We start from the raw sequence: 43,706 nt of genomic DNA, 5'->3' as shown, positions 1-43,706 counted from the left end.
TTGGCTTCTGAATACGCGACCTCGCAAGCGGTTTGGGTTTAAAACACCGCAAGAACTAATGGAGCGTGAAATGGACGGAGGGTTGATACGTGTTGCACTTGATTCTTGAATCCAAGCAGAGCCCTTTATGAGCATTGTTCTTTGTTCTTTCGAAAAAAGGGCTCTGACCCCTTATAGTGAAAAAAGGGCTCTGACCCCTTATAGTGCTTATCGAGGCCTGAGCCGATGTTGCCTTTTCCTGCAGCATAAACCAAAAAAGAGCTACCTTGCGGCAACCCTTTTTCAGTTGTTTGGTGGAGGCGGCGGGAATTGAACCCGCGTCCGCCAGTACTCTGCCATCGGCTCTACATGCTTAGATTCCGTCAATTAATTTAACCGCAAACAGCCCGACGGGCAGGACGTTATTGGCGATCCTGTAAAGTTTTAGCAGTTCCACCCCAGGCAGGCTTCACAGCGATCCAGTTCTATATGACAGTCAATAGCGCGGGGCTGGCACCTTGCTAAGGACCGCTAGGGCCGAAGCCACTAGAGGTGTTACAAAGGGCTACTTACGCAGCCAGTTGTGCACCGTAGTTGTCGTCATTGGCAACTAATAGTTTGCAGCTTTGGATTAACGTGATTGGCTACCATCACGGCATGCACCTCAGGGTTTGTGACCGTCGTCGAATCCAAATCGCCCCCGTTGTGAATGACCAGTATACCTTAAAAAGGGTAGTACTAGCCTGTGTTATTGATATGGGGGCAGGCGGGGCCATTTCAAGTGCTCGCTAATCAGTCCTGGGCGGTGTTGAGTGCATTTGAGTAGGCTTGGTTGCTGTAGATGTATCGTTGGTTGTTGGCGGAATGAATTCGGCCATTATTCTCGACTAGCGATGAGTACTTTTAATACTTGGGGCCAACAATCTACTCATTTCTCCAGGCCCTAACCATCCTGACAGGAGCAGCATTTTGGAAGCTGTCGCGGTGGCGGCATATCGTCGACATGTCTGACAGCTACTGATAGGGTGATATTTGTCGCATCATTATAAGCGGGGTCTGAAGCCCTCCTGGCCCGGCTTTCTGTTATTGGGTGATGCGCCAGGGAGTCTTCACTCAAGGATGAACTATGATGATGTTTGTGCGACATTTTGCAGCGCCCCCGGGTTACCTGATTGTTCTGTCTGAGAGGTCAGTGACGATGCGCGCCTTGCTGCGTTTTACCCTGCTGCTGACAATGGCCATTTTGCTCTCCGGCTGTCTTATCACGTCCGAAGAAGCCCTATATTCTGTGGGTGATGATGTTGGGATATCTGTCACGCGTCTAGGTGTATTGAATGAAACTATAGACGACGACCTGCCAGTGCTCACACTTCTTGAGCGCAAAGGCACTCATTATCAGACTCTGAATGTGCACTTCCTCGAGTCCATACTAAAGGGCAAATCAGGCTTGGATAGTACTGATGAGATGCAGGCTCTGTTCAAGCGATTACCAGGCTACCCCGACCACTATATCGCTCAGGTTCAGCTGAAGGGCGAAGACTTCTTTTATAGCCTGGTTACCAGGCAGGGCTCCCGGCTCCATGTGTCGTTAATGCTGTTGACCGAGGAAGAACGTGAATTCGCAGAGGGTTCTGGCCTGCACGTGCCTGAATTTACCTTGGGCTTCTTTTTTGATAATGCAGCCCAGCTGCAGGAATACGCTCGTTACTGGCTGGAGCTTAAGGGAAGTCAGTGGTATCTGGCGCCGAGATCCATTGACCAGAAGAGCATGCTGTTTTCTGGGGATATTGTGGAAGGTGAAGAGAATATTGCAGCGGCGAAAGCAGCTACGCTGGAATTCGGATGTCTGGCGAAAGCGGGTCACCCGGGGGACCCCGCTGTAAAGGCGCTAGCGCCGCCTCACAATAGAGGCAAGCTGCTGATTGCCATTGAGTCAGAGCAGGCTATTGCACTATGTGAGCGTTCGAGTACTCAAGCTGGTGCTTCACAATCAGCTCGGTACGCGCTCGCAAGGGCGTATGAGCGGGCAGGCATCTACCAGCCAGCGAATGGCGTGCCAGGGTCTCTGGCTATCGCGCGCGAACTGGCAGAAGAGGGGTTTGGGCTCGGCTTCGTGATGCAGGCAGCGGCTTATACGAGTGGCAAGGGAGTAGAGAAGGATCCGGAGCGAGCGTTGCAGTTGCTGAAGGAGCAAGCGCCGCAAACGGATGCCAACGTGTTGCAAACACTCGGTACCCTCTATTTTTATGATTATCTCGGTGCGCCGAATTACCCATTGTCCTTACAATATACAACTGCCGCGGCAGACTTGGGCAGCTCGGAGGCGCTGGCAACGCTGGGGAATATGTATCAGTTAGGCCTGGGGGTAGAGCAAAGCCACGCCACGGCACTGGAGTATTTTGTTCAGAGTGCGGCGGGCGGCAGTTCGCGGGGGCGCCACCTGCTAGGCATGGCTTACTATAATGGCTATGGCGTTGACAAGAATTTGCAACGAGCCTTTACCAATATCGAACAGGCAGCGCAGACGGGTTTCCCGGCCGCCATGTACGCTGTTGGTTACATGAGTGCCTACGGCCAGGGCACAAAAGAAAGCCGCTACACTGCGCTTAATTGGCTGCGCAAAGCGGCGCGTGCTGACCATGCACGGGCAAAAAAACTGGCAGCGCAATTGTATTATGAAGATCCTGCGCAGGCGCTCAAAGATGATGAGTATGAATCCTGGTTAGTACAATCTGCAACGGAGGGTGATGCCCATTCCCAGTATCTACTTGGTTGGCTTTACGAAAGCGGCAGGGACCAGAAGCCGGACGAGTACCATGTTTACTCACTAAATTGGTATAGGAAGGCTGCCGCTCAGGGCTATGTTGACGCGCAGTTGGCCTGTGGTCGACTGTATCTGGTACAAAAAAACTACGACAAGGCGCTGTCATTTTATGAATCTGCTGTGGAACAAAAAAATGGACGAGCGGCCTGGCAAATGGGTGAGTTGTATTTTGAAGGGCGCGGTCACAGTGGTATGAGCGCCGGTATACCGCGAGATATCAAGCGCGCCACCGGCTACTACGAAGCTGCAGCAGATCAGGGTATTGCGCTGGGGTTAGTTAGACTGGCAATGGCCTATATATCAGGCCATCAAGTTGCCAAAGACGTGAGCAGGGCGGCGCTCTATATGTCGCGCGCTGCCGAGATGGGCGATCCCGAGGCGCAGCGCGCTCTGGGATCAATGTACATGGAGGGAACAGGTGTGCCCAAGAATACCGCGCGCGGGTTCCAGTGGCTCGAGAAGGCCGCCGACCAGGGCGAATCTGTTGCGCAGTTCAGTTTGGGTGTGATGTATGAGCAGGGCACTTTTGTTGCGCAGGACTACGGTACCGCCCTGGACTGGTATAACAAGTCTGCGGCCAAGGATTACCCGCGAGCATGGAACAACCTTGGCCATTTGGTAGAGAAGGGGCATAGAACCAAGCAGGACTACGCTAAGGCTATTCAACTTTACCAGCTGGCCGCTGCGGAGGGTGTGGGTATTGCGCACGGCAATCTGGCGCGGGTGCTGGCAACAGTGGTTGGTTACAAGGATCCAGACAAGGCGACCATGCATGCCAGAGAAGCTATAAAGCTGAATGACAAAGCTTATAATCACGAGTTGCTCGCGGCAGCATATGCTGCCAACGGTCGTTTTAGCGACGCCATCGTTGAGCAGGCAACGGCCATTGCCAAGGCCGAAGGCGAATCACGGCCATCCCCGAATCGCGACCTGCGTCTGAGCATTTATCGTAGAGGCAAGGAGTTGAACTGTTTTGCCGGCGGCGAAAAGGGGTGTTTTTAAGGGTTCTACTGCAAAGCAAACTCAATGTGTATGGCAATGGCGCCGCGACCTTTTCCGGTGATGTGGCGCACAATGGCGGCGAGATAGGCGTCAGCGGAGGCAGCAGGGCGCTGTTCTTTGGCGCGGTGACGTGGTTTTGGCGTGAGGTTAAATCAAACCCTTGGCCGAATAAATTCGGCCCTACAGGGTAGGTTGCAGAGTCCACACAAGTGAGGGTTGCAGAGCGCCTAGCGTGGGGTCGAATTCATTCGACCATTATTCCGCGCCCCTGAAGCCGCTGGGGCATTGATTACTGCGTAATTACCGCGATATTGAAGTAGCTGGTAGTGCCGCTCACTTCATTGCCCGGGATCAGCATAGGGTTGCCCGTCGGACTATCCTGAGCGGCTACAAACTTGATCGACTCCGGCCCAAGGTCGCCGACTAGCTCCAGGTCATCCTCAACATCTGCAACCGTAAAATCGCGGGCATTGATGTACTGAACAAACTCGGACGCTTCCGGTGTCGTAATGTTATACACCATGATGCCGCCTACACGCTCAAGGCCGATGAAGGCATAGGTGCGCCCCTCAATCACCGCGATCTCAATCGCCTCGGGCTCGGGGCCCTTATCGTCGGAGCGATCATCGCCTTCGTTGTCATCATTGCTGGCGTTAAAACTGTCACCCAAACGGTTGGCAGTAATCACTTCAAAGTCGCTGCCAGAGTCGAACACCGGCTGACCTGTTTGCGTATTCCAGATGGTAAATGAGCGCGCACCGTAGGAATACAATGCCTCATAGGTACAGTCAGTCTCAGGCAGGCCGGTAGTGGCCAGCGATGCACAGGCGCCAGTGGTGCCCAGGTTCGCAATGACCTTCAGACGGCCCAATTTTTCGTTATCTTCAAAGTCCGCGCCCGCCAGTGCGACCAGATCAGGGTCAAAACTCGCACCATTGTCGGTAATATCTTTGATGCGAACTTCATCTAGATAATGAAAGCAATCGCCGTCTTCAAAGTCGAACCCGCCCTGGGATGTGCAATCACCGGCGTCAGTTGCATCGGTCAGGAATTCACGGGCTTCCTCTTCGTTGGCAGTAACAATGTAAGTCACACCATCGAATTCGAAGGTGTCAGCGCCGTCAGGCATATAGGTGCCAAACACTGGCACAATTCGAATGTTCACCCCATTGTCGCGGTTGCTGGGGTCCATTTCATTGCCGGGAATATTGTGGTTCTTATAGCCCAGACCCATCACCGATTGGATGGTGTTGGTGCCCAAGTCGACTACAGCCATGGCGTTGTTTTTCTGCAATATGACATAAGCCGTACTGCTGTCAGCCGAGACACCCACGTATTCCGGCTCAAGGTCTGCGGCGACCGAGGTCGCTTTACTAGATATCCGCACAGGCCCGGTTAAACCACCGCTGTTAAAGGCGGTAAAATCGAGACGTGTCACATTGGCCGCTGTGACACTGCCAGCACCCGCAGAAATATCCACTATCGTTATGCTGCCTTCGGGGTCTACGGAATAATCGCCATTGGGCTCGCCTTCGTTGGCAACCAGCACCTTGTTGCCATCAGGTGTGAACGTCACCATATCCGGCAGTGCACCGGCTTCCACCGCACTCAGAAAAGTGCCATCGGTTTGGTAAAAAGCAAGGTAACCGTTGGCCTGCTTGTTGGCAGCTTCGATAGCCACGGCCAAGGTGGCATTACTAACCGCTACACTGTTGGCGGCTCCCAGGTCACTGGCATCCATGTCAAGCGTACCGGCGACATCAGCAGCCACATCCAGGGACAGGCTCAAGGTTGGCGTTGAAGGGGATGAGGCATCAATAACATCAATTTGACCAGAATTCGCATTCACCACAAAGGTCATACGAGTGGCGGGGTCATAATCGACTATCTCAGCGGCAGACTCATCGAATACGCCTGTTTCATAGCGTCCCAGTAAAGACAGCGAGATGGTATTCGCTGTTGTGTTAGCCCCGTCGAACCCATCGGACCCGTGGGGCCGACTAGGCCGCTCCCGTCGAGCCATCATCACTGCTGCAGCCGACTAGCGCCAACGAGAGGCTCACAGCTGACAACGCAAGCATTTTCTTCAAGTTCATTTATTCACTCCCTGGTATACGTGTTTTGGTTACGGACTTCAGTCAGTCAAGGTAGACAGGGGCCATAAACTTTTAGTGACCGTGCGATGAAGGGTAGACGAAAGGTAGATTACGGCTGCAGCCTGTTTCACACAGCCGCGCCAAGTAGCGAATGCCCCGTATGTTGCTAGTGGCAATGGCGCACTTATCGCCTCGGCTGAAACCGGGGGGCTGCGGAAACCTTTTTGTTGGTCGATGCCGGGAATGGTTTGGTAGCACTGCAATCATTGGAGACAGAGAACTATGTCACGGTACTGGAAGACGGAACACTCGAGGCTACAGCGACTTCTATTAGCGAATTCGAATGGTTCAGCCTGGTTGAAAATGCGAACGGCTTTTATGTCGCCGCGGAATTTGGCGGAGCAGGCAACCTGGTAGTCGATCGCGAGGCGGTTAACACGTGGGAACAGTTTGGCCTGGCAGAGGCAGAAGTCTGGGCATAGCTATGCGATAGGCTGTCGCCCTAATGCCAAGGCCTATCTGGATATGCCGGCGACCGCAGCGGCGGGGCTGAGTAATGTCCCTGTGCTGTTATCTCAAACAGGTGCATTCAGCGACACTGCGGCGATGACTCCCAGTAGCAGCCTGATACCTTACGAGCCAATTGCGACACTCTGGTCTGATCGAGCGGAAAAACTTCGCTGGGTTGCTATTCCTTCAGGTAGAAAAGTCATCTGGTCAGAAGAGGGTAAATGGCAGTGGCCTGAGGGCACCGTATTCGTTAAACACTTTGCCTTACCTGTGGATGAAAGTGATCCCAGTGTGTTGCGTCGCCTTGAGACGCGCCTGATAGTCATTATGGAGGAGGAAAAGGTTTACGGCGCAACTTACAAATGGCGTGAGGATAATTCCGAGGCAGATCTGCTGACCGCGGGGCTGGCGGACGAGGTGACTGTTGCCTCTGCTGACGGTGACTGGCAGCAAACATGGAATTACCCCAGTCCAGAGGATTGCCTGAGTTTTCACAATGAGGATGCGAAAGGCGTGCTGGGTGCTAAAACAGCTTCCTTGAACGGTGATTACGAATACCGGGAAAGCATCACTGATAACCAGCTAGTTACGCTCTATCATCTGGGTATTTTTTCTGCGCCACCGGATGAAGGGATAATTCCCAGCGCTCCCGCGCACGCCAATATCAGTGACGCAACAAAATCCCTTGAACACGGTGTCAGGTCTTACTGGGATATTAATTGTGGCGCCTGTCATGGGCCGCAGGGAATTGCTGCTTTGTGGGATGCGCGTTATGAAACACCGCTGGAAAATCAAGGTGTGGTTAGCGGCCAATTGGCTAATCAGAGAGACTATTTGGAAGACTATGGATTAGCCAATCCGCTTGTGGTGGATCCAGAGAATATCGCCAATTCCATCTTGAATATTCGGGATAAAAGTGTTGATTCTCAGGACCGGATGCCACCGTTGGCCCGCCTACTCGAAGATACTGTTTACCTGAATGTGCTGGAGCAATGGATTAGCGGCCTGAATGCCGCTGAGAGATCAACCGCCAGATCCCGGAGAAGTCGCCGATGAATTCCTCCCAACCCTCATCCGTATGCCCCAAAATCTCATTAAGGGCAATTGAATGAACAATATTGGCATCTTCTGCTACGACCACTTCATCACTTCGCCAAATGGCACGCGGGGTGATAGAAGCTTCAGGCTCCACAAAAGAATCTTTAGATTTCACTGTTTTAGGTTGGCCTCTCACATTGTGTCGAAGTGTTATTTTGAAAAGATACGTTTCGTTCATACAGGGTATAACGGCGCCCTGGGCAGAAAAGATCGCTTCAGGTTATCCATCATTCACATGAATTTCAAATTCCCGCTGGACATGGTCGGGCGGCCATTTGTGCGGCTGGGCCAGTTGCTTCACCAAGGCAGAGTAGTGCACGTTGATGAGTTGGTAGAGCAGTGTCTACTCCGGACGGTGAGGTTCATCGGCACCGCCACCAACGGCATACTTGCCATTCGCCAGCATGTTGAACGCGCCTCCGCTCTCCGTCCGGCATCAGACTCTCCGACGAACTGTTGCTTATCTGATTTTTCCGGTACGATTGAGCTCGGTAATATCTTGAGCTCTATCGGCAAGTAATCCATGCTAGCGGCCAATTCAGGTGTTCGTATTCCACCAGCACTACAAAACGTAATTGGAAGGGCTTCAGCAACTTTTATGATAATCAGCTTATGAAAATCTTCAAAAAGTACCTGACTAAAAGCAATATCCAAGATCAAAGCGGCAAGAAAAAGCCAACCATATATTTTCATTTTGGCATGGCCAAAGCGGCCAGTTCAAGCATTCAGTTCTGGCTGAATAACAACCGTGAAATACTTGTAAAAAACGGGGTTCTCTATCCTGATTCATTTATTGTTAATGATGCTCATTACGCGTTTAGTTCGCTTTTTAATTTTGGCCCGCGTGAAGTGAAAGACAAGGGTTCTAAACTCGAAGAGTTAAGCAGCTTGGTTAATCAATACGTTGATACGGGTCAATACAAAGCTATTGTCTGGAGTTCAGAGTTCTTCTCGGGCCATCGAGATATCAGTGAGCTTAAAGATTTTTTCTCCGACTTCAATTGCCGCATAATCATCTACCTTCGGCGGCATGATTATTGGTGGCAATCGAAATACGCTCAGGATCTTAAATTCCCTAGCGAAAGGAGTCATCCCACGGGCCTAAAGGCCTATATTGATTATCAAGTACAGCTGGATTCTCAGAGTCTTTACGCAACGAGTCTGGATGAATTAGCAAGAGTCTTTGGTCGAGAAAACCTTATAGTTCGGCCACTCGAACAAGAACAAATGCCGAAAGGCTTGATTGTCGATTTTTTAAATATCATCGGAGTCAAAACTAGTGGTTTAGACATCGGCACGACCACTATCAACAAAAAAATGAGTAACCAGGCTAACTATATTCTGGATCACGCACGAATCAGCGGCATTGCACGCGCTGAGTACGGGAGGCTTAGCAATTACCTACAAAAGAACGATCCTTTTTCAGACAGGTCTCCGCTTTTTTCCCCAGAAGAAAGACTGTCTATGCTTGAGCACTACCAGAGAACGCAATACGACCACATTGCTAAAACCTATCTGGGTAGAGCCGATGGCACATTATTTTTTTCGCCACTGCCGCAAAGTACAGTGCCTTGGCAGCCGCCCGAATTACCTGAGACTGAAGAAATTATTCGTATTATAGCGGCCTCACAGCGAGGCGGGTACCAAAACTGAATCAGTCATCCTGACGGCGAGCCATTTATACTCAAGAAATTGAGGGTCAGCCAGATATTTGCGAAAATCGTCAGACCGAATGTAAGCTATTGAAATATTTGATTAAAGATAATCAGTGGCAGAGGCAACAAGGTACTCCGTTGTCGCGGATTCGACGTAAATTAGGCTTTACCCTAAAGTTGCTTGCACCACTGACGTAACACTGCAACAATTCACGCGATTTCTGCATGGCTAGTAGTACCAACGGCTTCAAATTCCATGGAGTACATCGTTTGTTTAGTCACTTCGTGTTGTCTGTTCTAAACCACTAAATATGTTGGGCGACAGCAATCGCGATATCATTCGGTTGAGGTTACTCAGGCTGAGAAATCAGCGCTAGGAGGATCATTGCGTCACGATTTCACTCTGGTATTCAGCAGGTACACAATTTGTGAATAATTCTCTCACTGTGATTGTCCCGGTTTATAGCGGTCTTGAAATAGTCAAGGCCTGTCTGGAGAGCGTCCAGCAGTCTGTATGCGAAAGCGCCCATGAACTGTTGGTCATTTATGATGCTGGGCCGGAGCCTGATCTAGAGGCCTACCTGGAAGAACTCGACCGCACGACAGATATCCAGTTGCATAAGAATCAGCAAAATCTGGGATTCGTAAAAACCGTAAACCTTGGCTTTCAGCTCGCCGGAAGTTCTGATTGCATCATCCTCAATAGCGATACCCTGGTCCCTGATGGCTGGATAGACCGCATGCTTTTTCTGGCTGAGCGCGACGCGACTATAGCCACGATCACACCGTTCACAAACAACGGTGAAATATGCTCGTTCCCTAATTTTTGTCAAGACAATGATTTGCCCTGGGGTATGTCTCACAAGTCAATGGACAGAATCTTTCGGGACACGATGCCAGCTGATGCCGTTGACATTCCGACCGGTGTTGGTTTTTGTATGTATTTACGCCGAGAGGCGCTAGATAAGGTCGGCAGCTTTGACGCCAAACGCTTTGGTCGCGGATATGGCGAGGAGAATGATTTCTGCAGGCGTGCTGCCGAATCAGGCTTTCGCAATGTTCTTTGCACCAATCTCTTTGTTTTCCACTCGGGCGGTGAAAGTTTCGGCACTGAAAAAAAGCAACTCATGGAGAAAGCGGCGGATATTATGCTAGCGCGACACCCCAATTACGGCGTGCTGGTGACACAATTTATCGGCCGCGACCCGCTCAAGGCATATCGTTTTCAGGCGGCACTATCCCTGCTCCAGCACTGTGATGAACCTGTGGTACTCGTGCTCAATCACGGCATGGGCGGAGGCGCCAACAAATACATCAACGACCTGCGGCAATTCTACCAGCGCAATGCACATTTTGTAGTTATCGAGCCCGGCGATAGGGGTGACTGGATTATCACTCTTCCACAGTGGCTACAGGGCCTGCAATTGTCTCTGGATGTTGACAAGGAAGAGGAGCTGCTCTTCTCCATTATCCAGTCGATCAAGCCCAATTTTACCCTGGTCAATCACATCAAGGGACTGGAAACACAGGTACAGAACCTGCTCAGGGTCGCTGACAGTGAGTATGCGCTGATACTGCATGATTACTACCTGATTTCCGCCAATCCCACGCTCACCGACTCAGAGGGGCGGTTCTCTCCGGAGCGCATGACCAAATCCGCTTTGTTCAAGAAGGATATCATCGCAGGTAGCGGCTTGTCGGTTGTCGAGTGGAGAGCTTTATGCGATTCGCTTTTTGAGAACGCTTCGTTTGTGATCGCTCCCAGCAATAGTGTGCGAGATATATTTGAAAAGCACTATCCGGGCTATTGTGTGGAGGTACGAAATCATCTGGACGCTGAGCTTATAGGGTGCTATCCGCCGGTACAGATTAGGAGCATTTTTGAGCACTCGCCGGTGCGTGTCGGAATTCTAGGCGCCCTCGGCAAAGAGAAAGGCGCAGATATTCTTGAGAGCGTGGCCGAGAAAGCACGCCGCCAAGGCTTGGCAATCGAGTTTTACCTGGTGGGATTTGCCTATCGTCCACTGTCTAGCGCCGTTGTTACCCACGGTGTTTATCAAGAAACCCAGCTCAAAGGCTTACTGGACAATTTCAAACCGAACTTTATCTGGTACCCCTGCCTGTGCTCAGAGACCTATTGTTTTACTCTGAGTACGGTAATGGAGATGGGCCTTCCGGTGATGGTCACCGATATTGGCGCACTGCAGGAGCGCACAAGGGGGAGACCTTTCACGAAGGTGGTACCCTATCAATCCACCGTCGACGAGTGGCTACTGGAGATCAAGACTTTTGCAGAAGAGATTCGCAGCGATTCCGGCGCCGTCAAAGTATGGGAGCAGCAGCAGAAAGTGCCCCCCTATTACAGCGGCGAATTTTATGAAATCATCAAAAACGCTTCACGCTCGGGAAAAAATACTGAGATGCCTTCGATAGATAGTATAGAGGCTCTTCTCGAGAAAAACGTCCCCAGAGGCGTGGGGCTGAAGGCGAAAATATATCAGCTACTGATCAAGCTTCGCATGCACCCCAGGCTTGCATGGGTTTCTGTTGTGATGCCTTACAGTCTGCAGAAGAAGATAAAGCGAATGCTTTCTCGCAAGTCCGTGCACGAATACTAGTATGGTCAGAAGCAGATAAGGCGAATACTTTCTCGCAAGCCCTTTTACGAATACCAGGATGGTCAATAACGCTATGCACTTTATTGTTTATTCAAAAACAACCGAAGCAACAATTTCCACTGAGCTGGGTCAGCCAGAATACAGCTACTACTTTGTGCTGAAACAGTTCCTGCCAGTGCTCGATAAGCTGGGCACCGTGCTTATCGCTGCTGATGAGGCGGATGTGAGGGGGCAGTGTGAGGAGCTGGTTGCGCGTCAGGAGCCCTGCGTATTCCTGCACTTTTCAGCGCCGCATAACTTTTTTACCGGCCTGCCCTGTCCATCTCTTCCCGTATTTGCCTGGGAGTTCGATACAATTCCTTGCGAAAGTTGGGCAGCTAACGAGAAGAACGACTGGAGGATTGCATTGCGAGCGGCGGGTGCCGCTATTACCCACTCCCAATACACTGTCGAAGCAGTCAGGAATGCGATGGGGCAGGACTTTCCAATTCTCTCCCTTCCCTGTGGCGTCTGGGATGACGTTGAGTCGGTTAGAGCAGACACTCACCGTCTCGAGCCTATCAAGAACTACAGCCTGCGCTTTACCGGAATCCTATTAGACAGCCATCATATGGCACTGGGTCAAAGCTTTGAGCCGGAGCCGATTTCCGGTAGCGAATCCGACGATACTGACGCCAGTATTGAGGACGTTCGAAGTTCAGTATCGTTACAGGGGGTAATCTATACCTCGCTCTTCAATCCCTATGATCTACGAAAAAACTGGCAGGACATGTTGACAGCATTCTGCTGGGCCTTTAGGGACACCAGCGATGCCACCTTGCTCATCAAAATATCGGCGAGTCATATTGTAGAGTTCAGTGATGAGGTGGCAAAGTATCTCGCGCGCCTTGCACCCCTGAATTGCCGGGTTATTGTAATCAAGTCGTACCTGGAGCAGCCTGAATATAACAAGCTGATAGCAGGCACTAGCTACTACGTAAACACCTCTTTCGGGGAAGGGCAATGCCTGCCGCTGATGGAGTTTCTGTCCGCCGGAATACCCGCGGTGGCACCGGCGAGCACGGCGCTTGCAGATTACATGAATGAGGATATTGGCTTCCTCGTTCATACTCAGGAAGAATTGTCATTCTGGCAACATGATGAACGCCAGTCCTTCCGTACCATGCAGCACAGGGTGGTATGGCGTTCCCTTTACGATGCCTTTACGGAGAGCTACAAGGTCGCCAAAGGAGATATAGAGCGCTATGCATCCAAGGCCGAAGCGGCAATCTCACGACTTGAGGCGCACTGCTCACGCAAGGTTCTTACTCGGCATCTGGAGTCGTTCATCACCTCCAATTTCAGCAAGGGAGAAAGTGGGGTGGTACCCCAAGCTGTCGAGGAAAAGCCTGAATTGGCCCATCAACTGGAAACTGATCCGCTGCTGAGAGCCTCCTGGCAGGACAGTCAGTACAGTGGTTGGCATAACAATACGATGCAGGAATTGGTGCAGGGCTTTCGACTTGAAGCGGGAGATACCGTGGTCGACGTTGGATGTGGAGAGGGGGGTAACTCTGCGTTCTGCGCCATGTGGGCGGAGGAGGTTATCTACTGCGATTTGAGTGAGGAAAGCCTAAGCATAGCTCAAACGAATATGCGGCAATTTACGCGGTGCAAGCATCGGGGATTTGTCGCCAATGCAGAGGCCCTGGACCTGGAGAGCTCGATAGCATCAAAAGTAATCTGTACAGAAGTTCTGGAACATGTGGAAGATCCGCTTAAAGCGCTTTCCGAACTGCACCGTATAGGAAAGTCGGACTGCCTGTATTTGCTCACGGTTCCCGATGAACTGGGAGAGCTTCTGCAAAAGGAAATTGCTCCTCCGGAATATTTCCAGAAACCCAACCATATCAGGATACTATCTCGAGAAGCTTTCGACCACATGGTGGAAGAAGCCGGCTTTGTCATTGAGGATAAATTCTACAGTGGCTTTTACCAGGTTATCTGGTGGACTCTGTTCTGGGATGATCGGCGCGAGTTGTTGGAGCAGTGGGCAGAGCTCTGGCTGCTGTTAATGAGCAATGATAAGGGGCGTAGCATCAAGGCCGCATTCGACAAAATGATGCCCAAAAGCCAGATGATTATTGCCAGAAAAGCCTGAATATCGTCAGCTAGTAGGTGTTTGGGTAGTCTTTCCAGTAGTACTTGAGAGCGTCATTTTCCCAATGACTGTAGATACTGTCCCAATTCAGCCCATCGATACGCCATCCATGGTGCGGCTCAAGGTTGGCTTTCCAAACCGGTGCGCCATAATCACAAAAACGCGTATCTACACTCAATCTAGAGGCGGATCTCAGGATGTTAGGTTCAGCCTTGTGTACGGTGCATGAATTGAAAATGATGACATCCCCCTTTTTTACGTTCGAGACATGCCAGGTGGCTTCGTCATCATAGATCTCGCATTGCACGCCGCCAACCCCCTGCGCCTCGAACACTGGGCGAACACCCCGCTTATGTGATTTGGGTAGCATCTTGAGGCGACCCATTCCCTCAGATACATCATGCAGCGCTACCCACATACCCGCCATGGTCGGACCAGCGCCGTGTGAGTGCGCGTCTTGGTGTGGAGGGGTTTCATAGCCCAGTTTTTTGGGGGTACCTATACGGGCCATTGTCATAGGGTAGACAAACACCTTATCTCCCGCCACCACTCTCATCAGCTGTAGGATCTCATCATCATGAAAAAACTGATGGAAGACTTCTAATGCCTGCATACGAGGATAAACATCATCCCAAATTGGATCCGTTTCGAAGAACGGCTCTCCACTCAGCTCTGGAAGGCTGGTCTCTGTATTGAGGCGCAGATGCGGCTCAAGCTCATTCAGAAAAGCATGCATCAGGGCATCACATTTTTCTGCCGACACATACTGCTGTATGTAGAGGTATCCCCACTCGTCGAAGCGCTCCTTCAGAGTCGACGGCTGATCAATTCGCGATACAATAAAGTTCTCATTGATGGACATAAGACATATTCCAATAAGACCGAGGTTCAGGGAGAAAAAGAGTATATTGGCATGGGGCGCTAGAAGCAATTTAGGTACTGTTACCCTCTATGCGAAGTTCATACTGAATTTCCAAGATATTCATTCTCGCTAGCTGCGCAGTGCCAATGATTAAACGAGTCACTCTTGTGCATTTCAAGCCGCGCTTTCAGGGGGCCAGCCCAGCCCAGCCGGCGACTGGATTTAAGCATTACAATTTGCATTGATCCTCAGACGATCATCTACCTGAAAACACCTCATCATTGAGGCCACCCCTGCATGTGATAACATCAGCTCAAAAGCTGGAGGGAAAACCCGCAGGGAACAGGCATCTACTGCCTGACAGATCAGGGGATAATCGGTGTTACCAGGTCCACGCAAATTCTTTTGTATTCTCGCATTGCTTTGCCTCTGTTCCTGCGAACACATTCCTCGCTCTACCTCTCCGACTGCACCTATACTGGTGGCGACTCCCTGGCCAGAAGCTTCAAGAATGTTTCAGCATAGTGAATCCTCGGGGCTTCAGTGGAAGGGTGCCGACGTGGCTAACAGTCTCGCTCTGGGCGATGGACGAATACTGTGGGTGTTCGGAGATACGCTGTATGCAGAACCCGGAAGCAATCGCTGTAATCGTTTCAAGGGCTTCAATATTAGTGTTCATAATTCTATGTCTGTTCAATATGGCAGCGATCCAACTACGGCAGAAATCAAGCATTTTTGGGGCTGGAGGGACGGGCGCCCCTCCTCATTTTTTGAGCCAACGAAATCTGACGGCAGCTGGTTTTGGATGGGCTCTACTGCGCTGGTGGAAGGTCATGTTCTGGTGTTTCTGATGCAGGCGAGAGCGCTGGAATACAGTTCAACTGCCGGGGATACCTGCGCCGGGCTTAACTTCGAGATTATCGGTTGGCAGGCAAGAATGGCAAAACTCAACGAGCAAGAGCCCGCTGACTGGAATTGGCGGGAGATGCAATTGCCAGTGGATAACAATTGGCACAATATCCTCGCCGGGTCGTCCAGTATTCTGGTTCGTGATGGCCACCTTTATGCCTATGCCGGTGGTCCTGGTGAGTTGATTGGCAATCGCGTTTACCTAGCAAGGTGGCCGCTGGCAAAAGTCCTCCAGTACGACCTCTCCGAACCGCAATGGCATACGGACAGAAGCTGGCAGTACCAAGACGCGCTTGCAGCGAAATATCCCAGTCCTATAGTCATCGACGGCAATAATGAAGTCGATATCAGCCCAATACCCTGGTCGGGAAGTGGTCATACCTGGTTATTTTTACAGAGCGCCTACGGCTACCAGTCACCCCTGTGTTACAGGACCGGCAAGTCACTTACTCAATTTGGCCCTTGCCAGATCTTCTATAGCCCTCCGGAGCTGGAACGCTATCCTTCGAGCCCTTTGCTTGTCTATGCACTGAAATTGCATCCTGAACTATCAGGCCAGGAGGGCGATTCACTTATAGGCACCTATATGGTCAACAGCTGCCGGCTTGAGGACATTCAGGAAAAATGTGACCTGTACTATCCCCAGTTTCTGCAACTCAAGCTAGCGCAGTAACCTCGGGACTGGATCAGGCCATCTGCGCTTGCAAAAAGATGCTCTGGATTTCCGCCTCACTGGGAGGCGCGGGCGAAACCCAATCCTGGGAGAGATCCGGAATCGGCGCATAGAACAATTCACCGTTTTTTCTGCCGAGGTATTTTTTTGCAATATAGCTGTATTGTGCCGCCTGGCAGCGCTGGACAATATTCAACCTCTGCTCTGGTGAAAGTAATGGCGTTCTGTCTGTGAACGGGTCATTTGCCTGAAGATAGTAGCTCAGTTTGACGTACTCGCTTTCAGTCAGTACTCCCGATCTGGCCAGATCGAGGATATAGCAAGCTTGGTTAGAGAGCGCCCTATTTTCTGACACCGCTTCAGTATTTATTCCCGCAGGCTCAAACTCTATCGTCTGCAGAAAATCTGCAACTACTCCCCCGCGATTCTGCTCTTTCTCCAGCGGGCGGACGAGAATATTTTCTCGTCCAAAAACATGCTCCCACCTGTCGATAATATCCGCATAGCGGCTGTAGTGATCGGCTTGCTCGACATACTGTATGAAGGCTTCAAGGCCACGAGCGTATGGCTTTCGACCAGGAAACTTGAGCGCTTGCGCATATCTGGACTGCCACCAAAAATCGTGCCGCCTGAGATAAATGACAACCTTGCACTCATAGTCTTCGAAGAAACACTTCAACTCCGCAACATCATTGTCATTGATAAAATACTCTGAACTCCAGACAATCTTGTTATAGCGCCCCTGGCGGATTTCTTTACATAGAAGATCCTTCAGCTCGGACTTTTTCTGCTGCCGATTCTCATAGTCAAATGGACCAAAATTAAAAGTGGAACTAAAGGGGTAGTGAGCATCGCCGTGGCGATAGAAGTCAGGATAGAGTAAGCCTCTTTCCTTGAGAAGAGCGCCTTGGGAATTCAGCCATGACTGCAGGGTCGAACTTGCGGTCTTATTCATACCAATATGGATATAGACCCTTGGATTTGTCATCTTGAATTCCATCCGGACGAGTTACTCCGCCCACTCAGAGTAAAATTGTTATCTGCGAGTAAAAATGCGTTGCTTCACGAGTGCGCCGGGCCGATCCTCTGGCACGGCACGGGCGTCTTTTTGTAATTGACTATCATGAGCAAAGTATACAGCCGCAGCATACAAAGTCCCCAAATTCTAACAAACCGTCGACGGAATAAGCCGATCCCAGACAGATATCGCCCGGTAGTTCGCATTCTATACTTATTAATCCCTCCAAAGCTGGAGAGTTTATGAGAGGGAGTTTCCAATAATATCAACGCAATGGGTTTTCTATGACACAGTCACGATTGAGCACTGACAGTTCCAAGGCGCATATGATTCCAGCCGGCCCTGTCCGGCTGCCTGACGAGGCCATAAGCGAGTGAAAAGTGCACTGGGAGTTGGATGAATGCGCGTCTATTTAGATCAATGGGCATAATTTAAACCAGAGCGTCGGTCAGGTGTTGTCGCACCGCTGCTAGCGACCCCTGTAAATGATGTAACTACCACATCATTTATGGAGACTGCTATGTTCCAGTGCGATAAGCTAGCAGCCCGCGCCAGAGTTTGGTGTTCTGATTTCAGATAGTGGAGGAGAAGAGTTAAGAAGGCCAGTGCTATCCCAAGCGGGTTTGGTAAGTTAAGCCCCCGTGGTTTAGGCGCCCAAAGGCACAAATCACGGGTCGGGCTGCTAGATCTCCGGTATGACCCGGTCAAGGACCGCTGATCCAGATTCCCCGTAATTTTCTTGTGTTCGAAACATTTTTTTCAGCGCCACGGACCGGGGTTTTTCCTTTTTCAATAATGAGTTTTACGAGGCGCTCAAGGACTTATCATTTGAAGTTCTTTGAGGCGAAACCGTGATTATAGTGGGGCGCAATGGCATAAGAAAATTAGGCTTACTCAAGGTGTTGTCGGGTATCTATAGGCCCGATAAGTGCAGAATGGTAAACGGTGCCCGAAAGACATCCCTGTTGACGCTGCAAGCAGGGTTTGACGTAAACCTCAAGGGACGTGACAATGTCCGCCTCAACGGTATGCTGCTTGGCTATAAGAAAGTTTACATTCTATCGAAGCTGGCAGAGATCGCTGAATTCAGTGAGCTGGAAGCATTTTTCCACGCGCCGATAAAAACCTCTTCGACGGGTATGAGGGTTCGGCTCGGGTTGGCCACAGCCTCGTTTTAACTCCCGAAGTACTTTTTATTGGTGAAATATGAAGGCGAACCCACAGGGATACTCGATGCCTACCAAGGCCTTTGAGATAAACGGAGTCCGGGTTTGATCGCAGTGGTTCAACGTACATTAATATCTGGCATTCACCCATGTCTTTGAGAGGCAGACTGAAGCGCCTGGCGGGCAGTTATAGAGGGAAAGACTTGATTGAATTAGAAGAACACAACTTTATCGTCTACCAGTTCGGAAAGGTTGCAAGCACCTCCATTGTTAATTCACTTAATAGGTTACCGGATGTTGCCGCCCACCAATGCCATTTTTTGGGCGTGAAGAACTTTCAGAATGCGGTTGGCACGCTTAGCAATCCCGGACTGGATGACTACTTCTATGAGCATCTTGAGGGCCAGCTGACTCACAACTTGCGCCTGAACAGGTTGGCTGTGAGATTCAAGGCAGGTCTGGTGGCTCAAAGGCAGCTGCATTTCGTTTCCATTGCTAGAAATCCCGTGGATTACGCAAGATCGGCTTTGCTGCAGGACATAGAAGGTTTTATCAATAACTTTGTAACCGTCTGGGGGCGTGGCGACCTGCCAGAGGAAGAGTTTGTGATAGAATCGGTGCAAAAGCTTCTTGAGTTGTATATTGAGTTTTTGGAATCAGCAGATGTCGCCGGCATGCAGAACATGGCTCCTGTGCCAAAGTTTCTTGAAGCACGTGGATATCGTGAAGAGACACTTAGATCCCTGTCCCAAATGGTTCAGCTGATGCATAGGCCGTTGGTCTGGTTCGAAAACCAACTCTGCGATTACCTGGATGTTGGGCTGGAGGAGATCGCTTTAAATTCGACGGGCATTCTGTATAAGGATTTGGGTTGGAGTGATGTGTATCTTTTTAAATACGAAGAGCTTGAAAAGGGCGTCAGGAAGGTTGTTGCTGACCTTGGGCACAGCGGTAACTTTGCTTTTTCGAGGGATAATGAATCCGGGAAAAAGAAGTACTCGCAGATCCTATCGCAGTGTTTTTCGGAGGATTACAGCGATCAGATACAGGCCTTACAGCGTGCATCGAGCTACTGTAAAGCGTTTGGCTATTAGAAAGATACTAGGATATTAGGCGACCCATGATGTACGTTGATTCAGCCAAGGCTAACTATAGTTTAGCCGCCACTCCAAGGTAGTAGAGTTCGAATGCTAGCGGGAGGCTTTGCGATTAGACCGATCAGCGATGAGCTTGGCAAGGTAGCCGTTGCTGGCTGGGCATACGATACGACCGACAGGACGCGGCAGGTTGAAGTTAGCGTTTATGTTGAAGGCGAATTGCGCGCAGCAGCTATAGCTATGGAATATTATGTCGGGCTCGAATCACTGGACGTGCTTGATGGCTGTTGCGGTTTTGTCATAGAGCTTGAACTGTCGGCAGAGGCAGGATTGTTTGCTAGAAATGTGTCAGTGGTCGCTGGAAATGAGGCTGTCTCTTTGCCGAATGTGGCGCCGCGCGAGACGCTCAATTCGCTTTTTTTTATTCATATCCCCAAGACCGGCGGCACGTCGCTACGAAAGCTACTGGAATCTAGAGTGGAGAGCCACAAGGTATTGCCGGATGAAAATTCGCTGCGCAGATTTGAGGGCTTCTACCCCCCGGCAAGTGTGCTGGAATGCTACGCGCAGGATGAGTTAGAGCGCTATCAATTACTGAGAGGACATTACCATTATGATTATGGCATGCTCCTGCCCCAGCCTTGTATTACGATTACGGTACTGAGAGAGCCCGTTTCACGGACACTCTCGCATATCAGAATGTTACAGCGTAACTGGCCGCCGTTGGCTGAGCTCTCGGTGGATGAAGTGATCGCCTCGAATATTGCTGAAATCGATAATCTACAAACCCGTTTTCTAGGTCGGTCGATTAGTGAGTTCAGGACCTCTGAGGGTATTACGCCAGACTATGTTCCTGACACGGTGTCGCTTACTGAAAGTGATTTTGAGTCTGCCGCAAGCAATCTTCGCAAAATTGACTTTGTTGGTGTGCAGGAAGATATCCTAAGCCTGGTGAGAAGACTGTTTCCCAATGATCCCGATATTGAGTTGGGTCAGGACAACGCTTACCGCTTCGAAGAATCGATTAGTCAGGCGTCTCGTGACCTCATCGCGGAACACACGCAGTATGATAGCCGACTATACAAATTGGCTCGGAGCTTGAGTGATGCCGGGAAGCACACATCTTCACTTTCCGATGCTTCGATATCATGAGAGAGTCGGTTGGAGCAGTGCCCGTTGAGAAAAACATCAACGATTCGAGCAGTAGTAGCAAGATATTGGCGCTTACGTTCCTGGCACTGGCGGTCCTCTCAGGCTGGTTTTTGCATCCGGCATTGTTTCAGGATCAATCCCTGGTTCACGGCGATAACCTGCATCACAGTTATGCCATACTGGTTCACCATAGTAAGTTACTCAGTGAGGGGATTTCGCCCTTCTGGACGAACCTGGTCTATGGGGGGCATCCGCTGTTTGCTGAGGGTCAGGCTGGGCTGAGTAATCCTCTCAATATTCTGATCGCTATGGTTTTTGAGCCAGAATTTGGACATAACCTGATTCACTGGTTGTCAATGATCGCTATAGGGATGGGCTGCTACGGTCTGTGCCGCAACTTGCAAATTTCACCACTCAGCGCGATGTTTGCTGCCATAGCAGCCGGACTCTCGGGCCTATTTATTCAAGCCAATAGTAATATGACAGGTATGGAGGCCTCGATCTGGATCCCATGGACATTGTGGGCTTTCGAAGCCTGGCTGCGAGGGCCCGGACTAAAAAGTTCCACTTTGTTTGGCCTGAGTACAGCAATGCTGGTTTTTTCAGGATACCCACAATTTTTTCATGGCGTGGTGCTATATATGTTGTTTAGCCTCGTTTCATTCCCGTGGGAGAGCCGCATTCGGTACAGCCGATATGCGGCGTTTAAACGGTATCTCAGGAGCGGCGCCTGGGCCATCGCCGTGTGTGCAGGTATCAGTGCCATTCAGTGGCTTCCCCTGTTGGAGCTGACCGAACATTCTCATCGCAAAGACGGCATAACCGTACTCATCGAGATAGCTGCGGAATATTATATAAGGGGCCTGATGTACTCCGTTGATCTGGCTGAGTCGGCCTGGTTTTTCCCCATTACCAGTAGTCTTTTGGTGTGTGTGCTGGCTTCTGCGGTAGGTTTTTCCGCAAAAAATAATCTGCGAATTATCGGGCATCTTGTCGCCGTCTTTATTCTGGTCAACCTTGCCTTGGCGCAGCAGTCGCCGCTTTATACGTTCGCGAGAAGTTATGAGCTGATACCTGGACTATCAAATTTCAGGGCCATGTTCCCGTATTTTTATGTTGCAATATTTGGTCTCTGCATATTCGCGGCAAAGTCGCTGGACTGGCTGTCTACCACAAAGTTATTACACTCGACCGATGCGCGCGGCGGGATCATGAAGCTTAGCCTGGTGCTGCTATTTTTCGTTGCTTGGGTCTGCATAATTTGCAGATACCACATTCCTGAAGTATCGAGCTTCCACTATGTTACGCTGGGAGTTGCTATAGCCGCGGTGCTAGCGGCAAATTTGACCAGATCACAGTTTATTATTCCGGCAGCAGCTGTGGCGGTGCTCATCGTTGAGGCGGCTGTCCTTCGTGTTGCTCCCTTTCAGTTTGTTGATAATTCAATTCTTACCACGAGGCCGGAAGCCGTCGCCCTTATTGAGGCTGACCCGGATGCCGCTGATTACAAGCATTACCACATCAGCCAGGGCGGACTTGCCTTCGTCAATCCCACTAAAAGGGATATTGAAAGCCTTGCCAGAGATGAGTTGAATCATATTATTGCGGCTACCAATCTGCTTTGGGGTATTCCTTCATTCACGGGAGCATTTGCGCTGCAGTCCAAGCGTCAGGTGATGCTGGTAGAGCACGTTGATGCCGAGATTAGAGGAGACGCCGGGCAGGTTGCCGGTTTGCGCTTGATCGATTTGCTCGCCATCAAATATATTTCCATGCGTCAACCCACATCCAGCGAAGCTTTTGAGACACGGATCAGTACGCGGGAGCCGCGCACGCTACTTTTCATGGAGAACACTGCCGCACTTCCGCGCTTCCAGACCTATCGTGACGTAACGGTCGTAGGCGATTCCGAGAATGCCCTTGCAACCCTCAAGCGGCAGAAGCAGAAGGCCTTGGTTCTCGAAACCAGTGATCTCATACCAGCAGCTCATCTGAAAATAAGTGCGCAGTACAGTGATCAGCCACGAATAAAGCTGACTCATGACTCGCCTACATCGTATAAACTCGCTACTGAGGCGGACGGGCCGTTCTGGTTGTTTCTGGCAGATGCCAACTATCCTGGCTGGCGCGCAACCGTTAGTGGGGAAGCGGTGCAGGTCTACACAGCGCAAATACTGGGCAAGGCTGTCTATATCCCCGCGGGCAGTAACGAGGTAGAAATCTATTTCGAATCGAAGAGCTTGAAGATCGGATTTTTGCTGGCGGGCTTGACCTTGATAGGAATCCTTCTGACGTTCGCTATAAATCGATTCAGAACATTGCGCAAAGGCTGAATAGAAAATGAAGAACCGCATTGATGATATCGAAGCGCTGAGGGCCTTTGCCGTACTGGCGGTGGTGCTTCAACATGTGAATGGTAACTTGATAGACTGGAGTTCCGGCTCCCTGAGCTTGCTCCATGACTATTTTGGGGGTTGGGTGGGAGTCGATCTATTCTTTGCCATATCGGGCTTTGTCATCGCCAAAACGCTGATTCCAAAGCTCAAAAGTACCTCTGGCAATAGTGAGTTCTTCAGTGAGTGCCTGTCCTTCTGGGTGCGAAGAATCTACCGCTTGCTCCCTTCGGCCTGGCTCTGGCTGTTGATCATGATGGTGCTTGTGATAGCCTTTAATAACCATGGCATTTTTGGCAATATCAGGGAAAACTGGCAGAGTACAATTGCCGCCTTGCTCAACGTGGCGAATTTTCACTTCGCAGAAGTCTATGGAACGGGTGGTCAGAGGACCAACTTCGTGTACTGGAGTCTGTCGCTGGAAGAGCAGTTCTACCTGCTTTTCCCGCTGGTAATTTTCCTCTCAAGGAAATGGTTGCCGCACCTGATCTTCGTTGCCTTTATCTACATGATTGTGACACCAACCGAAGGGTCCGACCTGGTGTTTCGAACACATGCCATACTGGGTGGGGTGCTACTCGCTATGTGGTCAAAACACGATTCGTATCAGCTGATGAACCCGACGATTCTCGCGACCAGCACTGGTGCGAAGGTGTTCACTATAGGCTTGCTACTGATGCTCCTGGTATCTCTCGGGGCCGAGGGCTTGATGATCACGCAATGGAGAATCAGCGTAATCGCCATTGTTTCGATTTTGTTGGTGGGTATCGCATCTTTTAACGGCAACTATATTATCCCTGCGAATAGTTTGCTCAAGGGCCTGGTACTTTGGGCGGGTGCGAGGTCCTACGCAATTTACCTAACGCATATACCGTGTTTCTTTTTCTCCAGGGAGTTGTGCTTGCGAATACAGGGTATCTACCCTGATTTTTCTGACTACTATCGCCCCAGCGTCATTGTTGTCGCGTTTGTGCTTATTGTGATTACCAGTGAGCTCAACTTCAGGTGGGTCGAGTCACCGCTGCGTTCCAGAGGCGCGCAAGTATCCAGGGGCATCAGCCTGAGATCGGTAAACTAGCGTGTCGCTCAAAACACTCAAATACTTTATTCAGCGTTATACCGGGTTCGCCTCCAGAAATTTCTGTCGGCTTCGAATTGACGGTCTGTCTCAAGATCTGTTTATTACGGTGCACGATAAAATCGATACCGAAGTTTCTGCAACGATCCGGGATAAGGGAATCTGGGAACCCGACGAGACCAGGCTGTTGATCAACGCACTGGAGCCGGGACATAGCTTTATTGATATTGGAGCGAACATTGGCTATTTTTCTTTACTCGCCGCAGTTTTGGTTGGCGAGGAGGGCAGCGTATTGGCATTTGAGCCGGATCCGAGTAACTATGCGCTTCTGCAGAAGAATATCCATGCCAATAACAGTACCAACGTATATGCATTCAAGCTAGCGCTTTCCGATCAGGCATCTTCAGGTCATCTCTACCTCAATGATAGTAATCTGGGTGATCACCAGATCTTCAGTAACGACGACTCCAGGGTAAGCGTGCCCATCGAGATAAAGCGAGCCGATGACGTCATACTGCCTGAAATCTCCCGCACCAACTTCATTAAGATTGATACACAGGGCTCCGAATTTCACGTCTTGAGAGGCATGTCGACCCTGCTTCAGAATAGCTGTGACAACCTGGGTATGCTGATTGAACTGAGCCCCAACAGCCTCAGCGAATTTGGCGTCGACCCGCACCTGCCAGTTCAGCTGATGGTGGAATATCGGCTAGAGTTCTATTTGTTGAAAGAGGGCAAGCTCGTCAGCTGTAGTCCAGAAAATCTACATCAATGGATCGCAGTGACCCAGATGGATGCTGATTCCGAGGGCTTTATGAACTTGTTCTGTTGTTCTCCTGGATTCCTGCCGCCGGGCGGTTGGTCCGACCTGCCGCTGGTAGACCTCGATCCGCTTGATGTGCTTCTTGGGGGTGCGCTTGCAGCGTGGAATGGACACAGAGTTTGTTGTAGCGATGCCGGCGAGTTCGTGTACTTGAAACGAGGTTGGGATCTGCCTTCTGATTGGGGCATTCGCATGAATGCTGAAGAAGCTTTGATCAACTTCAAGCCTGCCGCCTTTCTGAAGCCAGGTACCGTATTGTTCACATTCGATATTTGGTGGGAGGAAAGTGACCTCGATATTTTGCTTGAGGTGTATATTAATGAGGAGTTGATTGGTAGTGTCAGTCGTGAAGTGTGCGCGATTGAATTTGCCAGTCAGCATTTTGAGAAAGAGATGGTTTCCATCCGCCTGCGCCGGGATGATTCAGCGTCTTCCAATAAGGGTCTTGGACTTGCCGCCGTTGAATGGCGCTGGATCGACTGAGCTCAAGAGCCAGAATATTCGAAAGATGTGAGTGTAATCCCCCCAGAAATCCGCAGAGGTTATAAGTAGAGAATTCCATTAAAATGAATGCAGGAGTTTCCTATGCGACAGTCCCGATTTAGTGATAGCCAGATACTGGTGATCATCAAACAGAATGGTTATGGCTCTACAATAACGAACGCCCCAACATAGCGATTGGCGGAGTACCGCCAAGGCGACTGTTAGAGGCAGCATGATTTTCTACGAATAACTGCTGTGCAGAATGGGGGGATTACATTGGGTTTACAAAGGTAAACTTATAATTGTGGGCCAGCAGCACCAGATACTGTTCAGCAGAGCTATGTATTAGTAGGCGTTGAAGTCTTGGAAACCTAGCGCAATCGCTTCGGGATCCAATTCATCCACAATAGTGTTGAAGTTTTTGTAGATCAGGTTAAGCGGTGATGTCCTCAGTCTGGAGGGTATATCAATATAGCCCGAGTATCGGCACACATCCGCTGGGAACAATCCAATAAAAAGCCGTACGAATGGAAAGCTGGACGTTGAATTGGCCTTGAACGAAGGGTGGGGCGGGAGCTCAGAGAAAGCTCGAATCAAAGGGTATCCTGTCTTGGCGAGCAGGCTGATTGAAGCCTTGCCAGCACTGGCAATGTTGATCGCATTCTCGGGATTGGCCGCACGCCAGGCTATCAGTTCGCTATTCCACGCCCGGCGCAACAGCATCTTTTTTTCACACAGCGTCCAGTCGATATGGAGTGCGCCAAAGCCTAGTTTCGCCTCCAGCGGCGAAACCAACTGGAATCCGAGCTTGTCCACAAATTCGGGAGTGCTATTGGCGTTGGCAACGCCAAAAACACAGGCGTAACCCTCTGCTTGAGCCAACTTATATGTTTCCTCGGCCAGCCGGGTAAACAGCCCCTGCCCCTGGTAATCAGGGCGCACCGCCGTAGAGAGCGAAAGCAGGGCTCTTACCTGTGCTCCGGCCAGATCAATCAGCGTAGGTACGCAGGCGTAATGACCTGCCAGGGTCTCATCGTCATAGGCATTGAAACCCACCACCTTACCGACCGGATTTTGCAGGTACAGCCAGTGTAAATAATCAGCGGTAAAGTGGTCTGTGCTGGTAAAGCTGGATTTGAGCAATTTAACGTAAGATCGTATGGACCGCTCGTCGGTAGCAACGGGTTCAAGTCTCATGTGTGGCAGTACCTGCTTATTTCATTGTTTGGAGAAGGCTATGTGACGATTAATCGCCTTTGAAGCATAAGCCGATCTGAGGATATTGCCAAATCAACTTCGCAACCTAGATAGTATCAGTGAACCAATACTTAAAAGCGACAGCAATCTCCATCCGACATTATAAGCTGCTCGGTTTTGCTCTACTGCAGTTTCGGTCTCAGCGATCTGGGCATGGAAGATCTTTAGGCCAAACTAGGCATCACCGTCAGCCGCGAAGCAATCCGCCTCTAGTGCATCGAATTAGGCGCCATTTAACACGCCGGTTGAAACGTAAACACCGAGGCTACGGCGATACTTTCTACCACTAGTGTCCCAACTCCGAATCAAAAAATGAAATCAATTGGTTAGGAGGTTTCGCTTGTTCTAGCGTGAAGTCGCCTACTGACGGAGGCTTGTTTAAGGGCATTTTTTCGAAAATGGTTACACTCAAAAATTTGTAATAATGTGCAAAGGCTGGCGTCTACGCGTAATTATCGCCACCTGCACATAAACTGAAATGGCGATCCATATTTGCGTCTTTACGGTATTCTCGAAAGTTCCGAAGAATGATTTGATGCTGAGGTGTTGTTTGATCCATTTGAAGCCGAGCTCCACCTGCCAGCGACAACTGTAAAGCTCCGCAAGAGTTAGTGCTGGTAAGGAAAAATTGTTGGTCAGGAAGACAAGCGTTTTGTCGGCTTTTTCATCGTAGTATTTTATTCGACGTAGTTTGTCAGGATAGTTTTGGCTCCTTAGAAGTGAGAGAGAACTACACTCTGATCGCATTTCAGCCCGGTGTTTTTGTCTCCTGGGTGTAAGTACAATCGGCGGAATTTTAAATCGGACTTAGCGCGAATGACAAAGAAGGCGGCACCAAAGTCGTCGTCCAAGTAGAGTTTGCGGGCGATATGAATCAGGGCCTGGGCAAAATCGACGTAGATACGCCAGTCCCTTGTCATGTTTACATTGGAAAGTGTATTGAGTGACATGCCACCGCGTATGCCCATGTGATAGAGCTTGCTCTGTTGCGCTCGCAGGCACACTTCGATATCACGCAAGCTTTCGCGGTAAGTAAGTTGTGCGAGCGCCATACACCGATATTGATCGACGCAGTAAAAGAATCTGATTTTGTGCTTGCCGCGGTAACGTTGGACACACCGCCAAAAGGTGTGCATCGGTAGATGCTCCATCACCTGAGAAAAAATGAGACTGTCCGTGTACATAAGCCACGACTCCTTGCAGATCATAAGTGGATAGCAGGGTGGCAGTTATCGGCAAATGAGTTCAAGTCGATGACAGGCACAAATTGATTTATTTGTATTGAAAAACAGCGTGTTACAGGCATTTTTAATTCAAACGTTGGGACACTAGTGACCTTCTACATCTATGAAGCCTTTGTCAGGATCCAATGTAAGCAGCATTACCTCTGGCGGGCAGTCGACCAGGATGGTGAGGTTATTGATGTATTCCTACAGGCGAGGCGAGACGGGACAGGAGCAAAGCGGTTTTTCAGACTGCTGTTACGATCAAGTGGGACTGAGCCAAGGAAGATCTTGACCGACTAATTGCGCAGTTGTGGCGTGGCGTATCGAGAACTGATACCCGAGACAATTCACAGTAACAAGCAGTATGATAATGATCGGGCTGAGCAGTCACACGAGACAACTAGAGTCAGGTAGCAGGGCATGCGAAAGTTCAAACCGGTTAGGCAGGCGCAGAGATTTCTGGTTGCCCATGCTACGGTTTCAAATTTTTTTAACTTTAGTAGGCACCTAGTCAGAGCGCGGCATTATCGAGATCTCAGGGCAGGTGCGTTCGAAGAACGGGGTAGGGCGGTTGCTTGGGATCGGATGACAGATTCAAGCGGTCTCAAAGAGTTAAGTTGCCAGAACTATTCCATACCAGAAGACTTTGTCTTCACCATAAATGTCGTGGAAGGCCAAGCGCTGGAAAGTCCGGCCTACTTGGGGGTGTGCAGGTAAACTATTTGGGTGGGCATGTCGGGGCCTTTTGCTCAATACCAGAGCGCAGATAAACCCCAGCCATTGGCCCGAGCCAAATATTGTAACTTTCCATCGTGTCAGTCTGATAATTACTGGTCAAGTCTACGTCCTTTGATTTTTCGATGTAACGCAAAATTAGGTTGGTGGGTAATGTCGTGTTGCAGGAACCCGAGTAGCATTTGTATGCCGACCATGACGGTTAGCCCTGCCACCATGACAGTGCCGGCACTGGCAAATGATTCCATTTGATGGCTTTCTACCCATTGGGCAATACCAAATAGCACTCCGAAAGTAGTAAGGACGAGTCCCAGTACCAGCTGTAGGCTGGCGTAGTTGAAGCCACGTAGAAAGTAATTATATGCAATACGCTTGAAAAAGTTACGCAGGTTACTAAAGGCGAAGACAGGCATTTCCCTGGCAATTTTCAGGTTGGATACTTCATCGCCATAGATTGCATCTGCCGGCAAGTCCATTACCACCGCTTGCAGGGTGTTAAGGCGAAACAGCATGTCGCTTTCGAAAAAATAGCGCTTGGCCAGTTTGTCCAGCGGCAGATATGGCACTATCTTTGCACTAATAGCGGTGTAGCCGTTGGTGGGGTCGAACAGATTCCAGTAACCGGATGAGAGTTTGGTCAGGAATGACAAAGCAGCATTGCCGAGCATCCGCAGCAGCGGCATCTTCAGGGCGCTGCTGACTTCGTAAAAGCGATTGCCCTTGGTGTAGTCTGCCTCTCCACTTAGAATGGGTTCTACAAAATACGGAATCAGCGTGGTATCCATCTGCCCGTCCCCGTCGATCTTGACGATGATGTCGGCGCCGTCTTCCACTGCCGCGCGGTAGCCCGTGATCACGGCGCCACCAACGCCCTGATTACTGGCATGGAATAACACGCGGATACGCGGGTCGCTGAAATGCTCCTGTATGTATTTTCCTGTCTGCAAGGGACAGGCGTCGTCGACGATATATATTAGCCCGACTTCAGGTCCGATAGAGGATACGACGTTCTCTATTGTATTAACTACCTTATAGCAGGGTATGACCACCGCGAGCAGTTCACGTTTTGGTTTTTGTTCGGTATTCACGTCGTACTCCCGAGTCTATGGTTAGTGTGCTGCCAATTACAATATAGGCGGAAGCACCTAACAGTCATGAGACATCGCTGGCTATGCCTTCACCCCGTTGCGGAGTCCAATGGGCATGATTGTCAATGCTACCACATTTCGGATGGGTTCCATGAGTTTGATGCCCTCAGTGCTCGGTAAAAGAAATTGAGAAGAGAAACTTCCATTTTTTTAAACCGCAGGTAAACGCGGTGCCGCAAGAATCCGGGGACGGTTCCCTAAAAATATTTCGCTGACAGGGATTATGACAATTAAAACCGAGTATCTTTATAAAGGGCCATTTGAATCAATCGGGTTTTTTGTTGATAGTTCCGGGCTGATAGTTTGAAGAAAATTGTCAATGGATGTTGTAACGCTTTGCAGATTAGAAAAGCCTCTTCTTTCATAAAGAGGGACGCCAGGATGTGGGGCCTGATGGATGCGTGACCAACTGATTGGCTGCAGTTTTACGGTGCCATCCAGCAGGTAGTCCAAAATAACGAAAGGATATAAGCCGATCCATGCCATAAACTGTGATCTGTAGTTCAAGAACAGGATTAGAAACTTTAGGCGCTTGGCAGGGGGAATGGGTACTTTGGTTGTCGGACCATTTAGTTTTAATGGCGAAAGTACCCTGTAAAATATCCAGGACATACCGTAGCAATGATAAAGTCCGATCTGCCGACTTGAGTGATACACGCCTAGTTTGCGCGCGAGACATACGCCCAGGACATGAAGTACATCATGGTCTTGATGGCCTCCTTCCCAAGCCGGCATATAAATACTTTTCACTCGAGAGCTTAGTCCTTCAATACAATAATTTATTGCTCTCCATGCAGGTAGTAAATGGTCCATGAGCTTTCCGTCGGTGAATTGGAGTTCACCACCAATAAATTCAATGGAGTCGGAATGCACGCCCGCGGCTTCAAGAACTTTTCTGGATTCTTCATTCCTAACCTCACTGTTCCCGCCGTCTGTTAGAAATAGCACCAATAAATCTCTGCCTTCGGCCAAGGAGCATTGAATCGTATATAGAAATGAAAACTCATCATCCTGATGAGCACACAGGAATACATCGAGGCCAGTAGCGTTGCCAGTCCTGCGGATGCTAGGTTCCAAAGTCATTTTGTGTTCTTTAACTCTTGTATGTTGTTACTAGGGATAGTCAATTCGCCATCCTCCATCTCGTTTTGTTGGGGCCTATTGTAGGTTAGATTTCACGGTACTCAGTAGGCATCGAAATCCAAGAACTCGAAAGACCCAAGCTCAAAACCTCTCTCGTCAAATGTGGGTTGTAGCTGGTGCAGCACAACGGAGAGCGGAGAGGGCATCTTTTCCTGGGGGAGTCGGATGCCCCGCATGCGAAGAATTGGGTTTCGGCCCCAGTACACGACTAAGGGGGTGCGATGGTGCAGCATCACCGAGCGTACAATAGCACCGAGAGCCAGCGGCTCGATTAAAGGTCGCCGCGCAAGTACCTTCAGGATCAAAGCGAAGCGAAAGCCTTTCATTTTGGTGACGGTTGTCACAACGACCACGTCATCATTGAAGTGGAGCGTATACTGAGCGCCGGGTCGGCCGAGGCGCCAGCGCAAATAGTCACCAGTCCAAACAGGATCGAATATTCCTTCCGAGCATGATGACGTGACGAAACCGTCGCTCGCGAGTTGGTCTAACAAGGGCGAGTCTAGCAAGGTGGTGGTGACGCTGTGGTGCTCCATTGAAGCGCCGCGTATAGATGGCGCGACTAGCGTTACAGGTAATGGGGCCAGCGCCCGCCATCCCAACGTTGCCACCATGCGCGGTGCAGAGTTAGTGTTAGCGACGCCAATAATTGCATCCAGCCCTCTATTCTCACCGTGGTGGTAAGCGCTTTCAATTGTGCGGCGAAATGTCCCGGCGCCACGCGCTTTAGACGCGACCGCAAGATCTACGCCCAGGCCTAGCAAGACGCTATTCCCGGTAGCATCTCGAAACTCTTGCGGGACAAGGGCGTAGTTACCAGAGCGGGAAGTGCCGTCGTCAACATGGCCTACCGCCGCCGGGCCCACTGGATTATCGTTATAGTACCATCCAAGACTTTCTACCGAGTACGGCGGGTGAACCGTGAATACTTCATTAAGTAGATCGGCGGTGCGGATGAGTTCGTCAGTTTTTGAGTGCATGACTGGTTAACTTCGGCTCTAACCAAGACGTTGACAGATTCTGTATGCACACAAGGAAGCTCCTATTTTACGAATCTGCGTGTTGTTAACAGTCTGCCATTCCATTGCAGCGTTTGCTACAAGAAAATGGCTTGTCAGCTCAGCTTGGGAGAAAATCGAAGGGCGCAACGAGTAATGTTGCAAAACCTATTAGCGAATCCAGTGTAAAAAGATGGATAGTATTCATAGCCTCTCCCTATCTCCGGTAGGGTTTCCGAAGATGAAGAATTTTTGAATGACGAATGCTAACAAAAACACTGCCACTTCAACCAAGGCCTTAATTATCAGTCCTGATGTGGGTGTTGGTGGCCCTTGTAAAAATAGGTGTACAGCAATCAAGACTCCAATGGTACTGAGAATTGAGGTTACAACCCATGCGATTAAAAAGCGAAAAAAACTATCCCAAAAACGTACCCGGGTTCCACTAAAGGTAATATACCTGTTGGCAATGAAACCCGAAAAACCTACCAATGCTCTTGAAATCAGGTTGGCATAGATCATATCCACACCCATGGACATAAATAGAAAAAGCAGCAGCCCATCGGTTATGTATTGAAACATAGCAACCACTGTGAACAGCGAAAATTGTCGGTGATAGCTTACTTTGATTTACGTAGTCCTCAAATAAACGGGTTGTAGTCGATTTCACTAATCTAACAAATTATGTACGCTATAACCGCTTTTCCCGTAGGCGATAAGTCAAATAGGCCAGTAGGTACAATATTGGTGTTCCGGTAAGTAGTGCGCCCAATCTGAAATGGTCGGATTGAAATTACAAGCGTACCTGATGTTCCCCGCCAGGCAAGTCAAAAGAAGTTCAAAAGGTACTGTAAGTTGAGTTTTCAAGTGCGGTAGCATCGGTGGATGAATACATACAACCGCCGCCGTTTTCCCGCCCCCCCCCCCCCACGCCAGCATTAGCCTCGGGTAAACGGTGACTATCGAGTTACCCCGCCTGTACAGAGCGCCTGCTGTACCTGGAGCGGCGCTATTTCAAATGTGTCACAAACCAGTCCTGGGCAGCCTTTAACCCTGTCGCATGGCCCTGGTCACGGTACACGTCATAGTGGGTGCCGGGTATGACCAGATAGCGAGTGGGTACCCGGTCGCCAAGCGACTTATGCAGGGCCATGCCATTGACTTGGCGGTCCAACAGCTCTTCGTTCTCGGCGTCAATGATGAGCGTGGGAACGGCTATGTCTGGCCAGTAAGCGGCGGGGTCGTACTTCTTGATGGCAATAAGATCCGGGTTGTCCGGCAGGCCCATTGCGGATGCCGGCCCTGGATAGGGGGTTATCTGGCCGCGGGCGCGCTGGGTTTCCCAGTTGGCCACCATCTGGTCGGGGATCATGGCGAAATTGGCTTTGTTATTTACTGTGCCAATCTGCGTTACCAGCGCTTTGATGCGCGGATCACTGGCGGCGACCACCAGGGCCAGGCCACCACCCATGCTGGTTCCCCACACGCCAATATTATCGGCTTGCAGGTTGGGCTCGGCGACTAGCCAGGCTATTGCCGCGCGGGCGTCTTCCAGCATTTTCTGGGGGTTAACCACCGAGCGAATATGTTGCCCGCTCACTGTCACCGTCTTAGTCTCTGGCGCTGTCGGGAGCGCAGCGTTCGGCAGGAAGAAGCCATCACTGTCGCCCCAGCTGCGTAAATCAAAGGTCATTACCACAAAACCCAAGCGGGCGAATTGTGGCGCATAGAGTCTGTTGAGGTTGCTGCGGTTACCACCCCAGCCGTGAATCAATAGTATCCCCGGCAGTTTTTCATCGGCCGCAATAGCTTTTGGTTTAAACACCGTACCCTGCAGGCGCGCGCCTTCGCTCCAGAAGGTCACGGTTTGTTGGTCCAGGGCGACGTCGGCGGCAGCCACCGGGTTGGTCAGTAGCAGCGCGGCAAGCAGTAATAGCAGGCCCTTGTGGCGCAGTCTGTTCAGGAATCTATTGGAGGTTGTATGAGTTAGTGTCATTGCGGGCTCGCTGCTCAATGGCTGTCAGGTATTACCGGGCTCGGAGCATATTATTAATGCGACTTGATTGCTAATTGAGCCTTATAGCAGTGCTCGTTGTGGAATTCCAGCGGCCGTCCCACGGCGTCCGTTCCACGGCGGTAAATCTCAATCTGTTAAAACGTGCGCCAGTTCCTGTGTATAAGAAAGAGTCTCTGCTAGTTTGAGGTATCGTATTTGCTGGAGAGTGTTTCATGAACATAAGAATCTTGCGACAGGCACTGGCTGTGACCTTACTGTCGAGCAGTTACGCGCTCGCGGCGCCGGTGCAGTTCAATGTGACTTCCACGGTCACGATTGTCGAGGGCAGCTACGTTGGAGGAGTTGTGGTTGGAGACAACATTAACGGCAGCTTTCTCATCGATAATGACTCTGCCAACGCAGGGCCGGGCTCAGACCCCGGCCCAGGCACCAATCCCGGGCATGAATACACCTCCTTCTGGAACTTCGATGGCGCGCCCTACGGCGTCGAGTTGATCGACGTGCAGCAGGCGGCTGGCTTCAGTAGCAGCACCCAGGCAGTGGTGGTCAATGATGGTATGTTTATCGACGCAGAAGAAACCGGCGGCCTGATACCCACCGGGACTTATGACTGGCTGGAACTGCTGGGCTCCACCACGGTGGATTACTGCCCGGGCGCGGCGAGCCCTGTAGCCCGGCTGATGGCGAGGAGTGGACGCTGGCCCTGTTCGCCACGGATGACAACTGGTTCTCCGGTGGCGATGTTCCCGATACGCTGCCCAATGATTTCACGGCTTTCCTGATCGGTTTTGAGTTCAATAGTATCGGAGAGGAAACCGGCTTGGTGATCGCGCCGCTGGATAGTCTTACCCTGGCGCCCGTGCCGCTGCCAGCAGCGTTCTGGTTGTTCGCCTCCAGTCTGGGCGCGCTTGGCGTAGTGAGACGCGCGCGCCAACACTGACGTTCCACATCGTCCCTCTAAGATCGCTCCCAAGTTCGCTCCCGCCATGGTGCCTGATACGCTAGATCGGCGATTGGGTCAGTAACGGTAAAGCACTCCGTTTCTCCCCCTGTTATGCAATAATGTGCCGCTGATTTGCGGAGGGTATTGGACCATGGCATACGACCTGAAAATCATTAACGGCCAAATATACGACGGTGACGGCGGCGCGCCATTTGCAGCCAATGTAGCGGTCAGTGACGGCGTTATCGTTGAGATCGGACCTTGTAAGGCAAGTGCGACGACGGTTATTGATGCCGCGGGCGCCATTGTTACCCCTGGCTTTATTGACCTGCACACTCATTACGATGGGCAGGTGTCCTGGGATGAGACTCTATCGCCCAGCATTAACCACGGCGTTACTACGGTGGTGATGGGCAGTTGCGGGGTTGGCTTTGCGCCGGTGCGTGAGAACGACCGCGACACTTTGGTACGCATTATGGAAGGCGTAGAAGACATTCCAGGTGCGGCGTTGGCCGAGGGCATTACCTGGGATTGGGAGTCACTGCCGCAGTACATGGATGCGCTGGACGCCAAGCCTCACAGTATCGACTTTGCGGTGCAGGTCACCCACGACCCGTTGCGTGTGTATGTGATGGGTGAGCGCGCCGTATACAACGAGTCAGCTACCGCTGAAGATATCGCCGAGATGCAACGTCTTACGCGTGAGGCGCTGGAAGCCGGAGCAGTGGGGTTTTCGACCGGGCGTTCTGATGTGCATCGCAGTGCCGATGGCCAGTGGACGCCGTCTTCAGAAGCATCCGCCGAAGAGCTGGCCGGTATTGCCGGTGCTATGGATGGGCTGGGTCATGGCGTGTTGCAGGCGGTGAATGACTTTAATCTGGAACGTGAGGGCGACCAGTTTCCGGTGGAGTTTGAAATTCTGGAGCAGTTTGCGAAGGCCGCCAAGGGCCGGCCGTTCTCGCTGTCGCTAATGCAGCGTGACTTTGCCCCTGACCAGTGGCAGCGCATTATTGCCCGCGCCGAAGACCTCAGCGAAGACGGTCTGAATATTCGTCTGCAGGTAGCGCCGCGCGGTATTGGTGTGACGGTGGGGCTGCAGTGCACCTTTCATCCGTTTATTGGTTTTCCCAGCTACAAGAAAATTAGTCAGCTGCCTTTGGCGGAGCGAGTGGCCGCCATGCGCGCGCCGGCGTTTCGGGCGCAGTTGCTGACCGAAGAGTCTGAGAAAATGGCCGGTGATGGCACGCCGGTGCCGCCCATTGCCGACGCCTTGCTGGCCGCGGTGGATTTTGTCGCTGCCAAAACTTTCCTGTTGGGTGACAACCCGGAGTACGAGCAAACCGAAGAGACCTCGGTGCTGCACATGGCGCAGGAAGCCGGCGTTGATACCCTGGCGATGATCTATGACCTGATGTTAGAAGATGACGGTAGGGCGCTGCTGTACTTCCCCATCTATAACTACACCGGCATGAATTACGACAATGTGCTGACGATGATGGAGCACCCGCTGTCTATTCAGGGGCTGTCAGATGGTGGCGCTCACGTGGGTACGGTGTGTGACTCCAGCTTTAGTACGTATTTGCTCAGCTACTGGTCGCGTGATCGTGAGCGCGGACCGCGCTTGGAACTGCCCGAAGTGATTCATCGCCTGACGGCAGACATTGCCGATTACTGCGGCATGGAAGATCGCGGTCGGCTCAAGGTGGGCCTTAAGGCCAATATCAATGTGATTGATTACGACAAGCTGCGGTTGTACCCGCCGCGCATGGTACAAGACCTGCCAGCCGGTGGTCAGCGCTTGCTGCAGGACGCTAGCGGCTATCGTGCAGTGGTGGTGGCTGGAGAAGTGGTGGTGGATCAGGATGCAGTGACTGCGGCCAGGCCTGGGCGGTTATACCGTGCGGGGCAATCTCGCGCTGGCCAGGCCTCGTCAGGAGCTGCAGCCTGATAGACCTATACCTGTGGCCAGCGTTATGGGCGGTGGTGATTGTTGCCGTGGTCCTGCGTTCGTTCACCGGCTTTGGTTTTGCGCTGGCGGCGGTGCCCGGATTTGCCCTGTTTTTGCCGCCCGCTCAGGCGGTGGTGCTCAGTGCCAGTTTGTCATTGGCGTTGGGGGTGCAAACCTTTCCCCAGTATCGGGGTAAAACGCCGCTACGGCCTATGATTCCTCTTTTCCTGGCGGCCATTGTGGGCACGGTGCTGGGTGCCCAGTTACTGGTGTTATTGTCGGTCAGTACCTTTATGTTGTTGATTGGGGTCGCGGTGATAGCTGCGTGTCTGGCGCTGAGTGTGTTTCATCCGCGCCGACGCAAGGCCGGGAATGCGCTGAGATTGGGTGCCGGGCTCAGCAGCGGGCTTATGAATGGTGCCTTTGCCATTCCCGGACCACCCATCATTATTTATGCCATGGCTACTGAGTCTGACCCGGCCGCTAGCCGTGCTCTGATGATTCTATTTTTCACCTTTTCGTCGCTGGTGGCGTTGCTTACTTTTAGTGCTGGCGGCTTGGTTAGCCTGAACTCTCTGTGGCTGTTTTTGCTCGGCTACCCAGCCATGTTTCTGGGCGACAGGCTGGGCTTCAGCCTGTTTAAACGTTACGGCGGGCGTTTCTATCGACGCGTGGCGCTGGTGGCGCTGTTTCTGGTGGGAGTGTCTATTTTGCTCAAGGGCTTGAGCTCCCTGAGCTGAGGCTTACTGCTTCACCGCGTCACGCATAATTTTCTGTTTGGTGCGGCTCCAGTCACGGTCTTTGTCGGTTTGACGTTTGTCGTGCTCTTGCTTGCCACGGGCCAGGGCAATCTGCGCCTTGACCAGGTGGCCTTTCCAATACAGCGACACGCACACGCAGGTGAGACCCTTCTGCTGTGTAGCAGCCAGTAGCTTGGCGAGCTCCCGTTTGTGCAGCAGTAGACGGCGGGTACGGTCGGGCTCGGTCACGTAGTGGGTAGACACCGTGTCCAGCGGGGTGAAGTTGCCACCTAGCAGAAAGGCCTGACCGTCGCGCACAAACACGTAGCTGTCACTGATGTCGGCCTTGCCCATACGCAGGCTTTTGACCTCCCAGCCACGCAGCTCTATGCCGGCTTCAAAGGTCTCTTCCAGGTGGTAGTCAAACCGCGCGCGTTTGTTGCGGGCGATAGTATTATCAGAGTTATTGGGCTTCTTCTTGCTCATGGCGCGCATTATGCCGCAAAATCACCCGATGAGCATTGCACTTCGCGCCGCTTCCGGCGCATGGTCCAGTAGAACCACTTTTATGCTGGGCCTAACCACTGCCGCCGTCGGCCTCGGTAACCTCTGGCGTTTTTCCTATTTGGTAGGCGAAAACGGTGGCGCGTTGTTTTTGCTGGTGTATCTGGCCACCCTGTTTATGGTGGCGGTACCGGTGATGATCGCTGAGGTGGTGATTGGCAGTCATGGCCGCGCCAACCCCGTCAGCAGTGTGTTGGCGGCGTGCGAGCGTGCCAAATTGCCGCGGGTGTGGTCGGTGATGGGCTGGCTCATGGCGCTGACCGCCATACTGATTCTGGCTAACTATGCGGTGGTGGGTGGCTGGACCCTGGCCTATATCCAAAAATTTGATGGTGGCCTGTTTTCGGCGGCCAGTGCACAGGCAGTGGCTGCGGTGTTTAGTTCGCACCTGGCCGACCCGGAGCCCATGGTGTATTGGCAGAGCCTGTTCATACTGCTCACCTTCACCATCTCTGCCCTGGGTATTCACCGTGGCCTGGCGGTATTGTTCTGGCTGGCGGTGCCGCTGCTGTTGGTGCTGCTGGGTGTTTTGATTATTTATAGCCTGGAATATGGGGCTATGGAGAAGGCTGGGCAATTTCTGTTTTCTTCCGTTAGCTACGATTTTGATAGCGGCTCGGTACTAACCGCCATGGGGCACGCCTTTTTTACGCTGGGGGTGGGCGTGGGTGTTGGCATTGCCTTTGGGGCTTATGCTCCCGAGAAGTTGCCTATAGGCCGCACGGTCATGGCTGTGGCAGTGCTGGATACGTTTATCGCTATTGCCGCAGGCATTGCCATCTTTCCCATTGTGTTTGCCAATAACCTGGAGCCAGCCATGGGTCCGGGCCTGATGTTTGTGAGCCTGCCCTATGCCTTTGGCAATATGCCTCAAGGGGAGACCTACGGACTGCTGTTCTTCTTGCTGGTAGCAGTGGTGGCGGTGGGCTCGGCGGTGGCACTGGCAGAACCGCCCATGTCCTGGCTCAAGGAACGCCTGCGGCTGCGACGGCCGTTTGCGGCGCTATTGCTCGGAGGCGTGGTGTGGTTGTTGGCCTGGGCCAGTTGTTTGTCGTTTAATCAGCAGCAACATGCCCACTGGTTGGGGGAGTTAACCCTGTTTCAGTCGCTGGACGTGATAACGGTGGAATGGCTGCTGCCGCTGGGTGCTTTGCTAGTTACCTTGTTTGCAGGCTACGCGCTACCGCGGCACATTACGCGACTGGAGCTGTACCGCGAGTCCAACGACTTTTATTTCCTGTGGCGCGCCTGTTTACGTTATATTGCGCCACCGGTCATTTTGTTCATTATGTTGGCCGCTTACATCGGTAATTTGTAATCCAACCTGTATTCCAACTATGACGACCATTATTCGCAGCGCCCTGTTACCTTATCGCCCTGAGCAGGTGTTTGCGTTAGTTAATGACATTGAGTCTTACCCGCAATTTATGGATGGCTGTGTCGGTTCGCAGATACTGCGCAGTGAAGCGGGGATCATTGAAGCGCGCCTGGACCTGGCTCGCGCCGGTATTCGTCAAAGCTTTGCTACGCGTAATACGCTGCAGCCACATCACACCATTGAACTGGAATTGCTCGAAGGCCCGTTTGAACGCTTTACTGGCGTGTGGCAGTTCATCGAGTTGGGTGACACGGCCTGTAAAGTGAACCTGGAGCTGGAGTTTTATTTCAACAATTCTGTACTGGGCGCAGCGGCGGGCAAACTGTTTGATTCCGTCAGCGGCGGTCTGGTGGATTCGGTCGGCAAGCGCGCCCGGCAAATTTACGGTTAATATTGCTCTGCAAGTTTGGAGATTGAGAAATGACAGAAGCCAACAAGATTCCGGTAGAGGTGGCTTACGCGCTGCCTGACAAACAAGAAATCGTTATGCTGGAGGTGCTGCCTGGTACCACAGCAGCAGAAGTCGTGGCCCGCTCGGGTATTGAAAAGAAGTTTCCCGGCTTAGAGACCGAAGGTCTGCCGCTGGGTATTTTTGGCAAAGCTATTAAGTCCGACCATAAAGTACTTGCCGGTGAACGGGTGGAAATCTACCGACCGCTCATCGCTGACCCCAAACAAGTGCGTAAGGAACGTGCCGCCAAAGCCAAAGAGGCCCGTGCTGCAGCTAAGAGTGCCGCGAAAGACAATCTGGATTCTGAGCAGCCCTCGGTCGATTAAAATCGACCCCACAGATTGGGCGGTTATCGGTTGGAGGGCCCTGCAGGTATAGGCTTGGATAATATTTCTGTAGAGCAGAATTAGGCTACCTGAAACCCCGCAGGGCTTTAATCTTCTTCTTCAGCTGCTCGCTCTGCAGCGGCTGCTTGTCTCAGCGCAGCCTCACTACTGGGCAAGTACGTCCCGGTGAAGTAACTGAGCTTATCACCGTCAAAAAACACGGTAAGGCGTTCTTCTTCGATGGTATCGTTACCATTACGAATTAAAAACAGATAATCCCAGCGTGCCTGGTTGAAGCTATCTTCCGTCAGCGGGGTGCCCAAAATAAAGCGCACTTGGCGTTGGTTCATACCTGGCTTGAGCTGGTCAATCATCTCTTGTGTGATGATATTTCCCTGCTCGACGTTGATACGGTAAACGCCGGGAAAACCGATGTTGCTGCAGGCAGTAATTGCCATCAATAACAGGCTGAGTAACAGGATTCGCACGCGCTTTTTCTTCCACTTGGGCTACAGGGATGGCATCATACCGCAGACCAACCTGTGTGAATACTGAGAAGCTCTTCATGACGTCTGAAAATCAGGAACTACGTAAAGCTGGGCTCAAAGTGACCCTGCCGCGCGTGAAAATCCTGCAGTTACTGGAGAGCAACGAAAGCAACTCCCAGCACATGAGCGCAGAAGATGTGTATCGCGCACTGCTGGACGCTGGTGAAGACGTGGGTCTAGCGACCGTTTATAGGGTTTTGACACAGTTTGAGACAGCGGGGCTGGTTACACGGCACAACTTTGAGACCGGGCATTCGGTGTTTGAGTTGGCCAAGGGCGAGCATCATGACCATATGGTTGATATGGAGTCTGGTGAGGTTGTCGAGTTTTTAGACCCGATTATTGAGCGGCGTCAGCGCGAGCTGGTGGAAGAGCATGGGTTTGAGTTGGTTGATCATTCGCTGGTGTTGTACGTTCGTAAGAAGTAAGTCTGTTTTTTTCTTCTGATTGAGATTTTGGTGCGGTTTAGGTGCTTCTGAACTGTCGGGCGTCGTTGTGTGCCTGCTGGTTGGGTTGGCAGAATGAATTCTGCCCTACAGGTGAGTTATCTGTGGGGTCGATTTTAATCGACCGGGGTTAGCTGTCAGCAGAAGCCAGCATGGCTTTGGCGTTGGCTCTGGCCTGGGCGGTAATGTCGATGCCGGCTAGCATGCGAGCGATTTCTTCTATGCGGGCTTTTTGATTGAGGGTCTGCAGGGTGGTGCTGGCAGAATCTTTGCTGGCAGATTTACTGACTTGCATGTGGTTGTGACCCTGCGCCGCGACCTGTGGCAGGTGGGTGACGCACAGTAGCTGTGAGCGTTGGGCCAAGGTGCGTAGCAGGCGTCCCACAACTTCAGCGACGGCGCCGCCAATGCCAACGTCTACTTCGTCAAATACCATGCTGGGAATGGTGCTGGCGCTGGCTGTTACTACGGCAATAGCCAGGCTGATACGCGACAGTTCGCCACCCGAGGCTATCTTGCCCAGTGCTCCAGCGGGTTGGCCGGGGTTAGTGCTGACCAAAAACTCAATGTCTTCCTGCCCGTGAGGGTGAGGCGCTTCGCTGCTGCGAGGGTTCAGCTGTACGGTAAACTCACAGCGCTCCATGGACAGTTCAGCCAGTTGTTTTTCGATTTGCGTGGTCAGTTTTTTGGCGGCTTTAAGACGTGATTTGGTCAGTTTGGCAGCGGCCAATTGATACTGCGCCTGCAGCTCTTGCATCTCGGCTTCCAGCGCGGTCATACGTTCGCTGCCGCCGGTGAGTGCGGCCAGTTCTTCGCTCAATTGTTGGTAGATCTCGGGCAGTTGTCCCGGCTGGCAGCGATGCTTACGGGCAATCTCGTAAATAGTGTCCAGTCGCCGCTCTACCTCACTCAGCCGGGCCGGGTCGATTTGTACGGAGTCCAGATAGTGCTGTAACTCGGCGCGAGCTTCGCCCAACTGGATGGCGGCGCTGTCTAGCAGCTCTTGCACGGTGGTCATATTGTCGCCAAACAGGCCGCCGTCGCTGATCAGTTGCAGTGCTTTGCGGGCGCCGTCTTCCTGCGTGTCTACCAGTTCCAATGCTTCTTGGCTCGACCCTAGTATGTGTTCGGCATTAGCCAGCTGCTTCTGGGACTGTTCCAGTTCGTTCAACTCACCGGGTTGCAGGGCGAGGGTTTCCAGCTCCTCTACCTGATAGGCCAGCAGTTGAGCGCGGGCGTGATGTTCGTTGTGGTTACCGCTCAGTTCGCGCAGTTCCCGTTGCCGCCGCAGCCATTCTGACGCCAGTTGTTCGAGCTCGCCTACCGCCTTACCGTGGCCGGCAAAGTCGTCCAGTAGCTGGCGCTGGTGATCGCGTCGGAGCAGCGACTGGTGGGCGTGCTGGCTGTGAATATCTATGAGCATGGCGCCCAGTTCACTGCAGTCTTGTGCGGTGCAGGATTTGCCGTTGATGAAAGCCCGTGAACGGCCTTCGCGGGTAACGGTGCGGCGCAATATACATTCATCACCAGCGTCCAGTTCCCGTTCAGTGAGCCAGCTCTTGGCCGGGTCCAGCGCTCGAATATCAAAATTGGCACTTACTTCAGCGCGGTCGGCACCTTTACGCACGCTCTTGGGGTCGGCGCGGTCGCCCAGACATAAACCCAGGGCATCCAGCATAATCGACTTGCCGGCTCCAGTTTCGCCGGTGACTACCGTCATGCCGTTGGCAAATTCCAGGTCGAGTTGGTCGACGATGGTGTAGTTACTAATAGTGAGATGACTGAGCATAGGCATCTTATACCGTACTTGAGGCCTCACGTGTACTGCCGCGCACGAAAGGGATGGTTTTTTTAGGCGGGCGGGCGTTAGAATCAAGGGTATGGCAACCAAAGAACTCAATGACCGCGCGCTAGTACTGCTGAAGACCCTGATCGAACGACACATTAGGGATGGCCAGCCCGTGGGTTCTAAAGCATTGCTGCAGGAGGCCGGCTTGCCCGTGTCTTCTGCCACCGTGCGCAATGTGATGTCAGACTTGGAGGAGCGCGGCTACCTGGTGTCGCCGCATACCTCGTCCGGGCGTATTCCTACGGCTGCCGGCTATCGCTTTTTCGTTGATTCACTGTTGCAGGTGAGCCCTCTGGGGCCGCAAGCCGTGCAGGCCATGCGTGATGAGTTGCACCCGGACAAATCGGCGCAGGAGCTGATTCAGAGCGCGTCGGGCCTGTTGTCTTCCATTACTGCGCAAGCAGGGGTGGTCA

Annotated in this window: 35 protein-coding genes, 1 other RNA gene and 2 pseudogenes (1 of these 38 cut by a window edge); 24 read left to right on the top strand and 14 right to left on the bottom strand. The window is 51.6% G+C overall.

Annotated elements, in window-relative coordinates:
* Window positions 1–291 precede the first annotated feature (291 nt).
* Window positions 292–681: a transfer-messenger RNA gene (ssrA, locus tag EYC98_RS20890) on the bottom strand.
* Window positions 682–1,105: 424 nt separating this feature from the next.
* Between ssrA and EYC98_RS20885 the strand changes: the two genes are divergently transcribed.
* Window positions 1,106–3,805: an SEL1-like repeat protein gene (locus EYC98_RS20885; protein ID WP_279247350.1), complete on the top strand. Its 2,700-nt coding sequence runs from the start codon at window positions 1,106–1,108 to the stop codon at window positions 3,803–3,805.
* A 289-nt stretch (window positions 3,806–4,094) separates the two neighbouring features.
* Here the strand turns inward: EYC98_RS20885 and EYC98_RS20880 are convergent, their stop codons facing one another.
* Window positions 4,095–5,831 (bottom strand): choice-of-anchor I family protein, encoded by a 1,737-nt coding sequence (locus tag EYC98_RS20880; RefSeq protein ID WP_279247349.1) that lies wholly within the window; start codon window positions 5,829–5,831, stop codon window positions 4,095–4,097.
* Window positions 5,832–6,125: 294 nt separating this feature from the next.
* Between EYC98_RS20880 and EYC98_RS20875 the strand changes: the two genes are divergently transcribed.
* The 6 genes from EYC98_RS20875 to EYC98_RS20850 all read left to right on the top strand — a co-directional run bounded on the left by EYC98_RS20875 (window position 6,126) and on the right by EYC98_RS20850 (window position 13,922).
* The gene (locus EYC98_RS20875) at window positions 6,126–6,383 is read left to right on the top strand and encodes a fascin domain-containing protein (protein WP_279247348.1); all 258 of its coding nucleotides are present in this window, start codon (window positions 6,126–6,128) and stop codon (window positions 6,381–6,383) included.
* 43 nt (window positions 6,384–6,426) lie between these two features.
* On the top strand, window positions 6,427–7,467 hold the full coding sequence (locus EYC98_RS20870) for a hypothetical protein (RefSeq protein WP_279247347.1): 1,041 nt from the start codon (window positions 6,427–6,429) through the stop codon (window positions 7,465–7,467).
* 52 nt (window positions 7,468–7,519) lie between these two features.
* A complete protein-coding gene (locus EYC98_RS20865) occupies window positions 7,520–8,029 on the top strand; it encodes a hypothetical protein (protein ID WP_279247346.1) in 510 nt (169 codons plus the stop codon).
* Window positions 8,030–8,121: 92 nt separating this feature from the next.
* On the top strand, window positions 8,122–9,162 hold the full coding sequence (locus tag EYC98_RS20860) for a hypothetical protein (protein ID WP_279247345.1): 1,041 nt from the start codon (window positions 8,122–8,124) through the stop codon (window positions 9,160–9,162).
* A gap of 430 nt (window positions 9,163–9,592) precedes the next feature.
* On the top strand, window positions 9,593–11,782 hold the full coding sequence (locus EYC98_RS20855) for a glycosyltransferase (protein WP_279247344.1): 2,190 nt from the start codon (window positions 9,593–9,595) through the stop codon (window positions 11,780–11,782).
* Window positions 11,783–11,855: 73 nt separating this feature from the next.
* Window positions 11,856–13,922 (top strand): methyltransferase domain-containing protein, encoded by a 2,067-nt coding sequence (locus EYC98_RS20850; protein ID WP_279247343.1) that lies wholly within the window; start codon window positions 11,856–11,858, stop codon window positions 13,920–13,922.
* A gap of 10 nt (window positions 13,923–13,932) precedes the next feature.
* Here EYC98_RS20850 and EYC98_RS20845 read toward each other — a convergent pair whose 3' ends face one another.
* Window positions 13,933–14,784, bottom strand: coding sequence for a phytanoyl-CoA dioxygenase family protein (locus EYC98_RS20845; protein WP_279247342.1), 852 nt, complete (start codon window positions 14,782–14,784; stop codon window positions 13,933–13,935).
* 511 nt (window positions 14,785–15,295) lie between these two features.
* On the opposite strand from EYC98_RS20845, the gene EYC98_RS20840 reads away from it, so the two are divergent.
* Window positions 15,296–16,366, top strand: a complete 1,071-nt coding sequence (locus EYC98_RS20840) for a hypothetical protein (protein WP_279247341.1) — start codon at window positions 15,296–15,298, stop codon at window positions 16,364–16,366.
* Window positions 16,367–16,379: 13 nt separating this feature from the next.
* On the opposite strand, the gene EYC98_RS20835 is transcribed toward EYC98_RS20840, so the two are convergent.
* Complete coding sequence (locus tag EYC98_RS20835) at window positions 16,380–17,354, bottom strand: hypothetical protein (protein ID WP_279247340.1); 975 nt, start codon at window positions 17,352–17,354, stop codon at window positions 16,380–16,382.
* A gap of 881 nt (window positions 17,355–18,235) precedes the next feature.
* On the opposite strand from EYC98_RS20835, the gene EYC98_RS20830 reads away from it, so the two are divergent.
* From EYC98_RS20830 to EYC98_RS20805, 6 genes are all read left to right on the top strand, one after another.
* Window positions 18,236–18,562 (top strand): hypothetical protein, encoded by a 327-nt coding sequence (locus EYC98_RS20830; RefSeq protein ID WP_279247339.1) that lies wholly within the window; start codon window positions 18,236–18,238, stop codon window positions 18,560–18,562.
* A gap of 191 nt (window positions 18,563–18,753) precedes the next feature.
* Entirely contained in the window at window positions 18,754–19,644 is an 891-nt protein-coding gene (locus EYC98_RS20825; protein WP_279247338.1) for a hypothetical protein, read from the top strand.
* A 93-nt stretch (window positions 19,645–19,737) separates the two neighbouring features.
* Window positions 19,738–20,799, top strand: a complete 1,062-nt coding sequence (locus EYC98_RS20820) for a hypothetical protein (RefSeq protein WP_279247337.1) — start codon at window positions 19,738–19,740, stop codon at window positions 20,797–20,799.
* Window positions 20,800–21,389: 590 nt separating this feature from the next.
* Window positions 21,390–23,132, top strand: coding sequence for a hypothetical protein (locus EYC98_RS20815; RefSeq protein WP_279247336.1), 1,743 nt, complete (start codon window positions 21,390–21,392; stop codon window positions 23,130–23,132).
* 7 nt (window positions 23,133–23,139) lie between these two features.
* On the top strand, window positions 23,140–24,270 hold the full coding sequence (locus EYC98_RS20810) for an acyltransferase family protein (protein ID WP_279247335.1): 1,131 nt from the start codon (window positions 23,140–23,142) through the stop codon (window positions 24,268–24,270).
* 1 nt (window position 24,271) lies between these two features.
* Window positions 24,272–25,576 carry an FkbM family methyltransferase gene (locus EYC98_RS20805; protein ID WP_279247334.1) on the top strand — a complete coding sequence of 435 codons (1,305 nt, stop codon included), beginning with the start codon at window positions 24,272–24,274 and terminating at the stop codon, window positions 25,574–25,576.
* A gap of 345 nt (window positions 25,577–25,921) precedes the next feature.
* Here EYC98_RS20805 and EYC98_RS20800 read toward each other — a convergent pair whose 3' ends face one another.
* Window positions 25,922–26,773: a GNAT family N-acetyltransferase gene (locus tag EYC98_RS20800; RefSeq protein WP_279247333.1), complete on the bottom strand. Its 852-nt coding sequence runs from the start codon at window positions 26,771–26,773 to the stop codon at window positions 25,922–25,924.
* Between the two features lie 346 nt (window positions 26,774–27,119).
* Window positions 27,120–28,017 (bottom strand): annotated as a pseudogene (locus tag EYC98_RS20795) (DUF4372 domain-containing protein).
* Window positions 28,018–28,167: 150 nt separating this feature from the next.
* Between EYC98_RS20795 and EYC98_RS21830 the strand changes: the two are divergent.
* Window positions 28,168–28,635 (top strand): annotated as a pseudogene (locus EYC98_RS21830) (IS6 family transposase); the annotation flags it as partial.
* A 251-nt stretch (window positions 28,636–28,886) separates the two neighbouring features.
* Here EYC98_RS21830 and EYC98_RS20785 read toward each other — a convergent pair.
* The 5 genes from EYC98_RS20785 to EYC98_RS20765 form a co-directional block, all read right to left on the bottom strand.
* Window positions 28,887–29,882, bottom strand: coding sequence for a glycosyltransferase family 2 protein (locus tag EYC98_RS20785; RefSeq protein ID WP_279247331.1), 996 nt, complete (start codon window positions 29,880–29,882; stop codon window positions 28,887–28,889).
* Window positions 29,883–30,188: 306 nt separating this feature from the next.
* Window positions 30,189–31,025, bottom strand: a complete 837-nt coding sequence (locus EYC98_RS20780; protein WP_279247330.1) for a PIG-L deacetylase family protein — start codon at window positions 31,023–31,025, stop codon at window positions 30,189–30,191.
* 101 nt (window positions 31,026–31,126) lie between these two features.
* Window positions 31,127–32,065 (bottom strand): hypothetical protein, encoded by a 939-nt coding sequence (locus EYC98_RS20775; RefSeq protein ID WP_279247329.1) that lies wholly within the window; start codon window positions 32,063–32,065, stop codon window positions 31,127–31,129.
* 222 nt (window positions 32,066–32,287) lie between these two features.
* Window positions 32,288–32,674, bottom strand: coding sequence for a GtrA family protein (locus EYC98_RS20770; RefSeq protein ID WP_279247328.1), 387 nt, complete (start codon window positions 32,672–32,674; stop codon window positions 32,288–32,290).
* Between the two features lie 418 nt (window positions 32,675–33,092).
* Window positions 33,093–34,079, bottom strand: a complete 987-nt coding sequence (locus EYC98_RS20765; RefSeq protein WP_279247327.1) for an alpha/beta hydrolase — start codon at window positions 34,077–34,079, stop codon at window positions 33,093–33,095.
* Between the two features lie 233 nt (window positions 34,080–34,312).
* On the opposite strand from EYC98_RS20765, the gene EYC98_RS20760 reads away from it, so the two are divergent.
* From EYC98_RS20760 to EYC98_RS20750, 4 genes are all read left to right on the top strand, one after another.
* Window positions 34,313–34,882 (top strand): hypothetical protein, encoded by a 570-nt coding sequence (locus EYC98_RS20760; protein WP_279247326.1) that lies wholly within the window; start codon window positions 34,313–34,315, stop codon window positions 34,880–34,882.
* Between the two features lie 41 nt (window positions 34,883–34,923).
* Window positions 34,924–35,040 (top strand): VPLPA-CTERM sorting domain-containing protein, encoded by a 117-nt coding sequence (locus EYC98_RS21825; RefSeq protein ID WP_420887207.1) that lies wholly within the window; start codon window positions 34,924–34,926, stop codon window positions 35,038–35,040.
* 154 nt (window positions 35,041–35,194) lie between these two features.
* A complete protein-coding gene (locus EYC98_RS20755; protein WP_279247325.1) occupies window positions 35,195–36,991 on the top strand; it encodes an N-acyl-D-amino-acid deacylase family protein in 1,797 nt (598 codons plus the stop codon).
* Window positions 36,992–37,023: 32 nt separating this feature from the next.
* Entirely contained in the window at window positions 37,024–37,731 is a 708-nt protein-coding gene (locus EYC98_RS20750; protein ID WP_320415570.1) for a sulfite exporter TauE/SafE family protein, read from the top strand.
* A 3-nt stretch (window positions 37,732–37,734) separates the two neighbouring features.
* Here EYC98_RS20750 and smpB read toward each other — a convergent pair whose 3' ends face one another.
* On the bottom strand, window positions 37,735–38,217 hold the full coding sequence (gene smpB / locus EYC98_RS20745; protein WP_279247324.1) for an SsrA-binding protein SmpB: 483 nt from the start codon (window positions 38,215–38,217) through the stop codon (window positions 37,735–37,737).
* Window positions 38,218–38,227: 10 nt separating this feature from the next.
* Between smpB and EYC98_RS20740 the strand changes: the two genes are divergently transcribed.
* Genes EYC98_RS20740 through EYC98_RS20730 form a run of 3 tightly spaced genes read left to right on the top strand, consistent with a single transcriptional unit; the run spans window position 38,228 to window position 40,450 of the window.
* Window positions 38,228–39,613 (top strand): sodium-dependent transporter, encoded by a 1,386-nt coding sequence (locus tag EYC98_RS20740; RefSeq protein ID WP_279247323.1) that lies wholly within the window; start codon window positions 38,228–38,230, stop codon window positions 39,611–39,613.
* Window positions 39,614–39,632: 19 nt separating this feature from the next.
* Complete coding sequence (locus tag EYC98_RS20735; RefSeq protein WP_279247322.1) at window positions 39,633–40,064, top strand: type II toxin-antitoxin system RatA family toxin; 432 nt, start codon at window positions 39,633–39,635, stop codon at window positions 40,062–40,064.
* A 29-nt stretch (window positions 40,065–40,093) separates the two neighbouring features.
* The gene (locus EYC98_RS20730; RefSeq protein WP_279247321.1) at window positions 40,094–40,450 is read left to right on the top strand and encodes an RnfH family protein; all 357 of its coding nucleotides are present in this window, start codon (window positions 40,094–40,096) and stop codon (window positions 40,448–40,450) included.
* A gap of 107 nt (window positions 40,451–40,557) precedes the next feature.
* Here EYC98_RS20730 and EYC98_RS20725 read toward each other — a convergent pair whose 3' ends face one another.
* The gene (locus tag EYC98_RS20725; protein ID WP_279247320.1) at window positions 40,558–40,938 is read right to left on the bottom strand and encodes an outer membrane protein assembly factor BamE; all 381 of its coding nucleotides are present in this window, start codon (window positions 40,936–40,938) and stop codon (window positions 40,558–40,560) included.
* Window positions 40,939–41,015: 77 nt separating this feature from the next.
* Between EYC98_RS20725 and fur the strand changes: the two genes are divergently transcribed.
* Window positions 41,016–41,426, top strand: coding sequence for a ferric iron uptake transcriptional regulator (fur, locus tag EYC98_RS20720; RefSeq protein ID WP_279247319.1), 411 nt, complete (start codon window positions 41,016–41,018; stop codon window positions 41,424–41,426).
* Window positions 41,427–41,574: 148 nt separating this feature from the next.
* Here the strand turns inward: fur and recN are convergent, their stop codons facing one another.
* Window positions 41,575–43,233, bottom strand: coding sequence for a DNA repair protein RecN (gene recN / locus EYC98_RS20715; RefSeq protein ID WP_279247318.1), 1,659 nt, complete (start codon window positions 43,231–43,233; stop codon window positions 41,575–41,577).
* Between the two features lie 91 nt (window positions 43,234–43,324).
* Between recN and hrcA the strand changes: the two genes are divergently transcribed.
* Window positions 43,325–43,706: the beginning of a heat-inducible transcriptional repressor HrcA gene (hrcA, locus tag EYC98_RS20710; protein WP_279247317.1), read on the top strand. Its footprint extends 653 nt past the window's final position; only the first 382 of its 1,035 coding nucleotides appear in the window; the start codon lies at window positions 43,325–43,327; the stop codon falls past the right edge of the window.

Source organism: Candidatus Litorirhabdus singularis, assembly GCF_026262625.1.
GTDB classification, from domain to species: domain Bacteria; phylum Pseudomonadota; class Gammaproteobacteria; order Pseudomonadales; family Halieaceae; genus Litorirhabdus; species Litorirhabdus singularis.
Note: the sequence above shows the minus strand (reverse complement) of the source record. Positions and strands in the feature narration are given on the sequence as shown.

What these genes read in the sequence shown, in the direction of transcription:
- EYC98_RS20780 (WP_279247330.1), bottom strand. Translation starts at nt 31,025, where the DNA reads ATGACTTTGGAACCTAGCATCCGCAGGACTGGCAACGCTACTGGCCTC.
- EYC98_RS20775 (WP_279247329.1), bottom strand. Translation starts at nt 32,065, where the DNA reads ATGCACTCAAAAACTGACGAACTCATCCGCACCGCCGATCTACTTAAT.
- EYC98_RS20870 (WP_279247347.1), top strand. Translation starts at nt 6,427, where the DNA reads ATGCCGGCGACCGCAGCGGCGGGGCTGAGTAATGTCCCTGTGCTGTTA.
- EYC98_RS20835 (WP_279247340.1), bottom strand. Translation starts at nt 17,354, where the DNA reads ATGACAAATCCAAGGGTCTATATCCATATTGGTATGAATAAGACCGCA.
- EYC98_RS20735 (WP_279247322.1), top strand. Translation starts at nt 39,633, where the DNA reads ATGACGACCATTATTCGCAGCGCCCTGTTACCTTATCGCCCTGAGCAG.
- recN (WP_279247318.1), bottom strand. Translation starts at nt 43,233, where the DNA reads ATGCTCAGTCATCTCACTATTAGTAACTACACCATCGTCGACCAACTC.
- EYC98_RS20765 (WP_279247327.1), bottom strand. Translation starts at nt 34,079, where the DNA reads ATGACACTAACTCATACAACCTCCAATAGATTCCTGAACAGACTGCGC.
- EYC98_RS20880 (WP_279247349.1), bottom strand. Translation starts at nt 5,831, where the DNA reads ATGATGGCTCGACGGGAGCGGCCTAGTCGGCCCCACGGGTCCGATGGG.
- EYC98_RS20850 (WP_279247343.1), top strand. Translation starts at nt 11,856, where the DNA reads ATGCACTTTATTGTTTATTCAAAAACAACCGAAGCAACAATTTCCACT.
- EYC98_RS20845 (WP_279247342.1), bottom strand. Translation starts at nt 14,784, where the DNA reads ATGTCCATCAATGAGAACTTTATTGTATCGCGAATTGATCAGCCGTCG.
- EYC98_RS20820 (WP_279247337.1), top strand. Translation starts at nt 19,738, where the DNA reads ATGCTAGCGGGAGGCTTTGCGATTAGACCGATCAGCGATGAGCTTGGC.
- EYC98_RS20740 (WP_279247323.1), top strand. Translation starts at nt 38,228, where the DNA reads ATGCCGCAAAATCACCCGATGAGCATTGCACTTCGCGCCGCTTCCGGC.
- EYC98_RS20860 (WP_279247345.1), top strand. Translation starts at nt 8,122, where the DNA reads ATGAAAATCTTCAAAAAGTACCTGACTAAAAGCAATATCCAAGATCAA.
- EYC98_RS20815 (WP_279247336.1), top strand. Translation starts at nt 21,390, where the DNA reads ATGCTGGTTTTTTCAGGATACCCACAATTTTTTCATGGCGTGGTGCTA.
- EYC98_RS20840 (WP_279247341.1), top strand. Translation starts at nt 15,296, where the DNA reads ATGTTTCAGCATAGTGAATCCTCGGGGCTTCAGTGGAAGGGTGCCGAC.
- EYC98_RS20865 (WP_279247346.1), top strand. Translation starts at nt 7,520, where the DNA reads ATGAACAATATTGGCATCTTCTGCTACGACCACTTCATCACTTCGCCA.
- EYC98_RS20760 (WP_279247326.1), top strand. Translation starts at nt 34,313, where the DNA reads ATGAACATAAGAATCTTGCGACAGGCACTGGCTGTGACCTTACTGTCG.
- EYC98_RS20810 (WP_279247335.1), top strand. Translation starts at nt 23,140, where the DNA reads ATGAAGAACCGCATTGATGATATCGAAGCGCTGAGGGCCTTTGCCGTA.
- smpB (WP_279247324.1), bottom strand. Translation starts at nt 38,217, where the DNA reads ATGAGCAAGAAGAAGCCCAATAACTCTGATAATACTATCGCCCGCAAC.
- EYC98_RS20730 (WP_279247321.1), top strand. Translation starts at nt 40,094, where the DNA reads ATGACAGAAGCCAACAAGATTCCGGTAGAGGTGGCTTACGCGCTGCCT.
- fur (WP_279247319.1), top strand. Translation starts at nt 41,016, where the DNA reads ATGACGTCTGAAAATCAGGAACTACGTAAAGCTGGGCTCAAAGTGACC.
- EYC98_RS20885 (WP_279247350.1), top strand. Translation starts at nt 1,106, where the DNA reads ATGATGATGTTTGTGCGACATTTTGCAGCGCCCCCGGGTTACCTGATT.
- EYC98_RS20800 (WP_279247333.1), bottom strand. Translation starts at nt 26,773, where the DNA reads ATGAGACTTGAACCCGTTGCTACCGACGAGCGGTCCATACGATCTTAC.
- EYC98_RS20755 (WP_279247325.1), top strand. Translation starts at nt 35,195, where the DNA reads ATGGCATACGACCTGAAAATCATTAACGGCCAAATATACGACGGTGAC.